Origin of the sequence: Rubellimicrobium aerolatum, from assembly GCF_017872975.1 — a bacterium.
Classification (GTDB): Bacteria; Pseudomonadota; Alphaproteobacteria; order Rhodobacterales; family Rhodobacteraceae; genus Rubellimicrobium; species Rubellimicrobium aerolatum.
In genome coordinates this window covers 1-55221 of record NZ_JAGGJP010000016.1, presented here as the reverse complement: position 1 = coordinate 55221, position 55221 = coordinate 1, and the positions used below count along the sequence as shown (strand labels likewise).

Sequence of the window (55221 nt, the reverse complement as noted above, 5' to 3'; positions counted from 1 at the left end):
TCCGTGGGCTCCCACGCCGCCGTGGTGGCGCGGGCCTGGGCGATCCCGCTGGTGATCCGCGCCAGTGGCATCGTCACCGAGGCGCTGAACGGCGACCTCGTGCTCGTGGACGGGGAGCAGGGCCTCGCGCACCTCCGCCCCGACGACACCGTGCGAAAGGCCTTCGAGGACAAGATCGCCATGCTGGCCCGTGCGCAGGAGCGTTACGCCGACCTGCGCGACCTGCCGGCGCAGTCGCTCTGCGGCACCGTGGTCGGGCTCCACATGAACGCCGGGCTGATGGCGGACCTGCCCTCGCTGCCGTCCTCGGGGGCCGAGGGGGTGGGGCTGTTCCGCACGGAACTGCAGTTTCTCGTCCGCAACCAGATGCCCCGGCGGGCCGAGCTGTCGGCCCTCTATGCCCGCGTCATGGACTCGGCCAAGGGCAAGCGCGTGGCCTTCCGCACGCTCGACATCGGCTCGGACAAGGTGCTGTCCTACATGAAGCCGCAGGACGAGCCCAACCCGGCGATGGGCTGGCGCGCGATCCGGCTGGGGCTCGACAAGCCCGGCGTGCTGCGGATGCAGCTCCAGGCGCTGATCCGCGCGGCCTCGGGGCGCCCCCTCACGGTCATGTTCCCCTTCGTCGCCAACCCCGGCGAGTTCCGCCTCGCCCGCGCCGAGTTCAACAAGGCCCTGGAGCGCGAGAGCATCCTGGGCCATCCCCTGCCCTCGCAGGTCGAGGTGGGCGCGATGCTGGAAACGCCCTCGCTCGCCTTCGCCTCCTACGCCTTCTTCCGCGAGGTGGACTTCCTGTCGGTGGGCGGCAACGATCTCAAGCAGTTCTTCTTCGCCGCCGACCGCGAGAACGAACGGGTGCGGCGGCGCTACGACATGCTGGAGTCGTCGTTCCTGGAGCTGCTGTCCGGCATCGTCGGACGCTGCGCCTCGGCCGGCACGCCGCTGTCCTTCTGCGGCGAGGACGCGGGCCGCCCGGTCGAGGCGGTGGCGCTGGCGGCGATGGGGTTCCGGCAGTTGTCGATGCGCCCCGCCTCCATCGGCCCGGTCAAGAGCCTGATCCGCCGGGTGGACCTCAAGGAGGCGCGCAAGGTCATCGACGACGCCCGCATCCGAGGCGATGAATCGGTGCGCCCCGCGCTGACCGAATGGCTGGCGCGGCAGCCCTGACAGCGCGTCAGGCCCGCTTCAGCGGCATCCCGCCCTCGGCCAGCGCCTTGTGGAAGTGGTCGAGCACCGCCTCCTCGCCGTGGGTGCGGGACAGGTGGCGCAGGCCGAAATGGACGTGCGCCATCTCCACGTAATAGTCGATGAAGGCCCAGTTGGTGCCCGCCCCCGCCGCCGCGCCCAGGATCGGCACCGCCTGGCCCGCAAGCTTCTGGCCGATCACCGCGCCGAAGCGGGGGGCGATGCGCGACACCAGCCGGTTGATCGCCGCCCCCGACAGCGACAGCCGCGCGCCGAGGAACGAGGTGTCCATGCCCACGTCCTCCTTGATCGCGGCCCCCCCGGCGCCGAAGACGCGCAGGCACTCGATCCGCGTCTGCTCGGACTGCGGGTCTTCGCCATGCGCCTCGGCCACGCCCTGCACGGCGCGGAAGATGATGGTGGTGGCCAGCGGCAGCTCGGCCAATGCGGTCGGCAGGCCCCCGACCCCGCCCAGCGCGCCCGAGACGGCGGCGAGCGCCTTGTGCGCGCGGTCGCCGGTCACGAAGGCCGCCCAGCTGGCGAGCCGGCCCTCGCCCGTCCGGGTGCGCGCGGCGGCGTCGTAGCTCCGCAGAAGCGCCGCCTGCGCCGCCTTGTCGATCTGGTCCCGAACCGGCTTGGGCAGGACCCGGAGGCCCCCTTCCACCGACCCGCCCACGAGGTTCACCGCGCGCATGAGGAGGCCCCCCGCGCGGCTCTGGCGGCGGGCGAGCGCCGCGATCGCGGCCCGCTCGGCCTCGCCCAGGGGGAGGGGCGGGTTGTCGGGGTTCACCTCCTTGAGCGTCGCTTGGGTCATGCCCTGAGAATGGGTCGCCCGGCCCCGCGTTTCAATGCGCGAGTTTCTTCCGGCGCGTTAACCGCTTGGCAATCCTTGCGTGGTAGAAGGGTTCTCAGGCGTCCCTTGCGTCGGCCACGGGGGACGCGAGGGGGCGGCGCGGCCGCGGGTCAGGGCAGCGCGCGGATCACAGGGCCGGTCACGCCCTGCCACGCGCCCTCGCGCAGCTCCAGGCCCAGGATGCGCTCGGGGTTGGTGGGGGGCGGCATCCCCACGCCCTTCAGCCGGGCAAAGCCGAAGCGGCGGTAATAGGGCAGGTCGCCCACGAGGAGGACGCGGCTCCAACCTCCCTCGCGCGCCAGCTCCACCGCGCGCAGGATCAGCGCCGCGCCCAGCCCCTCGCCCTGGTGGGTCGGGTGGACCGCCACGGGCCCGAGGAGAAGCGCCCATTTCCGCCCGTGCGCGGTGTCGATCCGCACCGGCCAGTTTCGGATCGCGCCGGCGAGCGTCCCGTCGTCGTCCCGCGCCAGGAGGCAGAGCGCCGCCACCGGCGCCACGCCCTCGCGCAGGCGATAGGAGGACAGCGCCTCGCGCCCCGGCGCGAAGCACAGGTCGAGCAGCGCCTCGACCTCCCACCAGTCGTCCGCCGTCTCCTCGGCCAGCCGCATCATCGCGCTTCCGTCGCCCCTTGCTCCTGGTTCCCCGTGGCCCCTCGCGGCCCACCGGCCGCGCCACCTTCCCGACATGCCTGGCCCGACACGCCTCGCCCGACACGCTTGGCCCGACACCCCTGGCCACCGGGCGCGCCGCCCCTATCATGGCGGGAGCCCCAGTCAATGCAGGGATGCACCGGATGTTCTATCGCCCCGCCGACGGCCACGGCCTGCCGCACAGCCCCTTCCACGCCGTGGTGTCGCCGCGCCCCATCGCCTGGATCTCCACGCGCGGGGCCGGGGGGCAGGACAACCTCGCCCCCTATTCCTTCTTCAACGCCGTCGCCTCGGACCCGCCGCAGGTGGTCTTCGGGTCCAGCGAGGCCAAGCCCGACCGCGACGGCACCAAGGATTCGCTGGGCAACATCCGCGAGACCGGGGTGTTCTGCATCAACATCGTGGAGTTCGCCGCCCGCGAGGCGATGAACGCCAGCTCCGCCGCCCTGCCCCGCGACGTGGACGAGTTCGCCCATGCGGGCGTCGGCAAGGCGAACTGCGAGACGGTCGCCTGCGCGCGGGTGGAGGGCGCCCCGGCGGCGCTGGAATGCCGGCTCACCCGGATCGTGCGGCTGGCGGGCGAGGCCAACTACGCCGTCTTCGGGGCCGTCACCGGCATCCACCTGCGCGACGACTGCCTGCGGGACGGACGCTTCGACGTGACGCTGTTCCAGCCGCTCGCCCGGCTGGGCTACCGCGACTACGCCGCCGTGCGCGAGGTCTTTGAGATGGCCCGCCCTCGGCGGCCCTCAGCCTGACGCGGGGTGGGGGCCGGTTGCCTCCGCCTGGGGGCGGGGGCACGTTCGGGCGGACGACGGGGAACGGGGCATGACGGCGCATCTGGGACTGATCGGCGGCTCGGGCCTCTACGGGCTGGAGTTGGACGACGCGGAGTGGCGCGAGGTGGCGACTCCCTGGGGCCGTCCCTCGGACGCGATCCTGACCGGGCGGCTGGACGGCGTGCCAGTGAGCTTCCTGCCCCGCCACGGGCGCGGCCATGTCCACGCGCCGGGCGAGCTGCCCTCCCGCGCCAACATCGCCGCTCTCAAGGCGCTGGGGGTGACGGACGTGGTGTCGGTCTCGGCCGTGGGGTCGTTCCGCGAGGAGATGACGCCGGGGCACCTCGTGGTCGTGGACCAGATGGTGGACCGCACCGCCGGGCGGCCTGCGTCCTTCTTCGGGACCGGTTGCATCGCCCATGTCAGCCTTGCCCGGCCCACCTGCCCGCGCCTCTCGGCCCTCGCCGCCGAGGCGGCGGAGGCCGCGGGCGCGACCGTGCACCGGGGCGGAACCTACCTCTGCATGGAGGGGCCGCAATTCTCCTCGCGGGCCGAGTCGCGGATCTGGCGCGACCAATGGGGCTGCGACGTGATCGGCATGACGGCGATGCCCGAGGCCCGCCTCGCCCGCGAGGCCGAGCTCTGCTACGCGGTCGTCGGCACGGTGACGGACTACGACTCCTGGCGCGACGGGGCCGGGCCGGTGGACGCGGCGGCGATCGTGGCCGTGCTGGCCGCCAACGTGGAACGGGGGCGCGACCTCGCCCGCCGCCTGCCCGCGCTGCTGCGCGACGAAGGTCACCCCTGCGCCGATGGCTGCGACCGCGCGCTCGACCACGCGATCATGACGGCCCCCGACCGGCGCGACCCGGCGCTGGTGGCGCGGCTGCGCGCCGTCGCGGGGCGGGTGCTTTGAAGCGGGTGGCGCTCCTCCTGGCGGCGCTGCTGGCGGCGGAGGTGGCCGGGGCCGGGGAGAACGACTTCCTGGCGACGGAGGGCCGGCTCTCGGACGAGGATTTCCACCGGCTTGTGGCCTGCCGCGCGCCACCCGGCGGCCCCTGCGCGCTGGACCCGATCCGCTGGCCGCCCGAGGTGGCGCGCGACCTCGTGGTGGGCTTCGCGCCGGTGTCCTCGGCTTACCCCTCCGAGATGATCGGCCGCATGACCGCCGCCGTGGACCACGCCATCGCCGAGATCAACGCCGCCGGCGCCGCCCTGCGCCTACGGCGCGCGGCCCGGGGCGATTCGCCCGACATCGTCGTCCACCTCGTCGCCATCCACGAAGGCGAGGCCATCGCGGGCACGGGCCTGTCGGGGGTGGACGGGCAGACGATCGGGGCGGCGCTGGTGACCGTCTGGTGGGACGACGCGGCCGACCTCAGCCGCGCCGCCATCGTCCTGGCCGAGGACCTGCCCGGATCGGACGTGGTGCCGGTGGTGCTGGAGGAGCTGACGCAGGCGATGGGCCTGATGACGGACATCCGCAACCCCTATTACGATGATCGGTCCGTCTTCGCCGAGGACTCGAATTCCGTCACCCGGCTCGGGTCCCAGGACCGCGAGGCCCTGCGCCGCCACTACCCGCCCGAGACGCCGTGACGCCCGGCCCCAGGAGGCCTATAAGCGCGCCGCGACCGGCCCGGAGACCCGCATGAACGTCAAGGACTACATCCGCACGATCCCCGACTTCCCCTCGCCGGGGGTCCTGTTCCGCGACGTGACCACGCTGTTCGGCGACCCTCGCGGCTTCCGCATGGCGGTGGACCAGCTCCTGCACCCCTGGGCGGGGGTGCGGATCGACAAGGTCGTGGGGCTGGAGGCGCGGGGCTTCATCCTGGGCGGCGCGGTGGCGCACCAGCTCGTGGCGGGCTTCGTGCCGATGCGGAAGAAGGGCAAGCTGCCGGGGCGCACCGTGGAGCAGGCCTACAAGCTCGAATACGGCACCGCCGTGCTGGAGGCCCACGACGACGCCATCCGCCCCGGCGAGAAGGTGCTGCTGGTGGATGATCTCCTCGCCACCGGGGGCACGGCCCTCGCCGGGCTGTCGCTGATCGAGCGGCTGGGGGGCAAGGCGCTGGGCTGCGCCTTCGTCATCGACCTGCCCGACCTGGGCGGGCGGGGGCTGCTGGAGGCGGCGGGGCACCGCGTCCACGCGCTCTGCGCCTTCGAGGGGCATTAAGGGGGCGCGGTCAGGAGGCGCGCAGCACCGCGCCGGGGTTGAGGAGGCCTTGGGGGTCCAGCGCCGCCTTCACCGCCCGCATCATCTGGAGCTTCACCGGGTCGCCATAGCGTTCGAGGTCCGCGACCTTGAGCCGCCCGACCCCGTGCTCGGCCGCCACCGACCCGCCCCGCGCGTGCACGAGGTCGTGGACCAGTTCCTTCACCCGGCCCCGCAGCGCGTCGTGGGCGGCACGGTCCACGCCCCGCCGCGCGAAGACGTTGAAGTGCAGGTTGCCGTCGCCCAGGTGCCCGAAGCAGTTCACCCGGAACGGCCCCAGCGCCGCCAGCGCCGCCTCGGCCTCGGGGATGAAGGGCGCGATCTCGGACAAGGGCAGCGAGATGTCGTGCGAGGACACCGAGCCGATGCGCCGGTTCGCCTCGGGGATGCGCTCCCGCAGGTCCCAGAGCGCCGCCGCCTGCGCCTCGGACGCCGCGAGCACGCCGTCGGCGACGAAACCACGTTCGCTCCCCTCCTCGAACAGCCGCTCCAGCGCCGCCTGCGGGTCCAGCCCCTCGGGCAGTCCCAGCTCCACCAGCACCGACCAGTCAGGGCGCGGTGCCAGCGGCGAGGCGCCGAGGCCCGTCTCCTCCAGGAAGTCGAAGCCCATCCGGCCCATCAGCTCGAATCCCTGCACGGCGTCGCCGAACCGCCCCTGCGCCAGCCCCAGCAGGTCCAGCGCGGCGGCGGGCGACGGCACGGCGAGCAGCGCCACCCCCACCCCCGCCGGGGGCTGCACCAGCCGCAGGGCGGCGGCGGTGATGATGCCCAGCGTCCCCTCGGAGCCGATCAGCAGGTCGCGCAGGTCATATCCGGCGTTGTCCTTCCGCAAGCGGCTCAGGCCGTGCCAGATCTCCCCCTGCGCCGTCACCGCCTCCACCCCCAGGCAGAGCGCGCGGGCGTTGCCGTAGCGGATGACCTGCGTGCCCCCGGCGTTGGTGGCGAGCAGGCCCCCGATCCGTGCCGAGCCCTCGGAGGCGAGCGATAGCGGGAACAGCCGCCCCGCGCGCGCCGCCGCCGCCTGCGCCTCGGCCAGGATCACCCCGGCCTCGGCGACCATGACGTTCTCCGACGGGTGGACCGCCCGCACCCGGTCCATCCGGGCGAGGCTCAGGATCACCGGCGCGATGCCCTCGGCCACGACCTGCCCACCCACGAGGCCCGTGCCGCCCCCATGCGGCACCACCGGCACCCGCGCGGCGGCGCAGGCCCGCAGGATCGCCGCCACCTCCTCGGTGGAGCTAGGGGCAAGCAGCAGCCCCGTCCCCCGGAACCGCCCGCGCGGCTCGGTCAGGTGCCGCTCCTCCGCCTCGCGGAAGGCGGCGGCGGGCAGACGGTCGCGGAGCGTGTCCAGGAAGGCGGGGGTGGCGGGCTGGAGCGTCATGGCGCCTCAACTGGCACCGCCTTCGCCCGACGGCAAGTCAGTCCTCGGAGAGAAGTTGCGGCTCCAGCACGACCACCATGGGCCGGTCCGGCAGGTCCGCGAGCGTCAGCGTCATCGCGCTCTCCGTCCGCCGCTCGACCGCGTAGCCTGCCTCCGTCTCCATGTCCGACAGGAACGACTCCAGCGTCCCACGCCCGAACCAGTGCATCGGGATGACGATGCGCGCGCGAAAGCGGTCAAGCGCGCGGACCAGCGTCGGGTGGTCGATCGTCAGCCCGCCGTCCACCGGCACCATGACCACGTCCAGCCGCCCGATGAGGGCGAAGTCCTCGGGCGTGGGCTCGTGATGCAGGTGGCCCAGGTGGCCGATGCACAGGCCCCCCGCCTCGAAGACGAAGACCGAGTTGCCGTCCCGCTCCACGCCGCCGAAGCGGCCCCGGATGTCGGTCGGCACGTTCCGCACCAGCATCTCGCCCAGGTCGAGCCGGTAGTCGGCAGCCACATCGCCCTCGGCCCAGCCCTTCAGCACGTGGGGAATGGCGGGGTCGGGGAACTCGGTCCAGTGCGTCCCGTGCGCATGGTTCATCGTCACCACGTCGGGCAGGAAATCCACGTTGCCGAGGAACCCCGTGAAGTCGGTGGCCGCCGAGACGGTCGGCGTCTGGATCAGGAACATCGCGTGGTTGACGTAGGAAATCCGCACCGAGTCGAGCGGCACGGGGTGACGGAAGCTGGCCGGCATCACCCGCTCCGGCCCCTGGGCCAAGGCGATGCAGTTGCTCTGGATGCGTTCCTGCGCGGCGGCGGGAAGCGCGGCGAGGAGCGGGAGGGCGAAAAGGGCGTGGCGCATGGCGAACAGCCTAGCGAGCCTTGCCGTCCGGTCATCGCACGAAATCGCGAGCGCCCGTCAACCCGCGTCCGTCCGCCCGCGCCGATCCAGCCGAAGGTTGGCGTAGAGCACGTGGTTCCGCCACCGCCCGTTGATCTGGAGATAGCTCTGCGCCACCCCTTCGTATTTGTAGCCGCAGCCCTCCAGCAGGCGGCGCGAGGGGGTGTTCTCGGGCAGGCACCCCGCCTCGATCCGGCTCAGGTCCAGCGCGCCGAAGGCGAACTGCACCATGGCCTGCACCGCCTCGCGCATGTAGCCTTGGCGCGAGAAGGGTTGGCCGATCCAGTAGCCCGTGGTCCCCGACTGCGCCGGGCCGCGCCGGATGTTGTCCAGCGTGATCGCCCCCAGCAGCGCCCCGTCGTGGCGGATCAGGAACAGGGGCACCGCCGTCCCCGTGGCGATGGAATGCCGCGCCCAGCCGACGCGGCTGGTGAAGGCGCGACGGCTCAGGTGGTCCGCCGCCCAGGTCGGCTCCCAGGGTTGCAGGAACTCGGCCGAGTCGCGCCTCAGCGCCGACCAAGCCCGCCAGTCGGACATGGCGGGCGGCCGCAGCACCATGCGCTCGGTTTCGAGGCGGAGCTCCCGGCGGCGGAAGATCACGGGTGATGCCTCCTCAGGCCGCCAGCCGCTCCCGCAGGGCCTGGAGCGTGGGGGCCGCCTCTGCGGGGCCATAGACCGCCAGCGCCGTGCCGGTGTTGCCCGCCATGCGGGCCGCGAAGTCGCGCACGTCGCGCGTCGTCACCGCCTCGATCTTGGCGATCTGCTCCTCGACCGGGGGGACGCGCCCCCAGATCGACAGCATCCGCGCCAGCCGCTCGGCCCGGTTCGACGGGCTTTCCAGCCCCATCAGCATCCCGGCCTTCATCTGCGCCCGCGCCCGCGCGACCTCGGCCTCGGTCATGTCGTCGGCGGCGCGCTTCAGCTCGTCGATGGTCAGGCCCACCAGCTCCACGATGTCCTCGGCGCTCGTGCCGGCGTAGATCGTGCTCAGGCCCGTGTCCTCGTAGGCGCCCGCCTGCGCGAAGATCGTGTAGCAGAGCCCCCGGTTCTCGCGGATCTCCTGGAACAGCCGCGAGGACATCCCCCCGCCCAGCGCCGTCGCCCAGATCTGCGCCGTGTGGATCGCCGGGTCGCGGTAGTCCGGCCCTTCGAGGGCCAGCGCGAAATGGACCTGCTCCAGCGCCTTGATCTCGCGCCGCTCGCCGCCCTGCCAGCGGGCGGGCTGGATCAGCGACGGCCGGGCGATGGGGCTCAGATGTCCGAACAGTTGCTCGGCCGCCCGGCAGATGGCCTCGTGGTCCACGCTGCCGGCGGCGCAGAGGATCATCTGGCCCGGCCCGTAATGCTCGGTCACGAAGCGGCGCAGGTCGTCCTTGCCGAAGCTTTCGACCCGCTCGGTCTCGCCCAGGATGGTCCGGCCCAAGGGCTGGTCCGGGTAGGCCGCCTCCTGCAGCCAGTCGAACACGATGTCATCCGGCGTGTCGAGCGTCTGCCCGATCTCCTGCAGGATGACCCCCCGCTCGACCTCGATCTCCTCGTCGGCGAAGACGGGGTTCAGCAGGATGTCCGCGATCACGTCGAGCGCGAGGTCCACGTCGTCCTCCAGCACCCGCGCGTAATAGGCCGTCATCTCGCGCGAGGTGTAGGCGTTGATGTAGCCGCCCACGTCCTCGATGGCCTCGGCGATCTCCAGCGCGGTGCGCCGCGCGGTGCCCTTGAAGGCCATGTGTTCGAGGAAGTGGGCGATGCCGTTCTGCTCGGCCCGCTCGTGCCGCCCCCCGGCCAGGACCCAGACGCCGATGGCGGCGGACTTGAGGCCCGGCATGGACTCGGTGGCGATGCGGAAGCCGTTGGGCAGGGTATGAAGGCGGACGGTCACGGGCGGATGCGCTCCCGGATGAGGGTCTGAAGGGCGTCGAGGTCGTTGGGAACCCGCGTCACCCGCTCCGGCCGGTCATACAGGTCGGCCATGCGCGGGGGAAGAGGGGGGCGGATCCCCGTCGCGGCCTCGACCGCGTCCGGGAACTTGGCCGGATGCGCGGTGGCGAGCGTCACCATGGGGACCTCGCCCAGATGGGGCTCCGCCACGTGGATTCCAACCGCCGTGTGCGGGCAGACCAGCTCGCCCGTGGTGGCCAGCGTCCGGGCGATGGCGGCGGCCGTCTCCTCCTCCGAGGCGCGGCCCGAGGCGAACCATTCGCGCAACTGCTCGATGGCCCCCTGCCCCACCGTGAACCCGCCCTCGGCCCGCAGGCTCGCCATGTCCTGCGTCACGGCATGGGCGTCGCGCCCATAGGCGTCGAACAGCGCCCGCTCGAAATTCGAGGACACCTGAATGTCCATCGACGGGCTGATCGAGGGCGTCACGCCCTCCTTGCGATGTTCGCCCGTCAGCAGCGTCCGGTGCAGGATGTCGTTCCGGTTGGTGGCGATCACCAGCCTGTCGATGGGCAGCCCCATGCGGCGCGCGATCAGCCCCGCGTAGATGTCGCCGAAGTTACCGGTCGGCACCGTGAAGCTCACCGCCCGGTGCGGGGCGCCCAAGCTCACGGCGGCGGTGAAGTAGTAGACCACCTGCGCCAGCACCCGCGCCCAGTTGATGGAGTTGACGCCCGCGAGGGCGACCCCCTCGGCGAAGCCGCGATCCGCGAACATCGCCTTCAGCGCCGCCTGGCAGTCGTCGAAGTCCCCGTCCATCGCCAGCGCGTGCACGTTCGCCTCGCTGGGCGTCGTCATCTGCCGCCGCTGCACCTCGGACACCCGGCCGTGCGGATACAGGATGAACACGTCCACGCCCTTGAGGCCCCGGAACGCCTCGATGGCCGCGCTCCCGGTGTCGCCCGAGGTCGCCCCCACGATGGTGATCCGACCGCCAGACCGCGCCAGCGACGCCTGGAAGAGCTGCCCGATGAGCTGCATCGCCACGTCCTTGAACGCCAGCGTCGGCCCGTGGAACAGCTCCAGCAGGAAGTGGTTCGGCCCGAGCTGCACCAGCGGCACCCGCGCGGCGTGGCCAAAGCCCGCATAGGCCGCCCCGATCAGCCGTCGGAACTCCTCGGGCGCGAAGCTGTCGCCCACGAAGGGCCGCATGACGCGGAACGCCGCCTCCTCGAACGGCAGGCCCGCCAGCGCCGCGATCTCCGCAGGCGCCATCACGGGCACGACCTCGGGGACATAGAGCCCGCCGTCCGAGGCGAGCCCCGTCATCATGGCCCGCTCGAAATCGAGGGCGGGGGCCTGCCCCCTGGTGGAGATGTAGCGCATGGAAGAACCTCAGTCGGGCAAGTCGAGTTGGCCGCGCAGCGTGGTGACGGCCGATCCGGTCAGGAGCACGCGGTCGCCGGCCAGCCGGCCCTCCAGCCGCCCCCCGCGCCGCGACGCCTGCACGGCGGTCAGCCGGTCGCGGCCCAGCCGCGCGGCCCAGAACGGCACCAGCGCCGCATGGATGGAGCCCGTCACCGGGTCCTCCGGGATGCCCGCCGCCGGGGCGAAGAAGCGCGAGGCGAAGTCCGCGCCCTCGCCCGGCGCGGTGACGGCCAGCCCCCGCGCGCCATGCGCGGCGATGGCGGCGAGGTCGGGCCGGAACGCCCAGACGGCGGCCTCGGAGGGCAGGACGGCGAAGAGGTCCTCCCCGCCGCGAAACGCCTCCACGGCCCCCGGCACGAGGGGGGCGACCTTCGACAGGTCCAGCGCCTCGGGATCGAACCGCGGCACGTCCAGTGTGTAGCGGCCCGCCCCTTCGGTTCGGACCGTCAGCACCCCCACCTCGCGCGTGTGCAGGGCAATCGCGCCCGCCGCGCCATGCTCGGTCGCCAGGACGTGCGCCGAGGCCAGCGTGGCGTGGCCGCAGAAGGCCACCTCCTGCGTGGGGGTGAACCAGCGGATGTCCCAGCCCCCCTCGCGCGGGACGACGAAGGCCGTCTCGGCCTGGTTCATCTCCATCGCGACCGCCTGCATCAGCGCCTCGGGCAGGGCCGCGTCGAGGATCATCACGCCCGCCGGGTTGCCCGCGAAAGGCCGGTCCGCGAAGGCGTCCACGAGGAAGATCGGATGCGTCATGCCATTCCCTTCCGCGTGCGCCGCAGCAGCGCCACGCTCATCACCGCCCAGACGGCGGCGAGGCCGAACCACGTGATCGCGTAGGTCAGGTGGTCGTTCGGGATGCCCGCCGTGTCCACCGGCAGCGGCGTGGTGCCCAGCTCCGCGCCACCAAGGCTCCGCGCCACGACCAGCACCGGCTCCGTCCCCAGCGCCTCCGCCAGCGCGGGCAGGTCGCGGGCGAACCAGATGTTGCGGCCCAGGTCGGGGGCGGGCGTCCACGAATCCGATTCGCGCGGCCAGAGCAGGTTGCCCGTCACCGTCACCCCCTCGGCCACGCGCGGCAGGTCCTTCCCCTCCTCCGGCACGAAGCCCAGGTCCACGAGCAGCCGCCGGTCCCCCGACGTCATCGCTGAGACGACCCGAAAGCCCGGCCCCTGCCCCGGCACCGAGGTCAGCACATGGACCTCCTCGCCGCCCAGCGCGCCTGTGACCCGCACCGGCGCATACTGGTCCGCCACCGGGTCCACGACCGCCGGTAGCGCCTCGGGCTCGCCCCCGATCCGCGCGGCGATGGCCGCCAGCAGCGCCTCCTTCTGGCCGAGCCGCTGGACCTGCCACGTCCCGAGGCCGCACAGGACCGCGACGCCGAACAGACCCAGGACAAGGGGGAACCAGACTCGCCGCAACGGCCGTCCTTTCAATGCGAAACGCGCGGGGGTGTCCCCGCGCGCAGGTCGGGCCGGGGACCGCCCAAGGGCGATCAGCCGCCCCAGATGTAGATGGAGGCGAAGAGGAACAGCCAGACCACGTCCACGAAGTGCCAGTACCAGGCGGCGGCCTCGAAGCCCACGTGCTTCTCGGGGGTGAAGTCGCCCTTGTAGACGCGGAACAGGCAGACGGCGAGGAAGATCGTCCCGATGATGACATGCGCGCCGTGGAAGCCGGTCGCCATGAAGAAGTTGGCGCCGTAGATGTTGCCGGCGAACCCGAAGGCGGCGTGGGTGTATTCGTAGATTTGGAGGAAGGTGAACAGCACGCCCAGCCCGATGGCGAGCCACAGGCCCCACTTCATGTCCTGCTTGTTGTTCTCGTGGACCAGCGCGTGGTGCGCCCAGGTCGCCGCCGCGCCCGAGCAGAGCAGGATCAGCGTGTTGATGAGCGGCAGGTGCCAGGGGTCGAAGGTCTCGATGCCGGGGGGCGGCCAGACCCCGTCCACCGCCGGGGATTCGGGGCCCATCGGGTAAAGGGCGTGCTTGAAGAACGACCAGAACCATGCCGCGAAGAACATGATCTCGGACATGATGAACAGGATGAAGCCGTAGCGCAGCCCGATGCGGACGACCGGCGTGTGGTCGCCCACGCGGCTTTCGGCGATCACGTCGGCCCACCAGCCATACATGGTGTAGAGCACGGCCACGAGGCCGATCAGGAACAGCCAGGGCCCCGAGCCGTGCATCCAGAGCACCGACCCGAACAGCATGACGAAGGCTCCGACCGCGCCCACGAAGGGCCAGATGGAGGGCGGCAGGACGTGGTAGTCGTGGTTCTTCACATGGGCCATCGTGGCGTATCCCCTTCGGTCGCGGCGTCAGTCTATGGACGCTCGCGGCGCGTCTGTCAAAGGCCCCCCGGCGGGCGCCAGCGCGGCCTGCGTCTCCTCCCCGGCCGGCAGGTCCATCCGGTAGAAGGTGTAGCCCAGCGTGATCTCGCGGACGTGCCGGCCGTCGGGATCATCGAGGATCGCCGGATCGACGTAGAAGCTCACCGGCATCTGCACGGTCTGGCCGGGCTGCAGCACCTGCTCCTCGAAGCAGAAGCACTGGATCTTGGTGAAGTAGCCGCCCGCCGCGTCGGGGACGACGTTGAACACCGCCTGCCCGCCCACGGGTTCGTCGGTCGGGTTGTGCGCCTCGTAGAAGGCGAGGTTGGTCTCGCCGATGCGGACGGTCATCTTGGTCTCGACCGGGCGGAAGGACCAGGGCAGGTCCTTGTCCACCGAGGCGTCGAATCGCACGACGACGGTCCGCTCCACCGGGGCGACCCCCTCGCCGGTGCCGACCGAGGTGGTGCCGGCGAATCCCGTCACCTGGCAGAACCAGGTGTAGAAAGGCACCGCCGCGAAACTGAGGCCCGCCATCACGGCCACCAGCCCCACGGCGCCCAGCGCGGTGCGGGCCTGCGGGGTCACGCGCCGCCTCCCTCGCCGGCGGGGACGGCCAGCGGCTGCACCACGTGATCGTAGCCCTGGAACCGGCCCGCGTCACCCAACGCCAGGATCTTCACGACCGTCAGGCCAAAGACGATCGCCACCACGGCGCCGAGCAGCAGCCCCACGCCGAGGTTCCGCCCCCAGCGGCGTCCATGAAGTTCGTGCTCGACCTTGATCGCCATGTCAGGCCCCCAGGATGGTGCCGAGGCCCGCTTCCGCGAGAAGGGCCCCGAAATGAAGGAACAGGTAGAGGAGCGACAGCTTGAACGCCCGCTTCTCCGCCGCGAAGCGGTCGGCCTCGGCCGCCGCCCGGTCGCGCCGCCAGACCTGCCAGCAGGCGCCCAGGAACAGCAGGTTCAGCACCACGCTCGCCGCGAGGTAGACCGGCCCCGCCACAGGCGTCAGGCCCAGGGCCAGCGACACCGGCACGAGCAGCACCGCATAGGCCAGGATGTGGTTGCGCGTCACCCGGTCGCCGTGCGTCTCGGTCAGCATCGGCACGCGGGCGAGGCCGTAGTCGCCCCGCACGAACAGCGCCAGCGCCCAGAAGTGCGGCGGCGTCCACATGAAGACGAGCAGCACCATCAGCACCGGTGCCCAGGCGAACTGCCCCGTCGCCGCCACCCAGCCCACCAGCGGCGGCAGCGCCCCGGCCAAGCCGCCGATGACGATGTTCTGCGGCGTCCGGCGCTTGAGCCAGACGGTATAGACCACGACATAGAAGAAGATCGTGAAGGCCAGGAGCCCCGCCGCCAGCCAGTTGGCGGCCAGCCCCAGCAGCATCACCGAGAAGCCCGACAGCGCCAGCCCGATGGCCTTGGCCTCCTCGGGCGCGACGCGGCCCGAGGGGACGGGGCGGCCCTTGGTGCGGTTCATCACCGAATCGATGTCGGCGTCCCACCACATGTTCAGAGCGCCCGACGCGCCGCCGCCCACCGCGATGCAGAGGATCGACACGAAGGCCACGAAGGGATGCACGCCCACCGGCGCGGCCACGAGGCCCACCAGAGCGGTGAACACCACCAGCGACATGACGCGCGGCTTCAGCAGCTCCCAGTAGTCCCCCATCCCGGCCTCGCCGGGGACGCTGAGGGAGGGGGAGAGGCTGGCGTCGCTCATGGGGGGCTGCTTCCGAAGGTCATCGTGGCGTCAGATAGGGACGCGGCGCCCGAGGCACAGGCCCGGACGCCGCGACGTGGTGCCGCTCCCGCGTCCGGTCAGCTCGCCGGGGTCGGGAAATCCACCTTGGCCTGCTCCAGCCAGGCCGCGTAGGCCTCGGGCGAGACGACGCGGACCTGGATCGGCATGAAGGCGTGGTCCTTGCCGCACAGCTCCGAGCACTGGCCGAAGTAGATGCCCTCCTGCTCGGCGTTGAACCACAGGTGCGCGAGCCGGCCCGGCACGGCGTCCTGCTTCACGCCGAAGGCGGGGATCGTCCACGAATGGATCACGTCGCCGCCGGTCACGGTCATCACCACGGTCGCGCCCACCGGCACCATCACGGCGGTGTCGGTCGCGAGCTTGAAATGCGCGTCCGAGAAGCCGGCGGCCTGCAGGTCGGCCCGGATCGTGTCGTTCAGGTTCCCCTCGCCATAGCCGATCATGTAGCTGTCGAAGGAGATGGCCTCGTCGGGGTAGTCGTAGTGCCAGTACCACTGGTAGCCGGTCACCTTGATATGCACGTCGCCCTCGGGGATCTCCTGCTGGTTGAACAGCACGGGGAGCGAGAAGGACCCGATGAACACCAAGATGACGATGGGGACCACCGTCCAGGCGATCTCCAGCGGCGAGTTGTGGGTGAACTGGGCGGGGTTCGGGTTCCGCCGCGCGCTGAAGCGGTAGATGACCCACAGCAGCAGCGCCGTCACGAACAGCACGATGAACAGGATGATCCAGTCCACCATGTTGCCGAGCCAGTGCGTGTTCTCGGCGATGCCGGTGGCGGAGGGCTGGAAGTAGACGCCGTTCGGGCGAGGCTGGCCGATGATCGGCAGCCCGTCCACGGTCGCCTCGACGCCATTGCCTGCCGCCTCCTGCGCCCGGGCGGCGGCTCCGAGGAAGGCCGCCCCCGAGGCGGCTGCGAGCGTTCGGACGGTCTGGAGCAGGCGCATGGGCGGGTCCTCTAGAGCGCGAATGGTTGATGGGGCCGCGAGGCCCCCTGTCGGTTCGCCGCGTCATCCCATATCCTTCCCGTCATAACAAGCCGTGCGATGCCCGGGGTCCCTGCCCCGACCCGCCCTCACCTCCACCTCACGAGGAGTTTCCCCGATGGCCTCCGCCCCCTTCCGCCCCTTCGACGACATCCTCGACCGCGATGCCGCCCTCCGCCGGTTGCGCGAGGCGGTGGCGGGCGCCGACGACGGGGAGCTCTTCCTCGAACGCCGCCGCTCCGAGGCGCTGGGCTTCGACGACGGTCGCCTGCGGACGGCGAGCTTCGACGCCTCCGAGGGCTTCGGCCTGCGCGCCGTGCGCGGCGAGACGGCGGGCTACGCCCATTCCACCACCATCGACGAGCCTTCTCTCGTCCGCGCGGCGGCGACGGCCCGGCTGGCGGTCGGCGCGGGTGGCGGCACCCTCGCGGCCCCGCCGCCCCGGACGAACCGCAGGCTCTACGGCGATGCCGACCCCATCGACGACGCGGGGTTCGCGCTGAAGGTGGAGACCCTGCGCGAGATCGACGCCTTCGCCCGCGCGCTCGACCCCCGCGTGGTGCAGGTCTCGGCCTCGCTCTCCGCCTCGCACCAGGAGGTCGCGATCCTGCGGCCCGAGGGCGACCTCGTGACCGACGTGCGGCCCATGGCGCGGCTCAACGTGTCCGTGATCGTGGAGGAGAACGGCCGCCGCGAGTCCGGCGGGCATGGACAGGGCGGGCGGCACGGGCTCCTGGGCCTGATCGACCGGGCGACCTGGGAGGCCACGACGCGCGAGGCGCTGCGGATCGCGCTCGTCAACCTGCACGCCGAGGCCGCCCCGGCGGGCGTCATGGACGTGGTGCTGGGGAACGGCTGGCCCGGCATCCTGCTGCACGAGGCCATCGGGCACGGGCTGGAGGGCGACTTCAACCGCAAGGGCACCTCGGCTTTCGCGGGCCTCATGGGACAGCGCGTGGCCGCCCCCGGCGTCACCGTGCTGGATGACGGCACCATTCCCGACCGACGGGGCAGCATCACCGTGGACGACGAGGGCACGCCCTCGAACCGCACCGTGCTGATCGAGGACGGCATCCTCGTGGGCTTCATGCAGGACCGCCAGAACGCCCGCCTGATGGGCGTCCAGCCCACCGGCAACGGCCGGCGCGAGAGCTTCGCCCACATCCCCATGCCGCGCATGACCAACACCTATATGCTGTCGGGCGAGGCCGACCCGGCGTCGATGGTCGCGGATCTGAAGGACGGGATCTACGCCGTGGGCTTCGGCGGCGGGCAGGTGGACATCACGAGCGGAAAGTTCGTGTTCTCGTGCACCGAGGCCTACCGGGTGCGGAACGGGCAGGTGCAGGAGCCGGTGAAGGGCGCGACCCTGATCGGCGACGGGGCGACGGCGCTCAAGGGCATCCGGGCCATCGGCAACGACATGGCGCTCGACCCCGGCATCGGCAACTGCGGCAAGGCCGGGCAATGGGTCCCGGTGGGCGTGGGCCAGCCCTCGCTGCTGATCGGCGGGCTGACCGTGGGCGGCGCCGCGGCCTGATCTGGCCGGAGGTCGGAACGGAGCCGGGGGAGGCAACTCCGCAGGGCGAGCTGAAGCCCGCCCTGCGTTTCCCAGTGTCCGGGCCACGCGCGAGATCGAGCGACCGGATCAGGCCAAGGAAACCGCCGGCACCGTGCGTCCGGCGAGGCCGCGCCAGTGCGCCCAGCGGAAGGGCCCGGGCTCGTCCGACTGGCCATACGGCGGCAGGCCCGGTGGAAGCGCCCTGACCTGCCGGGCCTTGCGCGCGGCCGTCGTCGCCCCAACCTGAAAGAGGCCAGCCGCCCGGAGCCGCCATGCCGCCCCTCCTCGCCCGTGTCGAAGCCAGGACCCTCCTCGCCTTCCTCCTCGTCGCGGGCTCGCTGTGGGGCTTCGCCGCGCTGGCCGAGGAGGTGATGGAGGGCGACACGCATCGGCTCGACGCGCGCCTCCTGCTGGCGCTGCGCGACCCGGCCGACCCGGGCCGCGCGCTCGGGCCGCCGGCGCTCCGGACCGCCATGCGCGACGTCACGGCCCTGGGCGGCGCGACCGTGCTCCTGTCGCTGACGGCCGCCCTCATGGCCGCGCTGGCGATCCGCCGGCAGCCGCGCTCGGCGCTCTTCCTCGGGGTCGTGGTCGCCGGCGGGCAGGCGCTATCCCACGGCACAAAGGCGATCTTCGACCGCCCCCGCCCCGACCTCTTGCCCCACGCGACCGAGACCTTCGCGGCCTCCTTTCCCTCGGGCCACTCGATGATGGCCGCCGCGACCTGGCTCACCCTTGCCATGATGCTCGCGCGATCCGAGCCGCAGCGGCGCATGAAGGCCTTCCTGATCGTCCTCGCGGCCCTCGTCACCGTGGCCGTGGGCGTGTCGCGCGTCTATCTCGGCGTCCACTGGCCGACCGACGTGCTGGCGGGCTGGACGCTGGGCACGGCCTGGGCGCTCCTCTGCTTCCTCCTGGCCCGCTGGCTCTCGCTTCGCGGTGGCATCGAGCCCGAGCGCGGCGGCCCGTGAAGGGGCCCGTGACGGGGCCCGTGACGGGGCCCGTGACGGGGCCCGTGACGGGAACCCGACCCGCGCCCCGCGCCTTCTGCGGAGAGCAACAGCAGGAGACACTCCGATGCCCGGCATGGCGCAGACCTTCGCGAACGCCCTCCAAGAAACGGAGGAGTCGCGCGACCCCGAGCCGCTCGTGCGGCTCTTCGCCGAGGACGCGGAGCTTCGGAACCTCGCCATCGCCCACCAGGGAATCGACGGCGCGCGCCAGTTCTGGGAGACCTACCTCCACCAGTTCGAGAGCATCCGGTCCGAGTTCAGCCACCTTATCGAATCGGAGGGGCAGGCGGCGCTGGTCTGGACCTCGGACGGGACGATGAAGGATGGCCGCCCGATCAGCTACCGGGGGGTGAGCGTGATCGAGTTCGCCGAGGGGAAGGTGCGGCGCTTCGAGACGATCTACGATTCGGCCGCCTTTGTCCGGCCCGAGGCGGGCTGAGGGTCGGCGGCGCACCTCTGTCGCGGGATGAGGACGGCGCGGCCCCGGGTGAGTTGACAGCTGTCAACTTTCGGGACGCCGGGGCCGTTCACCACCTGTTAACCTTCCTGCGTTAAGACTGATTCTCGTAGCAGGCGAGGTTCAGGATGGTCGGGGATACTTCCGCTCACCCCCCACTCCCACCCACCCAGGAAGACGACCGGCTGGACTGGCTTCGCCTGCTGCGCTCCCGCCGCGTCGGGATCGTGACCTTCATGCGCCTCCTGCGCGAGCACGGGACCGCCCGCGCCGCGCTGGCCGCGCTTCCCGCCATCGCCCGCGCCGCCGGGGTGGAGGATTACGCCCCTTGTCCCGAAGGGGTGGCCCTCGCCGAATACCGCGCGGGCCTCGCACGGGGGGCGCGGCTCCTCCTGCGAGGCGAGGCCGCCTATCCGCCGCTCCTGGCGCTCCTGCCCGACGCGCCGCCGCTGCTCTGGGCGCTGGGCGACCTCACGCTCGCCGCCCGGCCGATGGTCGCGCTGGTCGGCGCGCGCAACGCCTCGTCGCTGGGTCTGCGGATGGCCCGCCAACTCGCCGAAGGCCTGGGCGGGGCGGGGTTCGTGGTGGTCTCGGGCCTCGCGCGCGGGATCGACACGGCGGCCCACCGCGCGGCGCTCCCCACCGGAACGGTGGCGGTGATGGCCGGCGGCGTCGATCACGTCTATCCGCCCGAAAACGCGGACCTCGCCGACGAGATCGCCCGGCGCGGCCTCCGCCTGTCGGAGCATCCGATCGGCCTGGAGCCGCAGGCCCGCCACTTCCCGGCCCGCAACCGCATCGTCTCGGGCCTCTGCCACGGCGTCGTGGTGGTGGAGGCGGCGGAGCGGTCCGGCACCCTCATCACCGCCCGCGCCTGCGCCGACCAGGGCCGCGAGGTGCTGGCCGTGCCGGGGCATCCGATGGACCCCCGCGCGGCAGGCTGCAACCTGCTGATCCGCGACGGCGCGACGCTCGTCCGCTCGGCCGAGGATGTGGTGGAGGCGCTGGGCCCGTCCCTCGACGGCTCGCGCCCGCTGGCTGCGCCTCGGGCCGCTTCGGAGACCGGGAGCGCGCGCCGCGAACGCACCCCAAGCGCGCCGGCCTCACGCCCTGCCCCGGTCGCATCGCCCTCGGACGACCTGCGCGCCCGCATCCTCGACCGGCTCGGCCCCTCGCCCCTGGCCGAGGATCAGCTCATCCGCGACCTGGGCGGCAGCGTGGCGGCCCTGGCGCCCACGCTGACCGACCTGGAGATCGACGGCCTGATCATCCGCCAGCCCGGGGGTCTGCTGGCTCTCGCGGCCTGAGGAGATGCCGGACGGGACCGGCCTCCGTTCCGACCATGCGTCCACTCCGACGATGATGGCTTAGCGGCCGACCCCAAGCGCCCATCCGACTCTCACGCCACCTCGCCCGACGCCTCCCGGTTGCGGACCGCCGCATTGACAAGCCTCCCGTCGCACCCACATACCGCCCCCGCCCCAAGCCCGGAGTTCCCCAGATGCCCGTCGTCGTCGTCGAATCCCCGGCCAAGGCCAAGACCATCAACGGCTATCTCGGCCCGGACTACATTGTCCTAGCGAGCTTCGGGCACGTCCGCGACCTGCCGGCCAAGGATGGCTCGGTGGACCCCGACCACGACTTCGCCATGGAATGGGAGGTCGCGCCCGAGTCGCGCAAGCACCTCAAGGCCATCGCCGACGCGCTCAAGGACGACCCGAACCTGATCCTCGCCACCGACCCCGACCGCGAGGGCGAGGCGATCTCGTGGCACCTGACCGAGGCTCTGCGCGACCGCAAGGCGATCAAGGCGGCGACCCAGGTCAGCCGCGTCACCTTCAACGCCATCACCAAGACGGCGGTGGCCGAGGCGATGAAGCACCCCCGGCAGGTGGACGCGCCGCTGGTGGACGCCTACCTCGCGCGCCGGGCGCTCGACTACCTCGTGGGGTTCAACCTGAGCCCCGTGCTGTGGCGCAAGCTGCCGGGGGCGAAGTCGGCGGGGCGGGTGCAGTCGGTCTGCCTGCGGCTGATCGTCGAGCGGGAGATGGAGATCGAGGCCTTCCGCGCCCAGGAATACTGGACCGTCGAGGCGGTGCTGAAGACGCCGCGCGGGCGGGAGTTCGCGGCCCGGCTGGTGAGCCTCGGGGGCAAGAGGCTCGACAAGTTCGACCTCAAGACCGCCGCCGACGCCGAGCTGGCCGTGGCGGCGGTGAACCACCGCGACCTGTCGGTGACGAGCGTCGAGGCCAAGCCCGCGAGCCGCCACCCCTCGGCGCCCTTCATGACCTCCACGCTCCAGCAGGAGGCGTCGCGGAAGTTCGGCCTGGGCGCCAAGGCGACTATGAGCGCGGCCCAGCGGCTCTACGAGGCCGGGCACATCACCTACATGCGAACGGACGGCATCGATATGGCGCCCGAGGCGGTCATGGCGGCGCGCGACGCCATCAAGGACCGCTTCGGGGCGGACTACCTGCCCAAGTCGCCCCGGATGTACAAGAACAAGGCCAAGAACGCCCAGGAGGCGCACGAGTGCATCCGGCCCACCGACATGAGCCGCGACGCCGCGTCCCTGCGGATCACCGACGCCGACCAGCGCCGGATCTATGACCTGATCTGGAAGCGGACGCTGGCGAGCCAGATGTCCGAGGCGCGGTTCGAGCGGACCACCGTCGAGATCGGCAGCGCGGACGGGCAGGTGGGCCTGCGCGCCTCGGGTCAGGTGGTGCTGTTCGACGGGTTCATGCGAGTCTATACCGAGGGGCGCGACGACGTGGCCGCGCCCGCCCCGGACGCGGAGGACGAGGACGACGCGCGGCTGCCGCAGATGGCGGCGGGCGACCGCACGGACAAGGTGGGCGTCACGCCCGATCAGCACTTCACCCAGCCGCCGCCGCGCTACACCGAGGCGACGCTGGTGAAGCGCATGGAGGAGCTGGGCATCGGGCGGCCCTCGACCTACGCCTCGATCGTCACGACGATCCAGGACCGGGAGTATGTGCGGAAGGAGAACGGGCGGCTGATCCCCGAGGACAAGGGGCGGCTGGTGACGGCGTTCCTGTCCAACTACTTCCGCCGCTACGTGGAGTACGACTTCACGGCGGGGCTGGAGGACCAGCTCGACGGGATCAGCGCCGGGGAGGCCGACTACAAGGACGTGCTGGCGCGGTTCTGGCGCGACTTCTCGGCCGCCATCGCCGAGACGTCGGAGCTGCGGATCGGCGAGGTGCTGGACAAGATCGACGAGGTGCTGGCCCCGCACCTTTATCCGCCGCGCGCCGACGGGGGCGACCCGCGCCTGTGCCCGACCTGCGGCAAGGGGCGGCTGTCGATGCGGACGGCGCGGACGGGCGGGGCCTTCATCGGCTGCTCGAACTATCCCGAGTGCCGGTTCACCCGGCCCTTCGGCCCGCCCTCCGAGGACGGCGAGGCCGCGTCGGGCGAGCGGCTGCTGGGGCATGACAACGGCGATCCGATCCATCTCAAGGACGGGCGCTTCGGCCCCTATGTCCAGCGCGGCGAGGCGACGACGGAGACCCCCAAGCCGCCGCGCGCCTCGCTGCCCAAGGGCTGGGCCGCGCAGGACATGGACCTGGAGAAGGCCCTGCGCCTCCTTGCGCTGCCCCGGCTGGTGGGGAGCCACCCCGAGGACGGCCAGCCCATCGAGGCCAGCATCGGCCGCTTCGGTCCCTACGTGAAGCATGGGTCCACCTATGCGAACCTCCCCGACGTGGCCGAGGTCTTCGAGATCGGCATGAACCGTGCCGTGGAGGTGCTGGCGCAGAAGGCCGCCGGGCGCGGCGCGGGCCGGGGCCGGGCGGCGGCGCAGCCGCTCCGCGCGCTGGGCGAGCATCCGGCGGGCGGCGAGGTTTCGGTGATGCCGGGGCGCTTCGGGCCCTATGTCAAATGGGGCAAGGTCAACGCCACCCTGCCCAAGGGGACCGAGCCCGAGACGGTCACTCTCGACGAGGCGGTGGCGCTGGTGGACGCCAAGGCGGGGAGCAAGGGCGGCCGCGCGAAGGCGGCCAAGCCCAAGGCCGCCGCGAAGCCCAAGGCGGAGGCCAAGCCGAAGACGGCGGCCGGGTCCAAGGCTGTCGCGAAGCCCAAGGCGGCGGCCAAGGCCCCGGCGAAGCCCAAGGCCGCCAAGCTCAAGGCGGAGGCCACGGCCACCAAGGCGAAGGCGGCGAAGCCGAAGGCCTCGGCCCGGACCACGGCGGACCCCGAGGCCTCGGCGGGCGACGTGCTGGAGGACTGACGCGGCTCTTTTCATCGCTGCGGCGCGGCGCTAACCTCCTCCGAAAGCGGAACGAGGGGGACGCGCCGTGATGACCAAGGTTTACCCGGACGCTCGTTCGGCGCTCGACGGGTTGCTCTTCGACGGGATGCTGATCGCCGCCGGTGGCTTCGGCCTGTGCGGCATTCCCGAGCTCCTGATCGCGGCCATCCGCGAGGCGGGGACGCGCGATCTGACAGTCGCTTCCAACAACGCCGGCGTTGACGGCTTCGGGCTGGGGGTTCTCCTGGAGAGCCGGCAGGTGCGCCGGATGATGTCGTCCTACGTGGGCGAGAACGCCGAGTTCATGCGGCAGTATCTCTCGGGCGAGCTGGAACTGGAGTTCAACCCGCAAGGCACGCTCGCCGAGCGGATGCGGGCGGGGGGCGCGGGGATCCCCGGCTTCTACACCCGCACGGGCGTGGGCACCGTGGTGGCCGAGGGCAAGCCGCACATGGACTTCGACGGCCAGACCTATGTCCTGGAGCGCGGCATCGTCGCCGATCTCGCCATCGTCAAGGCCTGGAAGGCGGACGAGACGGGCAACCTCGTGTTCCGCAAGACGGCGCGGAACTTCAACGTCCCCGCCGCGACCTGCGGGCGGGTGTGCGTGGCCGAGGTGGAGGAGATCGTACCGGCGGGGAGCCTCGACCCCGACGCCATCCACCTCCCCGGCATCTACGTCCACCGCCTGATCGCGGGCGCGCACGAGAAGCGCATCGAGCAGCGGACCGTGCGGGCGCGCCCCGAGGCGCGCTCGGACGACACCGCCGCCGCGGGCTCGGAGGTCTGAGCCGATGCGCGCCCGTTCGTTCGCCCAACCCCGTCCCCCTTCCCTCTCCGCCAAAGGAGCCTGACCCCATGCCCTGGGACCGCCACCAGATGGCCGCGCGCGCGGGCCAAGAGCTGCGCGACGGGATGTACGTCAACCTCGGCATCGGCATTCCGACGCTGGTGGCCAACCACATCCCCGCGGGCGTGCACGTCACGCTGCAAAGCGAGAACGGGATGCTCGGGATGGGGCCGTTTCCCTTCGAGGGCGAGGAGGACCCCGACCTCATCAACGCCGGCAAGCAGACCATCACGGAGCTGCCGCACTCGGCCTACTTCGACTCGGCCACCTCCTTTGCCATGATCCGGGGCGGCAAGATCGCCATGGCGATCCTGGGCGCCATGGAGGTCTCCGAGACGGGGGACCTCGCCAACTGGATGATCCCCGGCAAGCTCGTCAAGGGCATGGGCGGGGCCATGGACCTCGTGGCGGGCGTCGGCCGCGTGGTCGTGGTCATGGACCACACCAACAAGGCGGGCGAGAGCAAGGTGCTGAAGGCCTGCACCCTGCCGCTGACCGGCCAGGGCGTCGTGGACCGCATCATCACCAACCTGGGCGTCCTCGACGTCGTGGACGGTGGCCTGCGGATCGTGGAATGCGCGCCAGGTGTGAGCGAGGCGGAGATCCGAAAGGCCACGGAGGCCCGGATCGTGGACGAGGCACCCGTTGCCTGACGTCGAGCGCGAGGGCGACGGAACCCGGAGCCGCTACGTGATCCGCACCCCGGACGGGGACGCGGATCTGACGGTCCTGATCGCTGCGCCCGACCGCGTGGTTGCCGACCATACCTTCGTGCCCGAGGCTCTGCGCGGGGTGGGCCTCGCCGAACGGCTGCTCGACGCGCTCTTCGCGGACGCGCGGGAGCAGGGGTTCCGCATCGTGCCCGCCTGCGCCTTCGTCGCGGGACAGGCCCGCCGCCATCCCGAATGGGCCGAGCTCTTCACGGCCTAGGGCCGGCGCCGCCGTTCTCCCGATCGGGCGGGTTCGCGACGCAGCGGCCCCACCGAGCCGCACGGACCGACGCAGGGCGCCGCCGCCTCGCTCAGAGCGCGTCGGCCAGCGCCATGCAGCCCTTCGCGGCCGGATCGGGCGGCGTCCGGCAGAGCGCCGCCGCGAGGCTCCAGGCAGCCAGCACCTTCGGCACATAGGCCCGCGTCTCGGCATAGTCGGGCACGCCGCCGCTGTCCTCGACCGCACCCTCGCCGGCGTTGTAGGCGGCGAGCGCCAGGATCGGGTCGCCGCCGAAGCGGCCGAGCAGCCAGTCCAGGTAGGCCACGCCGCCATGGATGCTCTGGGCCGCGTGGAGGCGGTCCTCGACGCCGAAGCGCGCCGCCGTCGCCGGCATGAGCTGCATGAGCCCTGCCGCCCCGGCGCGCGACACCGCCTCGACCTGCCCGGCGCTCTCGACGGCGATGACGGCCAGGGCCAGGGCGGGCGGGACGCGGGTGCCCGCCGTCTCGCGCAGGATCGCGGGGCCATGATCCTCGGCGATCCGCCGGAGCGTCTCGGCCCGGGGGCCCCCGACCCCCTCGGCGGGCGCGCGGGCCAGGACCCGCAGCGCATCATCCAGGCGGCCGAGCCCGCCGTCGGCCAGGCGGGGCGAGACCGCGCCCCAGAACCAGCCGGCCTCCGGGCCGGGCCCGCCCCCCGCCACCGGCGCGGGTCCGGGCTCAGGTGACGGCGAGGCCCGGTTCGAGACGAGGCGCGGGGCGTTCGGGTCGATCTGGACGGTGATGCGCTGGGTCGCGCCGGGGGCGGGGACGCCCACCCGGCGGAAGGTGAAGTCCTCGGCCCGGCCCGGTCCCGCCAAGGCCAAGAGCAGCATCAACCCCGATGCCCAAGCCACTCTGGGCTCCGCTCCGGGGCGGCACCTCAACGATCGCTGCATCCCGCGTCCCTCGGTCGCCGACGGGGCTCGTGTGGCCCTCTCGCCTGCGGGCCAGGATGCCGCCTGGCCGGGCCCCGCGCCAGATCCGTCCCCATCGGACCGAGCGATTCCCGCTCGCCTGGAGCGGGGCGGCCACGCGTTCCGGGCTCGGGCGGCCGGGGCCGACGGGCGCCCGAGAAAGGTCCAATTATCGACAAGATTGGATGGTTCACTGCCTTTCATCGCCGACGAAGGAACGGGCCGGGCCATGCCAGCCCCGCGCGGCGCGAGGACCGGCTATTCCTGGAGAACCGCCATGATGGACTTCCTGCGAACCTTCTTCGACGACGAGGATGGCGCCGTGACCGTGGACTGGGTGGTGCTGACGGCGGCGATCGTGGGCCTGGGTATCCTTGTGCTGGGATCGGTGCGGGAAGGGGCCACGAACCTGTCCGACGACATCGAGAAGAGCCTGGAGGACACGAACGTCGATTCCCCCACGTCCACGACCCCGACGGACTCGACGTCGGACCCGGATGAGTGACCGTGACCGCCTGCCCGGTCGCGCCCGGAGCGGGACGACCAGGACGCCGAGCCTCGCGATTCGCCGGCTGGTCCGCCTGCTGCGCCGGGAGGACGGCGGCGCGAGCGTGGACTGGGTGGTGCTGACGGCGGCGCTGGCCAGCCTCGCGGCGGTGCTGGTGCTCGGGCTGCGCGACGCCGCCACCGATCCGGCCGACAGCATCGGGGCTTACCTGGAGCAGGTCGAGGTGGAGTAGCGCCCCGGCCGCGCGCCGGGAGAGGGAGGGAGCGGATGAAGGGCGTGTTCGCCGTCGTGCTCGTGGCCGGGATGGGCCTCGCGGGGACCGCCGCGCAGATGGTCCGCTCCGAGCTGCGCGCCCAGGCCGACGAGATCGCGCGGCAGCGCGCGGCGGCGGCTGAGGCCGTGCCGACCGTCGAGGTCTACGCCGTCGCCCGCGCGATGGCCTACGGCGAGACGCTGGGCCCGGACGACGTGCGGATGATCCGCTACGCCGAGGCCTTCCTGCCCGCCGGCGCCTTCCGCAACGAGGCGGAGCTGTTCCCTCTCGGCCCCGACGTGCCGCGCGTCGTCCTGCGACCGATGGAGCCCCAGGAGCCCGTGCTGGCCTCCAAGGTGACGGAGCCCGGCGCGGACGCGGGCCTGCCCCAGCGGCTGGCCCGAGGGATGCGCGCCTTCGCCATCCGCGTGGATGCCACCTCGGGCGTGTCGGGGTTCCTGCGGCCCGGCGACCGCGTGGACGTCTACTGGACGGGGGATGCGGGCCGGGCCGGACAGGTCACCCGGCTGATCGAGCCGGGAGTGCGGCTCGTGGCCATCGACCAGTCCTCGGACGACACCGCGACCCGCGTGGGCGTGGCCAGCAACGTCACCGTCGAGGCCACGCCGGGTCAGGTGGCCCGCCTCGCGCAGGCGCAGGCCACGGGGGACCTGTCGCTGTCGCTCGTGGGGCTGGCGGACGCGACCGCGGCGGCGGCGATCGAGGTGGACCAGCGCGCGCTCCTCGGGCTGGAGGCGCCCCGAGCCGTGCCCGACGCCCCGCCCGTCGCGCCTCCGCCCGTCTGCACCGTCCGCACCCGCAAGGCCAACGAGCTGAGCGAGGCGCGCGTCGCCTGCGGCGCGGGCTGAGGCGCCGCCATGGCGCCCCGCCCCCATGCCACGCGAATCATGGCTCAAGAGCACAACCTGCGCTTGCCAAGCCCGGCTCGGCCGCGCCATGGTGCCAGCCGGGACGCCCGGATGTCCTTCCATGTCGCGAGGCCGCCCGGATGACCCGATCCCGCCTCCTGCGGGCCGCGCTGGCCGGCCTGGCGCTCGTTTGCGCCTCTTCGGCCATCGGGCGGGCGCAAACCCTGACCGTGCTGACGGACGTGAACCGCCAGACGCTCGAGGTGCCGCTGAACCGGGCCGAGATCGTCGAATCCGACGTGCCCTTCACCGAGCTGTCGATCGCCAACCCCGGCATCGCCGACATCTCCTCGCTGACCGACCGGACGATCTATGTCCTGGGCAAGTCGCCGGGGCGGACGACGCTGACCATCCTCGGGGCCGAGGGGCGGCTCATCGCCAACGTCGAGGTGCAGGTCACCCCCGACATGGCCGAGTTCAAGGAGCGGCTCCAGCAGATCCTTCCCGGCCAGCGGATCGAGGTCCGCACCGCCGCCGACGGCATCGTCCTCTCCGGGACGGTGGACAGCGCCGCCGACCTCGACCGCGCGCTGGAGCTCGCGAACCGCTACGCCCCCGACCGGGTGTCGAACCTGCTGACGGTGGGGGGCACGCAGCAGGTCATGCTCCAGGTCCGCTTCGCGGAGATGCAGCGGTCGGTGTCGAAGTCGCTCTCCTCCTCGCTCGCCCTGGGCGGCTCGGGACAGCTCGGCTCGGGCAGACGCTCGCGCGAGGCGCTGTCGGGGCTGGCGCCGGTCCCCTCGGGCGACTCGGGCGCGGTGGTCTTCGGCTTCGGCGCGGGCGGGCTGGAAGTCGGGCTGCTGCTGGAGGCCTTGGAGGAGAAGGGCCTCGTCCGCACCCTGGCCGAGCCCAACCTCACCGCGCTGTCGGGGCAGGAGGCGCATTTCCTCGCAGGCGGCGAATACCCGGTGCCGGTGGCGCAGTCCGAAGGCAACATCAGCGTCGAATACAAGCCCTTCGGCGTGGAGCTGAACTTCACCCCCCGCGTGGTCGAGGGCGACCTCGTCAACCTCGACCTGCGGGCGGCGGTCTCCTCCATCGATCCGACCAACGGCGTGACGCAGGGCGGCTTCACCGTGGACGCCTTCCGCCGGCGCGAGACCTCGACCACCGTGGAGATGCGCGACGGCGAGAGCTTCGCCATCGCCGGCCTGCTGTCCGACGACTTCCGCGACATCAAGGGCCAGGTGCCCTGGCTGGGCGACATCCCGGTGCTGGGGGCGCTGTTCCGCTCCTCGGAATACGAGCGCAACCAGACCGAACTGGTCATCATCGTGACGCCCCACCTCGTGACGCCCACCAGGGGCGAAACGCTGGCCCTGCCCACCGACCGCGTGCGCCCGCCGTCCGAGACCGACCTGTTCCTGTTCGGGCGCGACTCGGCCCCGCGCTCGGGCGGAGCGGGCGAGGTGGCGCGGCAGGACTTCTCGGGCTCCTACGGCTACGTGATGGACTGACGATGCGCCGCCTGCTCCTCCTTCCCGCCGCCCTCGCCCTCCTGGGCTGCGCCCCCTCGCCCGAGGCGGGAGGCGGGATCGGCGGCCCCGGATTCGGCCAGGCCACGCGCAACAACGTGCTGGTGCAGTCGGGCGCCCTGCCCTACGCCGTCGCCTTGTCCGAGCGCTTTGCGGGCGCCGCCCCCACCACGATCACCTTCGCCTTCGACTCGGCCGATCTGGACGCGCCCGCCCGCGCCGCGCTGGCGCGGCAGGCCGCCTTCATCCGGCAGTTCCCCGAGGTGCGCTTCGCCGTCTATGGTCACACCGACCTCGTAGGGACCGACGCCTACAACCAGGCCTTGGGCCTGCGGCGGGCGCAGGCGGCGGTGGCCTTCCTCGTGGCGCAGGGGGTCCGGGCCGACCGGCTCCAGGCCCTCGTCTCGCGGGGGGAAACTCAGCCGCTGATCGCCACCCGCGCGCCCGAGCGCGCCAACCGCCGCACCGTCACGGACGTCACCGGCTTCGTGGACCGCGCCCCCCAGGTGCTCGACGGCAAGTATGCCGCCATCGTCTATCGCGATTATGTCCGGTCAGCCACCGGGGCGGCCCAGACGGGATCGCCGGCGGCGCTCGGCCCCGGCGCCAATCCCGGCCCGTCCGGCTGACCGTTTCGCGCTTCCACGCGAATACACCCTTCCGGCCCCATTCTCGTCACGTTTCCGCGCCATGACGGCGACCACGACCCGACCCCGGCCAGGATGGACGGGGCGGGGGCGCGCGTCCCGCCCGGGCGCGGCGCCGCCACCCAGGAGGCCGCGATGACGATCGAGCCGCAACCGCACGTCGCCTGCGCCATCAGCCGCGACCTGGGCCGGTTCGACCTCCTGTCCCGCGAGATGCGCCACGCTGCCGGCAACCGCTGGGCAAGCCTGGGCTTGGAGGAGGCGCAGGCCTTCCTCGCCGGCTCCGCCGCCGCGCGGCTCGACTTCGCCGCCGTCGCCATCGACCGCCGCGACGAGGACGACCTCGCCCCGGTCCTGGCCGCCGTCGCCGCCGCTCGCCGCCGGGGGGTCCGGGTGATCCTCGTCGCCGAGGACGCGAGCCCCGCCGCCCTTCACCGCCTCCTGCGCGAGGGCGCGGACGAGTTCATCCCCTACCCCCTCCCCGAGGGCGAGCTCCTGCGAGCCGCGACGCGCCCGCGCCCCGCCGCGCCGGAAGCCGAGCGGGCGGGCGTGGTCCTGCCCGTCCAGTCCCTCGCCGGGGGCGCGGGCGGCACCACCCTCGCAGTCAACCTCGCCTGGGAACTGGCGCTCCTGGACCCCTCGCCCCGCGTCTGCCTTCTCGACCTCGGGCTCCAGTTCGGCGCGGTCGCGACCTTCCTCGACCTGCCCCGTCGCGAGACGGTGCAGGACCTGCTGACCGAAACCGGCGGCCTCGACGCGGAGACGCTGCGGACCGCGCTCCAGACCTACGGCGGGCGGCTGGAAGTGCTGACCGCCCCCTTCGACCTCGCCCCTCTCGACCTGATCGGCCCGCGCGAGGTGGACCGCCTGCTGCGCGCCGCGCGGGCGGGCTTCGACTACGTGGTGGTGGACCTGCCCGGCGCCCTCACCGACTGGAGCGCGACCGTCCTCGCCGCCGCGCCCTTCGGGCTGGGGGTGCTGCGGCTCGACATGAGGTCGGCGCAGAACGTCCTGCGGCTGCGGCGGGCGCTCGCCTCCGCCGACCTCCCCTTCGAGAGGTTCCGCTGGGCGCTGAACCGCGCGCCGGGCTTCGCCGACCTCGCCGGCCGCTCGCGGCTGCGGCGCATGGCCGATTCGCTGGGCCTGTCCTTCGAGATCCTGCTCCCCGACGGCGGCCGTCCGGCGCAGGAGGCCGCCGACCAGGGCCTGCCGCTCGCCGAGGCCGCGCCGCGCAATGCGCTCCGCCGCGAGATCGCGCGCCTCGCCCGCTCGATCCACGAGACCGGCCGCGCCGAGGCCCCGCCCCTCCGCGCGCCCGTCCGTGCGCCCGTCCGCGCCTGACCCGGAACCCGTCCATGTTCGCCAAGTTCCGCCGCTCCGACGACCTCCCGCCCCCCGCCGCCCTGCCGGCCGAGGCCGCCCGCGCCGTGCCCCGGCCCGCGCCCGGCAAGGCCGAGCCGCCCGAGGGCCGCAAGCGCCGCGAGCGGCTCCAGGAGATCAAGGTCGAGCTGCACCGGACCCTGCTGGAGACGTTGAACCTCGCCGCGCTCCAGACGGCATCCGAGCAGGACCTCCGCCAGGAGATCCAGAGCATCGCCGGAGAGACGCTGGAGCGGATGGGCGTCGCCGTCACCCGCGAGGAACGGGCGCAGCTCGGCCAGGACCTCTACGACGAGGTGAAGGGCCTGGGGCCGCTGGAGGCGCTGCTGCGGGACGACAGCGTGACCGACATCCTGGTGAACGGGTCGCGGCAGGTCTGGGTGGAGCGGTTCGGACGGCTGGAGCTGACCGACGCCGCCTTCCACGACGACCGCCACCTCCTGCGGATCATCGACCGCATCGTCAGCGCGGTGGGCCGGCGGGTGGACGAATCCAACCCCTGCGTGGACGCGCGCCTGCCCGACGGCTCGCGCTTCAACGCCATGATCCCGCCCATCGCGGTGGATGGGCCGCTCGTCTCCATCCGCAAGTTCCGCCGCGACAGGCTGTCGATGGCCGACCTCGTGCGATTCGGCACCCTGACCGAGGAGATGGCCGCCTACCTGCGCGCCGCCGTCGCCACCCGGCTCAACATCGTCGTCTCCGGGGGCACCGGCTCGGGCAAGACCACCACGCTCAACGCGCTCTCGGCCTTCATCGGCGGCGCCGAGCGCATCCTCACCATCGAGGACACCGCCGAGCTGCAGCTCCAGCAGGCCCATGTCGGGCGCATGGAGTCCCGCCCCCCCAACGTCGAGGGCCGGGGCGCGGTCACGCAGCGCGACTGCCTTCGCAACGCGCTGCGGATGCGCCCCGATCGCATCATCGTCGGCGAGACGCGGGGCGACGAGGTCATCGACATGCTCCAGGCGATGAACACCGGTCACGACGGCTCCATGACCACGCTGCACGCCAACGGCGCCCGCGACGCCGCGAGCCGGCTGGAGAACATGGTCGCCCTCGCGGGGCTGGAGATCCCCACGCGGGCGATCCGGGCGCAGATCGCCTCGGCGGTGCAGGTCATCGTGCAGGTGAGCCGCCTTCCCGACGGCACCCGCCGCATGACCTCGATCACCGAGGTCACGGGGATCGAGGGCGAGGTCATCGCCATGCAGGAGGTGTTCCGCTTCCAGCGCACCGGCACGGGGGCCGAGGGCCGCGTGCTGGGCCACTTCGCCGCGACGGGGCTGCGGTCCCACTTCGCCGAACGGTTCCGGGTCTGGGGCCATGGCCTGCCCTCCCCCGATCCGGCGGCGCGGGGGTGACGGGCATGGCCATCCCCGTCGAGGCGCTGATCTCCGCCCTGGTCTTCGCGGCCGTGCTGCTCCTGGTGCAGGGCGTGGCGCTCCTGGCGTTCGGGCGCCGGCTGCGGCTGGCGCGGCGCATCGACCGGCGGCTGGACCGGCTCGACCGGGGCGAGGACCGGACGCGCGCCATCGAGCGGCTCCGCAAGGAGGTGACCGAGCATCTCCGCGCCGGGCCGCTGCCGGTCAGGGCCGCCCTCGCCAGGCGTGCGCGGCGGGCCGACCTCGACCTTTCGCCCGAGCGGCTCCTGCTGCTGATGGTGGCGGTCGCCGCCCTGGTCGTGGCGCTCCTCACGCTCGGCACCGCCGCCTCGGTCCCGGTGCGGGCGGCGGCGGGCCTCGCGGGTGGCGTGGGCGGCGTCCTCCTCTGGCTCGACCGCCGCGCCGCCCGCCGCCTGTCGCTCATCGAGGAGCAGCTCCCCGACGCCATCGAGCTCATGGTCCGCTCGCTCCGGGTCGGGCACCCCCTCGCCGCCGCCCTGGGCCTCGCCGCGCGCGAGGTGCCCGCCCCGCTGGGGACCGAGCTCGCGCAGATCGCCGACGAGGCCGCCTACGGCCGCGACCTGGGCGAAAGCCTCGGCGCCCTGGCCGAGCGGGTGGACCTGTCCGACCTGCGCTTCCTGGCGGTGGCGGTGTCGATCCAGGCGCAGTCGGGCGGCAACCTCGCCGAGATCCTGGAGGGCCTCGCGCAGGTGATCCGCGCCCGGTTCAAGCTGTTCCGCCGCGTCCGCGCCATCACCGCCGAGGCCACCTGGTCCGGCCGCTTCCTGTCGGCCTTCCCCCTGGCCGTGCTGGCCGCCATCAACCTGATCGACCCGCACTACTACGACGACGTGCGCGGCAGCCCCTACGTCCTGCCCGCCGGCCTCGCCGTGGCGGGGCTCCTCCTGGCCAACATCCTGGTCATGCGCGCCCTCGTGAAGATTCGGATCTGACAGACCCCCATGCCCGGCCTCGCCCCCCTCCAGCACTGGCTCGCCTCCGCCCTCGGACCCTCGGGGCCGGCCCTGGCCCTGGGCCTCCTGGGCGCGCTCCTCGTGCTGGTGGCGCTGCCCGCGCTGGCGCTGCGCCCGCGCGACGGCTTCGACCGGCTGCGCGGCACCGCCGCCGCCCGCCCCCCGCGCGCCGAGGAGCGGGCCGAGCGGCTGCGCCGGGCCGAGGGCGACCGGCTCCGGCGCTTCTCCGGCCTCCTCGAACCCCGGGCCGCCGCCGAGCACGAGGCGATCCGACTCTGGCTGGTGCAGGCGGGCTACCGCGACCGCGACGCCGTGCGGATCTTCCACCTCGCGCAGATCGCGCTGGGCGGCGGCGCGCTCGTCCTCGGGCTTGCCCTCCTGCTGGCCCGTGCGGCGGCGCTGGGCCTCCCGCCCACGGCCGCCGACCTCGTGCTCTGGGCGCTCTTCCCGGGCATCGGCGGCTATGTCCTGCCCAAGACCTGGGTCGCCCGTCGCCGCGCCGCGCGGATCGACGCCGTGGCGCGCGGCTTCCCCGACGCGCTCGACCTCCTGCTGATCTGCGTGGAGGCCGGGCAGTCGCTCGACCAGGCGCTCCAGCGCGTCGCGCGTGAGATCGGAGCGGGCGCTCCCGAGCTGGCGCAGGAGCTGGGCCTCGTCACCCACGAGCTCCGCGCCGGCAAGGACGCCCCCCAGGTCCTGCGCGACATGGCCGACCGCTGCGGCGTCCCCGACATCGCCTCCTTCGTGACCGTCCTGATCCAGTCGCGGCAATTCGGCACGGCGGTCGCCGACGCCCTGCGGGTCTACGCCGCCGAGATGCGCGACAAGCGCGTGCTCCGCGCCGAGGAGAAGGCCAACACCCTCCCCACCCGCATGACGCTCGCCACCATGCTCCTCACCGTGCCGCCGCTCCTGCTGCTGCTGCTCGGCCCCTCGGTCCACGGGATCGCCCAGGCGCTGGGCGACGACGAGGCCACCATGGAGCCGGAGGAGTAGCCCCCATGCGCCCGGCCCTCCTGCTCGCCACCCTCGCCACCCTCGCCGCCTGCTCCGCCGGCGGCACGCTCAACCAGGGCGCGGGCGGCGTCTACGCTCCCGGCCCCGCGCGCGGCAAGGGCGCGGACCCGCTGGCGACCGGCCATCGCCTGATGGCCTCGGGCCAGCCCGACCTGGCGCTCCAGGCCTTCCTGCGGGCGGCGGCGCGCGACGGGCTCACGCCTGACACCCTCGCGGGCCTGGGCTCCGCCAACCTGCGCCTCGGCCGCCTCGGCCAGGCCGAGGGCCTGCTGCGCCGCGCGGTCGAGGAGGACCCTGGCTTCGCGGCGGCCTGGAACAACCTCGGCGTGCTCCTGATGGAGCGGGAGCACCATGGCGAGGCCTCCGAGGCCTTCCGCCGCGCCTACGCCGCCGACAGCGGCGGCAGCGACACCATCCGGGACAACCTCCGCCTCGCCCTGGCGCGGATGGAGGACCCCGCCTTCAGCGGCATCGACGAGGGAGACCCGCCATGAGACCCGCCCCCATACCGGCCCTCCTGGGGCTCCTCCTCCTCGCCGCCTGCGCCCCCTCGGGCGAGCGGGAGGTCCGCCGCGCCCTGCGCGAGGTGGACGCGATCGGCCAGGCCGGCCTGACCGACGTGATGATGACCGTCGCCGAGCCCGAGGAGGCCGTCGCCTATTTCACGCGCGCCTCGGCCGGGTCCCCCGACCGCCTGGACCTCCGGCGCGGCCTCGCCGAGGCGCTGATCCGCGCCGGCCGGACCACCGAGGCCGTCCCGGCCTGGCAGGAGGTGGCCGCCCACCCCGAGTCCACCGACGCCGACCGGGTGGAGCTCGCCGGCGCCTACATCCGCACCAACCAGTGGGACCTCGCCCGCGCCACGCTGGCCCGGGTCCCCCCCACCCATGAAAGCTACGAGCGCTACCGCTACGAAGCCATGGCCGCCGACGCCGCCCGCGACTGGGCGCGCGCCGACAGCTTCTACGAGATCGCGGCGGGCCTGACGACGACGCCGGCCTCGGTGCTCAACAACTGGGGCTTCTCCAAGCTGACGCGCGGCGACTACGGCGCGGCGGAGCGGCTCTTCACCGACGCGCTGCGGCACGAGCCCGACCTCTTCACCGCCAAGAACAACCTCGTCCTCGCGCGCGGCGCGCAGCGCGACTACGCCCTGCCGGTGGTGCCGATGACCCAGGAGGAGCGGGCGCGGCTCCTCTACACGCTGGCACTCGCCGCCATCAAGCAGGACGACCTGTCCATCGGCCGCAGCCTCCTCGCCGACGCGGTGGAGACCAGCCCCACCCACTTCGAGGAAGCCGCCCGCGCCCTCGAAGCCATGGGCTGAGCCGGTGGGCACCCCGCCCGAGGTCGCGATCGCCTTCCTGCCCCTGGTCCTGCCGGTCGCGGCCTGGGCCGCCTGGTCGGACCTCGCGCGCATGACCATCCCCAACCGGGCCGTGCTGGCGCTGATCGCCGTCTTCGCGGCGGGCGGGCTCCTCCTGACGGCGCTCGGGGCCTGGAGCCTCGCCGACTGGGCCGGGCGGGCGGCGCACCTGCCCGTGGTGCTGCTCGTCGGGCTGGCCCTGCACGCGGCGGGACAGGCGGGCGCGGGCGACGCCAAGCTGGCCGCCGTCGCGGCCCCCTTCGTGGCGGCCGGCGACCTCGGCGCCGTCCTGCGGCTCCTCCTGACGGTCCTGCTGGTCGCCTGGGCGCTGCATCGCCTCGCCCGCCGGACGGTCGGCCCCCGCCTCGCGCCGGGCTGGGCGAGCTGGGCGCCCGGACCGCGCTTCCCGATGGGGATCGTGCTTTCGGCGACACTCGTGGCCTATCTCGCGCTGGCCGCGCTGGGCTGAGCCTCCGCCGTCCCAAATTCCGCCACACTGGGCCTCCAAGCTGGCTCGATGAGACGCAGGAGCCCGCCATGACCGCCCGCGACGCCGCCCGGCCCAACCCCGCGCCGCGCGCCGTCCCGGACGGGCCAGACGGGCCAGACGGGCCAGACGGGGCGCCGACGCGCGTCGATCCCCTCCCCGCCGCTCCTCTCCCGTCGAGAGACCCCGCCCTGTCGCAGGTCGTCACGCCCGCGAACCTGATCTCCGTCCTCCTCGACGCCACCGCCGCGCGGGCGGGCGACCGGGGGGTCGTGGCCATGTTCCACGCCGCCTTCCTCGGGCGGCCCACCTCGGGCGACCTTTCCGACGTGGCCGACCGCCTGCTCGCGCCCGGCTACGTCGCCCATGGCAGCGCGCCGATGGAGCGGATGGACCGCTCGGGCCTCCTGGCCTCCTGGCGGCGGCTCGGCGCCGCCGTGCCCGACTTCGCCGTCGAGGTGGCCGAGATCCTGCGCGACGGCGACCGCTGGGTGGTCCGTTCGACGCTCTCGGGGACTCCGGCCGCGCGCTTCCTCGGCCGCCCCCCCTCGGGCCGGGGCTTCCGCGTCCAGGCCATCCACATCCACCGGCTCTCGCAGGGGCGCATCGCCGAAAGCTGGCACGTGGAGGACTGGTCCGCCGCCGCCCGGCAGCTCGCGCACGAATGACGGCCCCGGCCTGACGCGGCGGGGCCGGCGGGACGGCCCCGGGCCCTACCCGCCCCGCGCGCTCGGCCCTACATGGGACGCATGGATGTCCCCGCCCGCCTCGCTCCCTACTTCGCCCGCCGCGGCTGGTCGCTCCATCCCCACCAGTCCGCCATGCTGGAGCGGGCCGAAGAGCCCGCCCTCCTCCTCGTCGCCCCCACTGGGGCCGGCAAGACCCTCTCGGGCTTCCTGCCCACGCTGGCCGCGCTCTCCGAGGATCCCCGTCCCGGCCTGCACACCCTTTACGTCTCTCCCTTGAAGGCGCTGGCCGCCGACATCCGCCGGAACCTCTTGGCTCCCGTCGAGGAGCTGTCCCTTCCCATCCGCATCGAGGACCGCACCGGCGACACGTCCCAATCCGCGCGCCGCCGCCAGCGCGCCGACCCGCCGCACATCCTCCTCACCACGCCCGAATCGCTCGCGCTGCTCCTGAGCTACGAGGACGCACCCCGCATCTTCGCGGGCCTGTCGCGCGTCGTCGTGGACGAGATCCACGCGCTGGCCGAATCCAAGCGCGGCGACCAGCTCTTCCTCGGCCTGTCGCGCCTGGAGGCCCTCGCCCCCGGCCTGCGCCGCGTCGGCCTCTCCGCCACCGTGGACGACCCCGAGGACATCGCCCGCCTCCTGGCCCGCAACCCCGACCCTTGCGCCATCCTCCATGCCCCGCCGGGCGAGGAGCCGGACCTGTCCATGCTCGACGCCGGGCGCGCGCCGCCCTGGGCCGGGGGCGCCGCGCTCCACGCCATCCCCGCCGTGCTGGAGGAGGTGAAGCGCCACCGCACCACGCTCATCTTCCACAACACCCGCGCGCAAGCCGAGGTCTTCTTCCACAACCTCTGGCTCCAGAACGACGACGCCCTCCCCATCGCCATCCACCACGGCTCCCTCTCGCGCGAGCAGCGGAGCAACGTGGAGGCCGCGATGCTGCGTGGAGAGCTGCGCGCCATCGTCTGCACCGGCACGCTCGACCTCGGGATCGACTGGGGCGACGTGGACCTCGTGATCCAGATGGGCGGGCCCAAGTATGTGAAGCGCCTCGTCCAGCGCATCGGCCGCGCCAACCATCGCGCCGGCGTGGCGTCCAAGGCGATCCTCGTCCCCGCCAACCGCTTCGAGGTGCTGGAATGCACCTGCGCCATCGCCGCCGCGCGCGAGGGCGACCTCGACGGCACCCCGCGCGGGCCGGGGCCGCGCGACGTGCTCTGCCAGCATATCCTGATCCGCGCCTGCGCCGGCCCCTTCGCGGCGGACGACCTCTATGCCGAGGTCCGCAGCGCCGGACCCTACGCCGACCTGTCCCGGCCCGACTTCGACGATTGCCTGGAGTTCTGCGCCACCGGGGGCTACGCGCTGCGCGCCTACGACCGCTGGAAGCGGCTCCTGCTGCGCGACGGTCTTTGGCAGCTTCGCGATCCCCGCGCGGCCAAGCGCATCCGCATGAACATCGGCACCATCGAGGACACGGGGAGCCTGAACGTCCGCCTCCGGTCCGGCACCCACCTGGGCGAGATCGAGGAATACTTCGCCTCCACCCTCACCCCCGGCGACACCTTCCTGATCGGCGGGCAGGTCGTCCGCTTCGAGAGCCTGCGCGAGCTGACCGTGGAGGTCACGCGCCGCCCCAACGCCACCCCTCGCGTCGCGAGCTTCGGCGGCGGCAAATTCCCGACCTCCATCGCCCTGACCCGTCGCATCCTCGACCTGCTGCAGCAGCCGTCCTGGCCCGACCTCCCCCGCCACACCGCCGATTGGCTGGCCCTGCAACGGCGGGTGTCGAAGCTGCCCCAGGCCGACTGGATGCTGGTCGAGACCTTCGAGGCCGAGGACCGCTGGCACGCCGCCTTCTGGGGATTCGCCGGCTGGAACGCGCATCAGACGCTCGGGCTTCTCCTGACGCAGCGGATGGAAGCGCGGGGTCTCGACCCCCTGGGCTTCGTCGCGACCGACTACGCCCTCCTCGTCACCGGCCTGCGCGAGATCGAGGACCCCGCGAGCCTCCTCGACCCCACCGACCTGCGGGAAGGGTTCGAGACCTGGCTCCAGGGTAATGCGGTGATGAAGCGCACCTTCCGGGGCGTCGCCACCATCGCCGGACTGATCGAGAAGAACCTTCCGGGAAGCCGCAAGACCGGGCGGCAGGCCACCTTCTCGACCGACATTCTTTATGACACGCTGGTCCGCTACGACCCCGACCACCTGCTCCTGAAGGTCACGCGCGAGCAGGCCCAGCATGGCCTTGTGGACTTCGGCCGGATCGAGGAGATGCTGTCCCGCATCCAGGGCCGCGTGGACCATGTCCGCCCCGGCCGCGTCACCCCCCTGGCCGCGCCGCTCCTGCTGGAGCGCGGGCGCGTGCCGGTCGCCGGCGCGGCGCGCGAGCGGCTGATGGCCGAGCAGGCGGCGCGGCTTCTGGAGGAGGCAGGGCTGGAGGAGCTGTCGTAGGGGGCTTTGCCCCCGCGCCTGCGGCGCTCCCCCAGGATATTTGAGTCGAAGAAAGGCCACGCCCCCTTGCCCGACGGCGAGCCCTCGTCCAGAGAACAGGCCATGAACGGCACCGCCTTCTCCTTCACGCTGAACGGCACCCATGGCCTCGCGCTCCCCTCGGGCGCGCTGCTCCTGCCCAAGCACGAGCTCCTCTGCGTGTCCGACCTCCACATGGCCAAGTCCGAGCGGATGGCGCGGCGGCGCGGCCTCCTGCTGCCCCCCTACGAGACGCGCGCCACGCTCGACCGCCTGTCGCAGGACATCGCCACAGCCAAGCCCGCCTGCGTCGTGGCCCTGGGCGACTCCTTCGACGACCTAGCGGCAAGCGAGGCTCTCGACCCCGAGGACCGCGCCCGCCTCCTCGCGCTCCAGGACGGCCGACGCTGGGTCTGGATCGAGGGCAACCACGACGCCGGGCTGAACGCCCATGGCGGCGAGGGCCGCGAAAGCCTGACCGTCGGCGGCCTGACCTTCCGCCACATCGCGGAGGCCGACGCCGCCCCCGGCGAGGTCTCGGGCCACTACCACCCGAAACACGGCCTGCCCGGCTTCGGCGAGCGTTGCCCCTGCTTCCTGCTGGACAGCCGCCGCCTCGTGATGCCCGCCTACGGCACCTACACCGGCGGACTCGACGCGCGGGAGCCGGTGCTACGCGGCCTTTTCGGCGGCCAAGCCCTCGCGGTGCTGACCGGCCCCCGCGCCCTCGCCGTTCCCTTGCCACCCGCGCGCCGGCTGTCGCGCGAGGCCTGACCCCGACACACCGACGTCAGAGGTCGAATGCGTATTTGGGCCAAGTTGATGAGCAAGCCTCATCAACTTGGCCCAAATACGCCCTTTGCGACGCCATTGCATAGATCGACGTTTATATATATGATGACCTATGACAGGAGTTGCCATGTCCCCCCTCGACCACGCGCTCCTCGCCCTCGCCGACCCGACCCGCCGCGCCATCCTCGCGCGGCTCGCGCGGGGCGAGGCGACGGTCATGGAACTGGCGGCCCCCTTCGACATGAGCCAGCCCGCCGTGTCCCACCACCTCAAGGTGCTGGAACGGGCGGGCCTCATCACCCGAGGCCGCGAGGGCACGCGACGCCCTTGCCGCCTCGCCCCCCAGGGCCTCGCGCCGCTCGACGCCTGGCTCTCCGACCTGCGCGCCAGCTTGGAGCGCAGCTACGCCCGCCTGGACGACCTCCTCGCCGAGATACCCCCTTCAGGAGACACGCCATGAGCCTGACCGTCGAACGGACCTCCCCCACCACCCTCACCATCACGCGCCGCTTCAAGGCTCCGCCCGAGCGCGTGTTCGCGGCCCATGTCGAACCCGAGCTCATCCAGCGCTGGTGCTACGGGTTCGAGGGATGGCGGATGCCCGTCTGCATCAACGACGCCCGGCCCGGCGGGGACCTCCGCTGGGAATGGGCCAACGACGAGGGCGCCGGCTTCCACGTCACCGGCACCTACGAGGTGGTGGAGCCGCCCCGCGACGGCCAGCCCGGCCGCATCGTCCATGTCGAGCGGATGCACCTGCCCGACCCCACGCCCGACAACCACATCGAGACGACCTTCGCCCCGGACGGCGACGGCACGCTCCTCACCGTGGTCATGCGCGTGGACTCGCCCGAGGCCATGGAGGCAATGATCGCCACCGGCATGACCGACGGTATGGAGGTAACCTATGCCCGGATCGACTCGCTGGAACGCGAGGCGGCGTGAAGCAGGAGGGCGGGTTTCAGCCCGCCCTACGCCGCCAGCCCCTCCGGCTCCGGCAGGCCCTTCGCCCGGCAGCAGGCCGTCACCGTGTTGGCGAGCAGGCAGGCGATGGTCATCGGCCCCACCCCGCCCGGCACCGGCGTGATCGCGCCCGCGACCTTCGCGACGTCCTCATAATCCACGTCCCCCACGAGGACATCCTTGCCGTTCGGCCCGGCGACACGGTTGATGCCCACGTCGATCACCGTCGCGCCCGGCTTGATCCAGTCGCCCTTGACCATCTCGGGCCGCCCCACCGCCGCCACCACGATGTCGGCGCGGCGCACCACGTCGGCCAGGTCGCGCGTCTTGCTGTGGGCGACCGTCACCGTCGCGCTGTCGCCCAGCAGGAGCTGCGACATCGGCTTGCCCACGATGTTCGACCGCCCGATCACCACCGCGTCCAGCCCGGCCAGTGACCCGTGCAGGTCGCGCAGCAGCAGCAGGCAGCCCAGCGGCGTGCAGGGCACCATCGCCTTCTGCCCGGTCCCCAGCAGCCCCACGTTCGACACGTGGAACCCGTCTACGTCCTTGGCCGGGTCGATGGCGTTGATGACGAGGTCGCTGTTCAGGTGCCGGGGCAGCGGCAACTGCACGAGAATGCCATGCACCGCCGGATCGGCGTTCAGCCGCCCGACCAGCGCCAGCAGCTCCGCCTCCGAGGTCTCGGCGGGCAGGCGATGCTCGTAGGAGTTCATCCCCGCCTCCCGGCACTGCCTGCCCTTCGACCGCACATAGACGGCCGAGGCCGGGTCCTCGCCCACCAGCACCACCGCGAGCCCCGGCACGATCCCGTGCTCCGCCGTCAGCCGCGCCACGTGTTCGGCCACCTTCGCGCGAATCCGCGCCGCGAAGGCCCGCCCGTCGATGACCCGCGCCGTCTCCACCGCCTGCGCCCTCACTTCGGCTCCTCTCCCCATTCGGGGCCCAGGACCCCCTCCTCGCGCGCGATCGACCAGTCGATCAGGCGACGCCACAGCTTCTCGATGAGGTCCGGCGGCAGCCCATGCACGTCGGCCTCGCGCCGGACGTTCTCCACCACCTCCTCCACGCGCGGCACGATCCGCGCCGGCAGCTTGAGCGGTCCCTTGATGCGCGCCGCGCGGTCGATGTAGGCCGTCCGCTCCGCGAACAGCGCCACCAGCTCCCGGTCCACCCGGTCGATCTCGGCCCGGATCTCGGCCATGCTCCCGCATTCCTCGGGTCGCGTCATCAGAACAGCCCCTCGATCTGCCCGGCGGCGTTCAGCCGGATCGTCTCGGCCGCCGGCACGCGCGGCAGGCCCGGCATCGTCATGATCTCCCCGCAGATCGCCACCACGAAGCCCGCCCCCGCCGACAGCCGCACCTCGCGCACCGGCACGACATGACCGGTGGGCGCGCCCCGCAGGCCCGGGTCGGTGGAAAACGAATACGGCGTCTTGGCCATGCAGACCGGCAGGTGCCCGTGCCCCTCCGCCTCCCAGGCGCGAAGCTGCTCGCGCACCGCCTTGTCCGCCACCACCTCGCCCGCGTGGTAGATGCGCCGCGCGATGGTCTCGATCTTCTCCATCAGCGGCATCGCGTCGGGATACAGCGGCGCGAAGTTGCCGCCCCCGCCCTCCGCCAGCTCCACCACCTTCCGCGCAAGGTCCTCGATCCCCGCCGATCCCTCGGCCCAGTGGCGGCACAGGATCGCCTCGGCCCCCTGCTCGGCGGCATAGGCGCGCACCGCCTCGATCTCGGCCTCGGTGTCGCCGGCGAAGTGGTTGATCGCCACAACCACCGGCACGCCGAACCCCTTCACGTTGGCGACGTGCCGCCCGAGGTTCGGGCAGCCCCGCCGCACCGCCTCTACGTCCTCGGCCCCGAGGTCGGCCCGCGCCACCCCGCCGTTCATCTTCAGCGCCCGCACCGTCGCCACGATCACGGCCGCCGCCGGGGTCAGCCCCGCCTTGCGGCACTTGATGTCGAAGAACTTCTCGGCCCCCAGGTCCGCGCCGAACCCGGCCTCGGTCACGACGTACTCGCCCAGCTTCAGCGCCGTCGTCGTCGCGATCACGCTGTTGCAGCCATGGGCGATGTTGGCGAAGGGCCCGCCATGCACGAAGGCCGGGGTGTTCTCCAAGGTCTGCACGAGGTTCGGCTGCATCGCGTCCCGCAGCAGCACCGCCATCGCCCCGTCGGCCTTCAGGTCGCGGCAGCGCACCGGCGTCCGGTCCCGCCGGTAGGCCACGACGATCTCGCCCAGCCGCGCCTCAAGGTCGCCCAGGTCGCGCGCGAGGCACAGGATCGCCATGACCTCCGACGCCACGGTGATGTCGAACCCCGTCTGCCGGGGGAACCCGTTCGCCACGCCGCCCAGGCTCACCACCACGTCGCGCAGCGCCCGGTCGTTCATGTCCATGACCCGCCGCCACACCACCCGCCGCTGGTCGATGTCCAGCGCGTTGCCCCAATGGATGTGGTTGTCGATCATCGCCGACAGCAGGTTGTGCGCCGCCGTGATCGCGTGGAAGTCGCCGGTGAAGTGGAGGTTCATGTCCTCCATCGGCACCACCTGCGCCATCCCGCCCCCCGCCGCCCCGCCCTTCATCCCGAAGTTCGGCCCCAGCGACGCCTCGCGGATGCAGACCACCGCGCGCTTGCCGATCCGGTTCAGCCCGTCGCCCAGGCCCACGGTCGTCGTCGTCTTCCCCTCGCCCGCCGGGGTCGGGTTGATCGCCGTCACCAGGATCAGCTTGCCGTCCGGCCGGTCCCGCAGCGACGCGATGAAGCCCTGCCCCACCTTGGCCTTGTCGTGGCCGTAGGGGATCAGGTCCTCGGCCGGGATGCCCAGCCGCGCGCCGATCTCCTGGATCGGCCGCTTGCGCGCCGCGCGGGCGATCTCGATGTCGGTCCTGTGGCTCACGTCGCTCCCCGTCCCTCCGGGCCCTCGCCCGCCGTCCTAGCCGAGGCCCGCCCCCGCCAGAACGGCGATTGCGACGCGATTCCCGCCCGAATCGTCAGCCCCCCGGCTCCTGCGTTTCCCATCGGAAACCCGGTCACGCCCCCGGCGCCCAGGGCCGCTGCGCCGGCACATGGAGCCGCACCCGCATCCCCAGCCGCAGCGTCCCCTCGGCCTCGACCCAGGCCGTCACCCCCCGCCGCCCCTTGGCCGCCGCCTTGAAGGCCTTGCCATGCCCCGGCCGCGCCTGCTCGATGGTCTTGGCCGGCTCGATGCAGGGCAGGTTCTCCATGTCCACGACCAGCGTCGCCCCGCCCTCGGCCTGCAACCGGCTGGAGGGCGGCAGATGCGTGAAGTCCGGCAGCCCCGCGACGACCACCGAGGCCCCCAGCCACGCCGGGTCCACCGCCTCCAGCCCCAGCTCGGCCGCGATCCCCGCCAACTCCTCCGCCGACACGAGGCTCACCTGCCGGGTGTTCCGGATCTCCGTCCCCTTCGGATACTGCGCCGTCACGCGCGAGCAGGCGGGCCGCGTCAGCCCCGCATGGACCTCGCCGGCGAACCCCGCGAAGGTCAGCGCCATCTCCTCCAGCGCCTCCCCGTGGATGAGCAGGTCGCGCCCCACGGGCCGCGCCACGCGCCCCAGCCAGGCGATGGTGCCGTAATGGTCGGTCGGGATCAGGGCGGGCATGGGCGGGACCTCCGTTCGCCGTCCTGATGACAGGCGCCGCCGCCGCCCTCAACCCTCGTCACGGCGGCGTGACCGGCTCCGCCCCCTTCCGGTTTGCAGGCCCCGCCCGGCCCTGCCACAATCGCCGCCGTCGGGACGAGGACGGGGGAACGGCATGGCGGCTTATTTCGTGGATGCGCTGCGGTCGGAGCATTCGACCGGCGCATGGCGTTCCTTCGCCAACGCCCAGGACGGCGCGCGCGCGACCGTCACCTACGCCTTCATGACCCGGATGCCGGACACGATCTCGGCCATCCTCGGCGATCCCTGGAGCAGCTTCCGTCCGCTCGACGCCGGGGCCCGCACCCTGGTCCGCGAGGCGATGGACCTGATCTCCGCCGTCGCCAACGTCCGCTTCGTCGAGACCGCCCAATCCGCCGCTCCCCCCCTTCTCGTCGGCTCCTACGACATGGGCGGCGACACCGCCGGCCTCGCCAACTACCCCTTCACGCGCCCGGGCGACCCCGCCAGCCTCGCCATCGGCGAGCTCTGGCTCGACGTGCGCGACGGCGTGGACAGCCTCGCCGTCATCCTGCACGAGCTCGGCCACACCCTCGGCCTCAAGCACCCCCACGAAGGCGACCGCCAGCTCCCCGAAGCCGAGGACCGCCACGCCAACACCGTCATGTCCTACGACTGGAGCACCGATCCCAAGGACCTGATGCTCTTCGACGCCATCGCGCTCCAGAGCATCTACGGCCCCGCCCGGCGGCGGCGCGGCGACGACACCTACGACCTCGGCGAGGACAAGCTGATCTGGGACGGCGGCGGCCATGACACCATCGACGCGGGCGACGCCGCCCGGGGCGTGCGGCTGTCGCTCGACGACGGAAGCTGGAGCAGCATCGGCGCGCGCGCCTCCTCGCTCCTCGCGCGGGGACAGGTCTGGCTCGGCGACTTCTCGGTGATCGAGGACGCGCGGGGCAGCCGCTTCGACGACCGCCTCGCCGGGAACGCCGCCGACAACCGCATCTCGGGCGGCAGCGGCGCGGACCGCATCGACGGCGGCGGCGGCGCGGACGACCTCTCGGGCGGGCGCGGCGCGGACAGCCTGTCCGGGGGCGCGGGCGACGACCGCCTCCGGGGCGGCCCGGCGGCGGACCTCCTGCGCGGCGGCGCAGGGGCCGACACCTTCGTCTACGCCCGCGCCGACGAATCCGGCCGGGGCGGCAACCGCGACGTGATCCTGGCCCTGAACGACACGGACCGCATCGACCTGTCCGCCCTCGACGTGGCGTTCCTGGGCGAGGGCGCCTTCTCCGGCGCGGGCGGCGAGGCGCGCGTCGACGCCCGCGCCGACCGCGCCCTCCTGCTGCTCGACCTCGACGGCGACCGCCGGGCCGAGTTCCAGGTCGAGGTGCGCGGCGTCGCCGACCTCCTGGCCGACGACCTCATCCTCTAGCCGTCGTCCCGCGCCAGCAGCAGGAACAGCCGGCGGAACGGGAACAGCACGGTCCCGTCCGCCTCCGCCGGATAGGCATAGGCCAGCGCATCGTCGTAGGCCGCCACGAAGTCCTGGAGCTCCCCCTCGCCCAGCCGGGCGGCGAAGGGCAGCATCGCGGTCGATTGCGTGAAGGCCCGCACCGGATGCCCCTCGACCACCGGCTCCAGCGCCTGGAGATACTCCGTCTCCCACAGGTCCACATCGCCCAGGGGCGCGAGGAGCCGCAGGTAGGCCGCCGGGGGCGCGACCGGGGCCACCCAGCCGTCGAAGTGGAAGCGGTCGGGGAACATCTCGTGCCCCAGGTCGCGCAGGAGCCGGTGCGACGGCGCGTCGAACTGGCGCGGCATCTGCACCGCCAGCACGCCGCCGGGCCGCAGGAACCCCGCCAGCCGGGGCAGCAGCGCGTCGTGGTGCGGCACCCAGTGCAGCGCCGCGTTCGAGAAGATCACCGCCGGGGGCTCCTCGGGCTCCCAGTGGCCGATGTCCGACAGCCGCGTGGCGTCGTAGCCGTGGGCGTGCCCCAGCATGGCGGGCGAGGAATCGACGCCGACGATGCGCCGCCCCGGGAACCGCGCCCGCAGCGGCGCGGCCACCGCGCCGTCGCCGCAGCCCAGGTCCACCACGCAACCCTCCGGCGGCTCGCCGACCTGGAGAAGCAGGTCCAGCGCGGGCCGCAGCCGAAGACCCCGGAACCGTCGATAGGTCCCGGGGTCCCAGTCGGTGTGGGGATCGGTCACGCCGTCAGGCCATGGGCTCGGGCTCGGGCTCCCCGCGCGGGGCGCGCGGGCGCGGCGTCTTGGGAATCGCCGTGATCGAGGCCCCGCCCGAGGGCGGCGGCGGCATGGAGGCGTCGTCGCCCCGGTTCAGCGGCTCCCCGGCGATGACGCGGGTGATCTCCGATCCGGTCAGCGTCTCGTATTCCAGCAGGCCGTTCGCCAGCCGATCCAAGTCGTCGCGCTTCTCGGTCAGGATGCGCTTGGCCTCGCTGTAGCCCTCGTCGATCAGGCGGCGAACCTCCTCGTCGATGGCCTTCTGCGTCTCGGCGGAATGATTGGTGCCGCCGCCATAGGCCCCAAGGTAGCTCTGCTGCTCGTTGGCGTAGTCGATGTAGCCGATCCGCTCGCTCATGCCGAACTGCGTCACCATCGCGCGGGCGATCTTGGTCACCTGCTGGATGTCGCTCGTCGCGCCGGACGTCACCTGCTCCGGCCCGAAGACCAGCTCCTCCGCCACGCGCCCTCCCATCGCCATCGCGATCTTCGACCGATACTTCGTGTAGCTCACCGAGAGCTGGTCCCGCTCGGGCAGCGACAGCACGAGGCCCAGCGCCCGGCCGCGCGGGATGATCGTCGCCTTGTGGATCGGATCGTGCTGCGGGACGTTGAGCCCCACGATCGCGTGCCCGGCCTCGTGGAAGGCGGTCAGCCGCTTCTCGTCCTCGGACATGACCATGGACCGCCGCTCCGCGCCCATCATCACCTTGTCCTTCGCGGACTCGAAGTCGATCATCGTCACGAACCGCCGTCCGACGCGCGCCGCCGTGAGCGCCGCCTCGTTGACCAGGTTGGCGAGGTCCGCGCCCGAGAAGCCCGGCGTGCCGCGCGCGATGATCCGCAGGTCCACGTCCGGCCCCAGCGGCACCTTGCGGGCATGGACGCCCAGGATCTTCTCGCGGCCCTTGATGTCGGGGTTCGGCACCTGCACCTGCCGGTCGAACCGGCCCGGCCGCAGCAGCGCGGGGTCCAGCACGTCCGGCCGGTTGGTCGCCGCGACGATGATGATGCCCTCGTTCGCCTCGAAGCCGTCCATCTCGACCAGGAGCTGGTTCAGCGTCTGCTCCCGCTCGTCGTTGCCGCCGCCGTAGCCCACGCCACGCGACCGGCCCACCGCGTCGATCTCGTCGATGAACACGATGCAGGGCGCGTTCTTCTTCGCCTGCTCGAACATGTCGCGCACGCGGCTCGCGCCGACGCCCACGAACATCTCCACGAAGTCCGACCCCGAGATGGTGAAGAACGGCACCCCCGCCTCGCCCGCGATGGCGCGGGCCAGCAGCGTCTTGCCGGTGCCCGGAGGACCGACCAGCAGCGCCCCCTTGGGGATCTTGCCGCCGAGCCGCGAGAACTTCTGCGGATTCCGCAGGAACTCGACGATCTCCTCCAGCTCCTCCTTGGCCTCGTCGATGCCGGCCACGTCGTCGAAGGTCACGCGCCCGTGCTTCTCGGTCAGAAGCTTCGCCCGCGACTTGCCGAAGCCCATGGCCCCGCCGCGCCCGCCGCCCTGCATCCGGTTCATGAAGTAGATCCACACGCCGATCAGCAGCAGGAACGGCAGCAGCGACAGGAGGAAGGCGGTGAAGCCCGACTGCTCCTGCGACCGCGCCGACACCGGCACGCCCGAATCGATCAGCAGGTTCGTCACCTCGGCGTCGGGCGGCAGGACGGTGGTGTAGTCGCGCCCGTCGGCGCCGCGATAGCGCACCTCCTCGCCGTCGATGGTGGCCTGCGCCACCTGGCCGGACTGCACCGCCGCCACGAAGTCCGAATAGGACCGGCCGTTCGCGGACATGGTGGTCTGGCCGCCGCTGAACAGGTTGAAGAGCGCCAGGACCAGAAGGAACAGGACGACCCAGAAAGCGATGTTGCGCGCGTTGCCCAAGAGCGGACTCCCCCAGTGCGCGGGCGGGCTACGTCCGCGCTATACCGGATGAAGATAAGGGCTCGGGGCGCAGGTTCAACGTGAAAGCCACCCCGAGCCCGCCCCTGGAAGCAGAATTGCGCGGACGGAATGTCGCAAGGACCGCGACAATCGGCCGAGAGGCCCTATCTGGCGATGAATCCCGCGAACGCCGGCTCCCGCGCGGCGGTCCAGCCCTGCCCCCGGCCCGCCAGCGGCGCGGCGACCAGCCGCCCGCCGTCCCGGACGGCCGGGCTCGCCAGCAGCGCCCCGCGCGGCAGCCCCGTGGCCTCCCAGCCCGGGCAGGCCCCGAGCCCTGCCTCGCCCAGCGCCCCGACCCAAAGCCCCGCGCGCCCCGGCCCGCGCAGGATCCACCGCCCGTCCCAGCGCGTCGCCGGCCCCACGGCCTCCACCGGCTCGGCAAGGGCCCGCGCCTCCCGCGCGATCCGCAGCCACGCCCCCTCGGGCCGCAGCCGGCACCCGCCCAGCGTCGCCGGCCGCCCCGCGACCAGCCCCCCCGCGATCCGCACCAGCGCCTCGTGGCGGGGCCGGTAGGACCGCCCCCCGACCCAGGCCAGCCCGTCGGCCAGCAGCCGCCCGGCCGTGTCCTCCTCCCCGATCCGCGCCAGCAGCCCCAAGGGCAGGAGCAGGTCCGCCCCCTCCTCGCGCGCCTCCCGCGCCGCGACCCCGGCCGCCATCGCCCGCAGGCTCGCCTGCGCCCGCGCCATGTGCCCGGCCGTCCGCGCCAGCCGCTCGCGCGTCAGCCCCAGCCCCGCCAGCGCCTCGCCCATCGCCCGCGCCCGCGCCCGCCCGAACCGCGGATCGGCGTTCGACGGGTCCTCGACCCACGCCGCCCCGCGTCCGCGCAGCCACTCCCGCAGCGCCTCGCGCGTCACCCCCAGCAGCGGCCGCCCCCACCACACGGGATCGCCGCCCGACCAGCCGCGCATTCCCGCCAGCCCGTCCACCCCCGACCCGCGCCCCAGCCGCAGCAGGAGCGTCTCGGCCTGATCGTCCCGCGTGTGCCCCAGCAGCACATGGCCGACGCCCGCCCCTTCGGCCCAGGCCGACAGGAGCCCCCGCCGCGCCGTCCGCGCCCGGTCCTGAAGGTTCCCGCGCCCGTCCCAGCCGGCCCAGCGCAGCACGTCATGCCCCAGGCCCAGCCCGGCGCAGAGCCGCGCCACGCCCTCGGCCTCCGCCGCCGACCCGGCCCGCAACCCATGATCCACGGTGGCGGCGCGCAGGGCGACGCCGCGCTCGCGCGCCCAGTCCACCGTCAGAAGGAGAAGGGCGAGGCTGTCCCCCCCGCCCGACACCGCCACGCCCAGGGGACCGTCCCCGCCCGGCCGCGCCGCCAGCCCGGCGGCCAGCGCCGCCTCGGGCGTCGCGAGGTCCGCCGTCACGGGCAGCCCAGCGCCCGCGCCTCCGCCTGCGCCTGCCCCACCAGCGCCGAGGCCGGGAACCGCGTCCCGATCTCGGCCAGCGTCACGCAGGCGTCCGGCACCTGCCCGAGCGTCCCCAGGTTCCGCCCCAGCCCCAGCAGCGCGTCCGCCGCGAACGCCCCGCTCGGGTCGCTGGAGAAGCTGTCCAGATAGGCCCGCGCCGCGTTCGACGCATCGCCCAGGCCGTCCAGCGCCGCCCCGCGCCCCAGATGGGCGCGCGGCATCAGCGGGCTGCCCGGATAGGCCGCGACGAAGGCCGCAAAGAGGTCCGCGGCGCCCTGAAAGTCACCCGAGGCGAGCGCCCCCTCCGCCCGCTCGAAGTCCGCGCCCTCGTTGACGGCCAGCGCCGGGCCGGGGTCCACGGGGGCGACGGGCTCGGCCGGCACGACCGTCGTGCCCTCCGTCCCGCCCAGCGCCGGCGTGTCGCCCAGTTGCGACACGTCGCAACCCTCCTCCAGCTCGCAGACGCGGAACTGGAGGTCGCCCAGCCGGTTCGTCCCGTCCGTCACGACGCGGTTGATGCGGAACTCCAGTTCCTCGGTCCTCGACGTCAGCCGTTGCAGCTCCGCCTCGATGGCGTTCAGCCGCTCCAGGGGCGTGTTCCCCGCCACCCCCTGCGTGAGCTGCCCGGAGGCCGTCAGCTCCCCCCGCAGCCCCTGGATCTCCTGGGCCAGCGTGGCGATCTGCCCCCGGATGTCCGACAGCGCGGCCGGGTCGGCCTGCCCCCAGGCCAGGGCCGGCCAGACTCCCGGCCACGCCACGCAAAGGAGGAGGAGCGCGCGCCGCATCAGCTCAGGCCGGCGGCCGAGATGACCGTGACCGCCCGGCGGTTCTGCGAATAGCAGCCCTCGTCCGAGCAGACGGCGACGGGCCGCTCCTTCCCGTAGGAGATCGTCCGCAGCCGGTCGGCCGGCACCCCGCGCGAGATCAGGTACTCCCGCACGGCGTTGGCGCGGCGCGCGCCCAGCGCGACGTTGTATTCCCGCGTCCCCTGCTCGTCCGCGTGCCCCTCGATCACCGCGAGATACGAGGCATTCGTCAGCAGCCACTGCGCCTGCCCGTCGAGCGTCTGGATCGCCGGCCCCGACAGCGTGGACTGGTCCACCGCGAAGAACACCCGGTCGCCCACCGCCTGGCTGAAATAGGCCGGCGAGGCCGGATCGCCCGCGCTCCCCGGCAGGGCTCCGGTGCCCACGCCCGGCAGGCCCGCGCCCCCCAGGCTGCCCGCGCCGCCCAGGCCCCCGGCCCCGCCGACGCCGCCCGCGCCGGCCCCCGCGCCGCCGAAGCGGTCGGGCCGCGTGCAGGCGCCCAGGGAGACCGAAGCCACCAGCAGCGCCGCCACCATCCATCTCGTCATGACACCGTTCCCCTTTTCCCTGCTTCTACCCGCGCCGCGCCCCGCTTGGAAAGGGCGCAGTCCCGTCGGCCGCGCGCCCGTTCACGGCAGCAGCGGCCCCCAGCTCGGGTCCGAGGCCATGCCGCCCGTCGGCACCTGGCGAAGGTTCCGCCCGGACACGTCCACCGAATACACCGCCGGCGCGCCCGACGCGCCCTGCGTCTCGCGCGTGAACATCAGCACCCGCCCGTTCGGCGCCCAGGTCGGCCCCTCGTCGAGGAAGCTCGACGTGAGCAGCCGCTCCTCCGACCCGTCGGGCCGCATCACGCCGATGTAGAACCGCCCGCCGCCCTGCTTGGTGAAGGCGATGAGGTCGCCGCGCGGCGACCACACCGGCGTCGAATACCGCCCGTCCCCGAACGAGATCCGCGTGGGCTCCCCGCCCCCCGCGCCCATGACATAAAGCTGCTGCGTCCCCGAACGGTCCGACTCGAACACGATCCGGCTCCCGTCCGGGCTGAACGAGGGCGCGGTCTCGATCGACGGGGCCGAGGTCAGCCGCGTCGCCCCCCCGCCCAGGCCGGCGAGGAAGATGTCGGTGTTGCCGCCGTTGGTCAGCGAGTAGATCACCCGCGTCCCGTCCGGGCTGAACCGCGGCGAGAAGGTCATCTCCCCCGCCTCGGTCGGGATGCGGCTCTGGCTCACCGACGCCACGTCGAGAAGGTAGATCGCCGGCACCCCCGACTCGTAGGAGGTATAGAGCACCCGGCTCCCGTCGGGCGAGAATCGCGGCGCGAACAGCAGCCCCGACTGGGTGAGGAACTGCACGTTCGCCCCATCGTAGTCCATGATCGCCAGCCGCTTGGCCCGCGCGTCCTTCGGCCCCGACTCCGACACGAAGACCACGCGGCTGTCGAAGTAGCCCCCCTCGCCGGTGATGCGCGCATACACCGCGTCGGCGACCTTGTGCCCCATCCGCCGCCAGCCCTGCACCGTCCCCGCGAACTGGAGCCCCTCGCCCAGCTCCGCCCCCGAGAACACGTCGTAAAGCCGGAACTTCACCGTCAGATTGTTCCCCGACACGGCCACCGCGCCGCTGATGAGCGCCTGCGCGTTGATCGCCGTCCAGTCGGTGAAGGTGGGCTGGGTGCCGAAGGGCAGGCTCGGGTTGATGAAGGCCGAGGCCGGGATCTCCCGGAACAGCCCCGTCCCCGTCAGGTCCGCCGCCACCACCTGCGCGACCTGCGCGGCCATCCCCTCGGCCCCGCCGGTCTCCACCGTGAAGGCGGGAATGGCGAAGGGGATCGGCTCGATCACCCCTTCCGTAATGGTGATGGACAGCGGCCCCCCCTGCGAATGCACGGGATGGGCCAGGGCGAAGGCGGCCAGCAGGGCCGCCCAGAGCGCCAGGATGATTCGGTTCATGAACGGGTCCTCGTCTCGGGGGCGGGGCATCGCGGGTCCGTCAGGTCGGGCCGCGCAGGGATTGCGGGGCGGAATGACACCAGCGGGCGCCTCACCGCAAGGCCATCGACGACGGATCGAAGGTGATCTCGACCTCGCGCCAGGTGTCGAACTTGTCGGCGGGCAGCGGGTAGCCCTCGGACTGGCAGCGCAGGATCGCGCGCCGCGCCGCCCCGAAGGCCGACTGCACCGCCGCGTCGTCCCCGCCGCTGCTCGACACCAGCCGCACCTCGCCCGCCACCTTGCGGTCCTGGCTCATCTCGAAGGCCACCGTCACCACGGCCGACGCCGACACGTTCCAGCACCCCGAGATCGCCCGCCGGAAGTCCGCCAGCTCCGAGGAGGTCAAGGGCTCGCCCGCCGGGGCGGCGCTCGCCGACTCCGCCAGCGCCGCCGCCAGCGCGTCGGCCACCGCCGCCTCGCTGTCCGCCGCCCCGTCCGACGAGGCGATCGCCTCCTCCTCCTCGGCGGCCGGCTCCTCGACCTGCCCCGACGACGCGACCTCGACCTCCTCGGCGGGCTCCTCCACTTCGGCGTCCTCGGCCGGCTCCTCCGAGGCAGCCACCTCCGCCTCCGCTTCGGGCTCCTCCGCTTCGGGCTCCTCCTCGACGGGCGCGGGCCGGCTCGGCCGGGTGCGGGGCCGCGAGGCGACCTCGACCGCGCCCGAGGGCTCCTCGGCCTCGGTCACGATCTCCGGCGCGGCCTCCTCGGGGGCCGCGGCGGCCTCGGGCTCCTCGACCTCCGCGACCTCCGGGGCGGGCTCCGGCTGGACCTCCTCCCGGACCTCGGGCGCGACCTCCGCCTCGGGCGGGGGGGGCGGCGCGGCCTCGGGGGCGACGCGCGGCGCAGGGCGCGGACTCGGCCGCAGGGCCGCCGTCACGGCCGCCGAGGGCGGCGGCGCGGCGGGCGTCTCCGGCGCGGGCGGCGCGGGCGTGGGTTCCGGCTCGGGAACGGGCTCGGGTGGCGGAGCCTCGACCGGCGGAGGCGGAGGCGCCACCTCGGGCTCGGGTTCCGGCTCCGGAACGGGGGCAGGCTCCGGCTCGGGAACGGGCTCCGGCTCGGGCCGGGGCTCCGGCCGGGCCTCCGGCTCGGGCAGCTCGGGCGCGGCCTCGGCGGCGGGCGCGTCAGGCGCCTCGGCGGCCTCGGCCTGCGCCTGCGGCGTGGTGCGCGCCACAAGCGCGGCATACTCCGTGCCGCTGACCGCCGTGACCGGCGTGACCACCGTGGGCAGCGGCTCGGGCTCGAAGGCCCCGCCCCAGAGCACCCAGGCGATCAGCACGGCGTGCGCGCCGGCGGAGATGTAGGAGCCGCGGGTCATGGCCGGGCCTCAGCCCTCGCTGGCGGCATCCCCCGCCTCCTGACCCGCCCCCATCCCTGGCCCGCCGGCGTCCGTCACGAGCCCGATGTCCGAGAAGCCGCCCGCGTTCAGCGCGCCCATGACCT

At 73.1% G+C, this 55221-nt stretch carries 57 protein-coding genes and 1 pseudogene (1 of these 58 only partly in view); 31 read left to right on the top strand and 27 right to left on the bottom strand.

All coding sequences use genetic code 11. The features are described 5' to 3' along the window. On the top strand, positions 1 to 1167 hold the 3' portion of the coding sequence (gene ptsP / locus J2Z33_RS14930; protein WP_209842492.1) for a phosphoenolpyruvate--protein phosphotransferase. Its footprint begins 1080 nt before the window's first position; the window shows 1167 of its 2247 coding nt (coding positions 1081-2247); the start codon falls outside the window, past its left edge; its stop codon occupies positions 1165 to 1167. A gap of 7 nt (positions 1168 to 1174) precedes the next feature. Here ptsP and J2Z33_RS14925 read toward each other — a convergent pair whose 3' ends face one another. Continuing rightward, entirely contained in the window at positions 1175 to 1999 is an 825-nt protein-coding gene (locus J2Z33_RS14925; RefSeq protein ID WP_209842490.1) for an EcsC family protein, read from the bottom strand. Positions 2000 to 2148: 149 nt separating this feature from the next. Beyond that, a complete protein-coding gene (locus J2Z33_RS14920) occupies positions 2149 to 2649 on the bottom strand; it encodes a GNAT family N-acetyltransferase (RefSeq protein ID WP_209842487.1) in 501 nt (166 codons plus the stop codon). Positions 2650 to 2831: 182 nt separating this feature from the next. On the opposite strand from J2Z33_RS14920, the gene J2Z33_RS14915 reads away from it, so the two are divergent. The 4 genes from J2Z33_RS14915 to J2Z33_RS14900 all read left to right on the top strand — a co-directional run bounded on the left by J2Z33_RS14915 (position 2832) and on the right by J2Z33_RS14900 (position 5646). Beyond that, the gene (locus J2Z33_RS14915; protein ID WP_209842485.1) at positions 2832 to 3446 is read left to right on the top strand and encodes a flavin reductase family protein; all 615 of its coding nucleotides are present in this window, start codon (positions 2832 to 2834) and stop codon (positions 3444 to 3446) included. Positions 3447 to 3516: 70 nt separating this feature from the next. Then, positions 3517 to 4383, top strand: a complete 867-nt coding sequence (gene mtnP / locus J2Z33_RS14910; RefSeq protein ID WP_209842483.1) for an S-methyl-5'-thioadenosine phosphorylase — start codon at positions 3517 to 3519, stop codon at positions 4381 to 4383. A gap of 5 nt (positions 4384 to 4388) precedes the next feature. Continuing rightward, complete coding sequence (locus J2Z33_RS14905; RefSeq protein ID WP_209842481.1) at positions 4389 to 5066, top strand: DUF2927 domain-containing protein; 678 nt, start codon at positions 4389 to 4391, stop codon at positions 5064 to 5066. A gap of 52 nt (positions 5067 to 5118) precedes the next feature. Then, positions 5119 to 5646, top strand: coding sequence for an adenine phosphoribosyltransferase (locus J2Z33_RS14900; protein WP_209842479.1), 528 nt, complete (start codon positions 5119 to 5121; stop codon positions 5644 to 5646). Between the two features lie 10 nt (positions 5647 to 5656). Here the strand turns inward: J2Z33_RS14900 and J2Z33_RS14895 are convergent, their stop codons facing one another. The 12 genes from J2Z33_RS14895 to coxB all read right to left on the bottom strand — a co-directional run bounded on the left by J2Z33_RS14895 (position 5657) and on the right by coxB (position 16319). Continuing rightward, positions 5657 to 7069 carry an FAD-binding oxidoreductase gene (locus tag J2Z33_RS14895; protein WP_209842477.1) on the bottom strand — a complete coding sequence of 471 codons (1413 nt, stop codon included), beginning with the start codon at positions 7067 to 7069 and terminating at the stop codon, positions 5657 to 5659. Between the two features lie 37 nt (positions 7070 to 7106). Continuing rightward, on the bottom strand, positions 7107 to 7919 hold the full coding sequence (locus J2Z33_RS14890) for an MBL fold metallo-hydrolase (protein ID WP_209842475.1): 813 nt from the start codon (positions 7917 to 7919) through the stop codon (positions 7107 to 7109). Between the two features lie 57 nt (positions 7920 to 7976). After that, on the bottom strand, positions 7977 to 8516 hold the full coding sequence (locus tag J2Z33_RS14885) for a GNAT family N-acetyltransferase (protein WP_245218898.1): 540 nt from the start codon (positions 8514 to 8516) through the stop codon (positions 7977 to 7979). Between the two features lie 55 nt (positions 8517 to 8571). Then, positions 8572 to 9837, bottom strand: a complete 1266-nt coding sequence (locus J2Z33_RS14880; protein WP_209842472.1) for a M16 family metallopeptidase — start codon at positions 9835 to 9837, stop codon at positions 8572 to 8574. Beyond that, the gene (thrC, locus tag J2Z33_RS14875; protein ID WP_209842470.1) at positions 9834 to 11222 is read right to left on the bottom strand and encodes a threonine synthase; all 1389 of its coding nucleotides are present in this window, start codon (positions 11220 to 11222) and stop codon (positions 9834 to 9836) included. The genes J2Z33_RS14880 and thrC overlap by 4 nt, the downstream gene beginning before the upstream one ends. 9 nt (positions 11223 to 11231) lie before the next feature. Further along, positions 11232 to 12017, bottom strand: coding sequence for a PhzF family phenazine biosynthesis protein (locus J2Z33_RS14870; RefSeq protein ID WP_209842468.1), 786 nt, complete (start codon positions 12015 to 12017; stop codon positions 11232 to 11234). Then, positions 12014 to 12685: an SURF1 family protein gene (locus tag J2Z33_RS14865; RefSeq protein WP_209842466.1), complete on the bottom strand. Its 672-nt coding sequence runs from the start codon at positions 12683 to 12685 to the stop codon at positions 12014 to 12016. The genes J2Z33_RS14870 and J2Z33_RS14865 overlap by 4 nt, the downstream gene beginning before the upstream one ends. Before the next feature lie 74 nt (positions 12686 to 12759). After that, complete coding sequence (locus J2Z33_RS14860) at positions 12760 to 13560, bottom strand: cytochrome c oxidase subunit 3 (protein ID WP_209842463.1); 801 nt, start codon at positions 13558 to 13560, stop codon at positions 12760 to 12762. 27 nt (positions 13561 to 13587) lie between these two features. Continuing rightward, a complete protein-coding gene (locus tag J2Z33_RS14855) occupies positions 13588 to 14187 on the bottom strand; it encodes a cytochrome c oxidase assembly protein (protein ID WP_209842461.1) in 600 nt (199 codons plus the stop codon). Further along, the gene (locus tag J2Z33_RS14850; protein ID WP_209842459.1) at positions 14184 to 14390 is read right to left on the bottom strand and encodes a hypothetical protein; all 207 of its coding nucleotides are present in this window, start codon (positions 14388 to 14390) and stop codon (positions 14184 to 14186) included. Before J2Z33_RS14850 ends, J2Z33_RS14855 begins: the two co-directional genes overlap by 4 nt. 1 nt (position 14391) lies before the next feature. Continuing rightward, on the bottom strand, positions 14392 to 15327 hold the full coding sequence (cyoE, locus tag J2Z33_RS14845) for a heme o synthase (RefSeq protein ID WP_209842457.1): 936 nt from the start codon (positions 15325 to 15327) through the stop codon (positions 14392 to 14394). A gap of 98 nt (positions 15328 to 15425) precedes the next feature. After that, positions 15426 to 16319, bottom strand: coding sequence for a cytochrome c oxidase subunit II (coxB, locus tag J2Z33_RS14840; RefSeq protein WP_209842455.1), 894 nt, complete (start codon positions 16317 to 16319; stop codon positions 15426 to 15428). Positions 16320 to 16476: 157 nt separating this feature from the next. Between coxB and tldD the strand changes: the two genes are divergently transcribed. From tldD to J2Z33_RS14800, 8 genes are all read left to right on the top strand, one after another. Continuing rightward, on the top strand, positions 16477 to 17898 hold the full coding sequence (tldD, locus tag J2Z33_RS14835) for a metalloprotease TldD (protein ID WP_209842453.1): 1422 nt from the start codon (positions 16477 to 16479) through the stop codon (positions 17896 to 17898). A gap of 293 nt (positions 17899 to 18191) precedes the next feature. After that, positions 18192 to 18890 (top strand): phosphatase PAP2 family protein, encoded by a 699-nt coding sequence (locus J2Z33_RS14830; RefSeq protein ID WP_209842451.1) that lies wholly within the window; start codon positions 18192 to 18194, stop codon positions 18888 to 18890. A 106-nt stretch (positions 18891 to 18996) separates the two neighbouring features. Continuing rightward, positions 18997 to 19371, top strand: a complete 375-nt coding sequence (locus J2Z33_RS14825) for a nuclear transport factor 2 family protein (protein ID WP_209842449.1) — start codon at positions 18997 to 18999, stop codon at positions 19369 to 19371. Positions 19372 to 19517: 146 nt separating this feature from the next. Further along, positions 19518 to 20696 (top strand): DNA-processing protein DprA, encoded by a 1179-nt coding sequence (dprA, locus tag J2Z33_RS14820; protein ID WP_209842447.1) that lies wholly within the window; start codon positions 19518 to 19520, stop codon positions 20694 to 20696. 194 nt (positions 20697 to 20890) lie between these two features. After that, the gene (gene topA / locus J2Z33_RS14815) at positions 20891 to 23644 is read left to right on the top strand and encodes a type I DNA topoisomerase (RefSeq protein WP_209842445.1); all 2754 of its coding nucleotides are present in this window, start codon (positions 20891 to 20893) and stop codon (positions 23642 to 23644) included. Positions 23645 to 23714: 70 nt separating this feature from the next. Continuing rightward, positions 23715 to 24455: a CoA transferase subunit A gene (locus tag J2Z33_RS14810; RefSeq protein ID WP_209842443.1), complete on the top strand. Its 741-nt coding sequence runs from the start codon at positions 23715 to 23717 to the stop codon at positions 24453 to 24455. 68 nt (positions 24456 to 24523) lie between these two features. Beyond that, positions 24524 to 25168, top strand: a complete 645-nt coding sequence (locus J2Z33_RS14805) for a 3-oxoacid CoA-transferase subunit B (protein WP_209842441.1) — start codon at positions 24524 to 24526, stop codon at positions 25166 to 25168. Further along, the gene (locus tag J2Z33_RS14800; RefSeq protein ID WP_209842439.1) at positions 25161 to 25445 is read left to right on the top strand and encodes a GNAT family N-acetyltransferase; all 285 of its coding nucleotides are present in this window, start codon (positions 25161 to 25163) and stop codon (positions 25443 to 25445) included. Before J2Z33_RS14805 ends, J2Z33_RS14800 begins: the two co-directional genes overlap by 8 nt. Positions 25446 to 25536: 91 nt before the next feature. On the opposite strand, the gene J2Z33_RS14795 is transcribed toward J2Z33_RS14800, so the two are convergent. After that, positions 25537 to 26319: a lytic transglycosylase domain-containing protein gene (locus J2Z33_RS14795; protein WP_209842529.1), complete on the bottom strand. Its 783-nt coding sequence runs from the start codon at positions 26317 to 26319 to the stop codon at positions 25537 to 25539. 358 nt (positions 26320 to 26677) lie between these two features. Here J2Z33_RS14795 and J2Z33_RS14790 point away from each other — a divergent pair, with 358 nt between their 5' ends. The 17 genes from J2Z33_RS14790 (at position 26678) to J2Z33_RS14710 (ending at position 41725) form a co-directional block, all read left to right on the top strand. Next, the gene (locus J2Z33_RS14790) at positions 26678 to 26905 is read left to right on the top strand and encodes a hypothetical protein (RefSeq protein ID WP_209842437.1); all 228 of its coding nucleotides are present in this window, start codon (positions 26678 to 26680) and stop codon (positions 26903 to 26905) included. Beyond that, positions 26898 to 27140 (top strand): hypothetical protein, encoded by a 243-nt coding sequence (locus J2Z33_RS14785; protein ID WP_209842533.1) that lies wholly within the window; start codon positions 26898 to 26900, stop codon positions 27138 to 27140. Before J2Z33_RS14790 ends, J2Z33_RS14785 begins: the two co-directional genes overlap by 8 nt. A 35-nt stretch (positions 27141 to 27175) precedes the next feature. Further along, positions 27176 to 28030, top strand: coding sequence for a Flp pilus assembly protein CpaB (gene cpaB, locus J2Z33_RS14780; RefSeq protein WP_209842435.1), 855 nt, complete (start codon positions 27176 to 27178; stop codon positions 28028 to 28030). Positions 28031 to 28170: 140 nt separating this feature from the next. Next, positions 28171 to 29547, top strand: a complete 1377-nt coding sequence (locus J2Z33_RS14775; protein ID WP_209842433.1) for a type II and III secretion system protein family protein — start codon at positions 28171 to 28173, stop codon at positions 29545 to 29547. A 2-nt stretch (positions 29548 to 29549) separates the two neighbouring features. Further along, positions 29550 to 30194 (top strand): OmpA family protein, encoded by a 645-nt coding sequence (locus tag J2Z33_RS14770; protein WP_209842432.1) that lies wholly within the window; start codon positions 29550 to 29552, stop codon positions 30192 to 30194. Positions 30195 to 30347: 153 nt separating this feature from the next. Then, entirely contained in the window at positions 30348 to 31553 is a 1206-nt protein-coding gene (locus J2Z33_RS14765) for a CpaE/TadZ family protein (RefSeq protein WP_209842430.1), read from the top strand. A 14-nt stretch (positions 31554 to 31567) separates the two neighbouring features. Next, positions 31568 to 32956, top strand: a complete 1389-nt coding sequence (locus tag J2Z33_RS14760; protein ID WP_209842428.1) for a TadA family conjugal transfer-associated ATPase — start codon at positions 31568 to 31570, stop codon at positions 32954 to 32956. Positions 32957 to 32961: 5 nt separating this feature from the next. Then, positions 32962 to 33930, top strand: a complete 969-nt coding sequence (locus J2Z33_RS14755; protein WP_209842426.1) for a type II secretion system F family protein — start codon at positions 32962 to 32964, stop codon at positions 33928 to 33930. Positions 33931 to 33939: 9 nt separating this feature from the next. Next, positions 33940 to 34947, top strand: coding sequence for a type II secretion system F family protein (locus J2Z33_RS14750; RefSeq protein WP_209842424.1), 1008 nt, complete (start codon positions 33940 to 33942; stop codon positions 34945 to 34947). 5 nt (positions 34948 to 34952) lie between these two features. Continuing rightward, complete coding sequence (locus tag J2Z33_RS14745) at positions 34953 to 35462, top strand: tetratricopeptide repeat protein (RefSeq protein ID WP_209842422.1); 510 nt, start codon at positions 34953 to 34955, stop codon at positions 35460 to 35462. Continuing rightward, positions 35459 to 36295: a tetratricopeptide repeat protein gene (locus tag J2Z33_RS14740; RefSeq protein ID WP_209842420.1), complete on the top strand. Its 837-nt coding sequence runs from the start codon at positions 35459 to 35461 to the stop codon at positions 36293 to 36295. The genes J2Z33_RS14745 and J2Z33_RS14740 overlap by 4 nt, the downstream gene beginning before the upstream one ends. Positions 36296 to 36299: 4 nt before the next feature. Beyond that, a complete protein-coding gene (locus J2Z33_RS14735; protein ID WP_342454205.1) occupies positions 36300 to 36803 on the top strand; it encodes a prepilin peptidase in 504 nt (167 codons plus the stop codon). A 68-nt stretch (positions 36804 to 36871) separates the two neighbouring features. Next, positions 36872 to 37489, top strand: coding sequence for an ester cyclase (locus J2Z33_RS14730; RefSeq protein WP_209842418.1), 618 nt, complete (start codon positions 36872 to 36874; stop codon positions 37487 to 37489). Between the two features lie 81 nt (positions 37490 to 37570). Beyond that, complete coding sequence (locus J2Z33_RS14725) at positions 37571 to 39970, top strand: ligase-associated DNA damage response DEXH box helicase (protein WP_209842415.1); 2400 nt, start codon at positions 37571 to 37573, stop codon at positions 39968 to 39970. Between the two features lie 102 nt (positions 39971 to 40072). Further along, on the top strand, positions 40073 to 40762 hold the full coding sequence (gene pdeM / locus J2Z33_RS14720; protein WP_209842413.1) for a ligase-associated DNA damage response endonuclease PdeM: 690 nt from the start codon (positions 40073 to 40075) through the stop codon (positions 40760 to 40762). A gap of 145 nt (positions 40763 to 40907) precedes the next feature. After that, the gene (locus J2Z33_RS14715) at positions 40908 to 41240 is read left to right on the top strand and encodes an ArsR/SmtB family transcription factor (RefSeq protein ID WP_245218891.1); all 333 of its coding nucleotides are present in this window, start codon (positions 40908 to 40910) and stop codon (positions 41238 to 41240) included. Further along, positions 41237 to 41725, top strand: a complete 489-nt coding sequence (locus J2Z33_RS14710; RefSeq protein WP_209842409.1) for an SRPBCC domain-containing protein — start codon at positions 41237 to 41239, stop codon at positions 41723 to 41725. The genes J2Z33_RS14715 and J2Z33_RS14710 overlap by 4 nt, the downstream gene beginning before the upstream one ends. Positions 41726 to 41751: 26 nt before the next feature. On the opposite strand, the gene folD is transcribed toward J2Z33_RS14710, so the two are convergent. The 4 genes from folD to J2Z33_RS14690 form a co-directional block, all read right to left on the bottom strand. After that, positions 41752 to 42663, bottom strand: coding sequence for a bifunctional methylenetetrahydrofolate dehydrogenase/methenyltetrahydrofolate cyclohydrolase FolD (gene folD / locus J2Z33_RS14705; protein WP_377110262.1), 912 nt, complete (start codon positions 42661 to 42663; stop codon positions 41752 to 41754). After that, complete coding sequence (locus J2Z33_RS14700; protein ID WP_209842405.1) at positions 42660 to 42974, bottom strand: chorismate mutase; 315 nt, start codon at positions 42972 to 42974, stop codon at positions 42660 to 42662. Before J2Z33_RS14700 ends, folD begins: the two co-directional genes overlap by 4 nt. Continuing rightward, on the bottom strand, positions 42974 to 44650 hold the full coding sequence (locus tag J2Z33_RS14695) for a formate--tetrahydrofolate ligase (protein WP_209842403.1): 1677 nt from the start codon (positions 44648 to 44650) through the stop codon (positions 42974 to 42976). Before J2Z33_RS14695 ends, J2Z33_RS14700 begins: the two co-directional genes overlap by 1 nt. Positions 44651 to 44783: 133 nt before the next feature. Then, positions 44784 to 45377 (bottom strand): MOSC domain-containing protein, encoded by a 594-nt coding sequence (locus tag J2Z33_RS14690; protein WP_209842401.1) that lies wholly within the window; start codon positions 45375 to 45377, stop codon positions 44784 to 44786. A 154-nt stretch (positions 45378 to 45531) separates the two neighbouring features. Here J2Z33_RS14690 and J2Z33_RS14685 point away from each other — a divergent pair, with 154 nt between their 5' ends. Then, positions 45532 to 46818: a M10 family metallopeptidase gene (locus J2Z33_RS14685; RefSeq protein WP_209842400.1), complete on the top strand. Its 1287-nt coding sequence runs from the start codon at positions 45532 to 45534 to the stop codon at positions 46816 to 46818. Here the strand turns inward: J2Z33_RS14685 and J2Z33_RS14680 are convergent. From J2Z33_RS14680 to J2Z33_RS18520, 8 genes and pseudogenes are all read right to left on the bottom strand, one after another. Next, positions 46815 to 47597: a methyltransferase domain-containing protein gene (locus J2Z33_RS14680; protein WP_209842398.1), complete on the bottom strand. Its 783-nt coding sequence runs from the start codon at positions 47595 to 47597 to the stop codon at positions 46815 to 46817. The genes J2Z33_RS14685 and J2Z33_RS14680 overlap by 4 nt on opposite strands. A gap of 4 nt (positions 47598 to 47601) precedes the next feature. Further along, positions 47602 to 49518: an ATP-dependent zinc metalloprotease FtsH gene (gene ftsH, locus J2Z33_RS14675; protein WP_209842396.1), complete on the bottom strand. Its 1917-nt coding sequence runs from the start codon at positions 49516 to 49518 to the stop codon at positions 47602 to 47604. Between the two features lie 164 nt (positions 49519 to 49682). Continuing rightward, positions 49683 to 50939 carry a tRNA lysidine(34) synthetase TilS gene (tilS, locus tag J2Z33_RS14670; RefSeq protein ID WP_342454204.1) on the bottom strand — a complete coding sequence of 419 codons (1257 nt, stop codon included), beginning with the start codon at positions 50937 to 50939 and terminating at the stop codon, positions 49683 to 49685. After that, complete coding sequence (locus J2Z33_RS14665) at positions 50936 to 51766, bottom strand: tetratricopeptide repeat protein (protein WP_209842394.1); 831 nt, start codon at positions 51764 to 51766, stop codon at positions 50936 to 50938. Before J2Z33_RS14665 ends, tilS begins: the two co-directional genes overlap by 4 nt. After that, the gene (pal, locus tag J2Z33_RS14660) at positions 51766 to 52335 is read right to left on the bottom strand and encodes a peptidoglycan-associated lipoprotein Pal (protein ID WP_209842392.1); all 570 of its coding nucleotides are present in this window, start codon (positions 52333 to 52335) and stop codon (positions 51766 to 51768) included. Before pal ends, J2Z33_RS14665 begins: the two co-directional genes overlap by 1 nt. 81 nt (positions 52336 to 52416) lie before the next feature. Beyond that, entirely contained in the window at positions 52417 to 53739 is a 1323-nt protein-coding gene (gene tolB / locus J2Z33_RS14655; RefSeq protein ID WP_209842390.1) for a Tol-Pal system beta propeller repeat protein TolB, read from the bottom strand. Positions 53740 to 53830: 91 nt separating this feature from the next. Further along, a complete protein-coding gene (locus J2Z33_RS14650) occupies positions 53831 to 55096 on the bottom strand; it encodes a hypothetical protein (protein ID WP_209842388.1) in 1266 nt (421 codons plus the stop codon). A 9-nt stretch (positions 55097 to 55105) separates the two neighbouring features. Next, positions 55106 to 55221: pseudogene (locus J2Z33_RS18520) on the bottom strand (protein TolR); the annotation flags it as partial.

Coding starts and splice junctions, on each gene's coding strand:
- J2Z33_RS14925 (WP_209842490.1), bottom strand. CDS start 1,999: ATGACCCAAGCGACGCTCAAGGAGGTGAACCCCGACAACCCGCCCCTC.
- J2Z33_RS14920 (WP_209842487.1), bottom strand. CDS start 2,649: ATGATGCGGCTGGCCGAGGAGACGGCGGACGACTGGTGGGAGGTCGAG.
- J2Z33_RS14915 (WP_209842485.1), top strand. CDS start 2,832: ATGTTCTATCGCCCCGCCGACGGCCACGGCCTGCCGCACAGCCCCTTC.
- mtnP (WP_209842483.1), top strand. CDS start 3,517: ATGACGGCGCATCTGGGACTGATCGGCGGCTCGGGCCTCTACGGGCTG.
- J2Z33_RS14900 (WP_209842479.1), top strand. CDS start 5,119: ATGAACGTCAAGGACTACATCCGCACGATCCCCGACTTCCCCTCGCCG.
- J2Z33_RS14895 (WP_209842477.1), bottom strand. CDS start 7,069: ATGACGCTCCAGCCCGCCACCCCCGCCTTCCTGGACACGCTCCGCGAC.
- J2Z33_RS14890 (WP_209842475.1), bottom strand. CDS start 7,919: ATGCGCCACGCCCTTTTCGCCCTCCCGCTCCTCGCCGCGCTTCCCGCC.
- J2Z33_RS14885 (WP_245218898.1), bottom strand. CDS start 8,516: ATGGTGCTGCGGCCGCCCGCCATGTCCGACTGGCGGGCTTGGTCGGCG.
- thrC (WP_209842470.1), bottom strand. CDS start 11,222: ATGCGCTACATCTCCACCAGGGGGCAGGCCCCCGCCCTCGATTTCGAG.
- J2Z33_RS14870 (WP_209842468.1), bottom strand. CDS start 12,017: ATGACGCATCCGATCTTCCTCGTGGACGCCTTCGCGGACCGGCCTTTC.
- J2Z33_RS14860 (WP_209842463.1), bottom strand. CDS start 13,560: ATGGCCCATGTGAAGAACCACGACTACCACGTCCTGCCGCCCTCCATC.
- J2Z33_RS14850 (WP_209842459.1), bottom strand. CDS start 14,390: ATGGCGATCAAGGTCGAGCACGAACTTCATGGACGCCGCTGGGGGCGG.
- cyoE (WP_209842457.1), bottom strand. CDS start 15,327: ATGAGCGACGCCAGCCTCTCCCCCTCCCTCAGCGTCCCCGGCGAGGCC.
- coxB (WP_209842455.1), bottom strand. CDS start 16,319: ATGCGCCTGCTCCAGACCGTCCGAACGCTCGCAGCCGCCTCGGGGGCG.
- tldD (WP_209842453.1), top strand. CDS start 16,477: ATGGCCTCCGCCCCCTTCCGCCCCTTCGACGACATCCTCGACCGCGAT.
- J2Z33_RS14830 (WP_209842451.1), top strand. CDS start 18,192: ATGCCGCCCCTCCTCGCCCGTGTCGAAGCCAGGACCCTCCTCGCCTTC.
- J2Z33_RS14825 (WP_209842449.1), top strand. CDS start 18,997: ATGCCCGGCATGGCGCAGACCTTCGCGAACGCCCTCCAAGAAACGGAG.
- dprA (WP_209842447.1), top strand. CDS start 19,518: ATGGTCGGGGATACTTCCGCTCACCCCCCACTCCCACCCACCCAGGAA.
- topA (WP_209842445.1), top strand. CDS start 20,891: ATGCCCGTCGTCGTCGTCGAATCCCCGGCCAAGGCCAAGACCATCAAC.
- J2Z33_RS14810 (WP_209842443.1), top strand. CDS start 23,715: ATGACCAAGGTTTACCCGGACGCTCGTTCGGCGCTCGACGGGTTGCTC.
- J2Z33_RS14805 (WP_209842441.1), top strand. CDS start 24,524: ATGCCCTGGGACCGCCACCAGATGGCCGCGCGCGCGGGCCAAGAGCTG.
- J2Z33_RS14795 (WP_209842529.1), bottom strand. CDS start 26,319: ATGCTGCTCTTGGCCTTGGCGGGACCGGGCCGGGCCGAGGACTTCACC.
- J2Z33_RS14790 (WP_209842437.1), top strand. CDS start 26,678: ATGATGGACTTCCTGCGAACCTTCTTCGACGACGAGGATGGCGCCGTG.
- J2Z33_RS14785 (WP_209842533.1), top strand. CDS start 26,898: ATGAGTGACCGTGACCGCCTGCCCGGTCGCGCCCGGAGCGGGACGACC.
- cpaB (WP_209842435.1), top strand. CDS start 27,176: ATGAAGGGCGTGTTCGCCGTCGTGCTCGTGGCCGGGATGGGCCTCGCG.
- J2Z33_RS14775 (WP_209842433.1), top strand. CDS start 28,171: ATGACCCGATCCCGCCTCCTGCGGGCCGCGCTGGCCGGCCTGGCGCTC.
- J2Z33_RS14770 (WP_209842432.1), top strand. CDS start 29,550: ATGCGCCGCCTGCTCCTCCTTCCCGCCGCCCTCGCCCTCCTGGGCTGC.
- J2Z33_RS14765 (WP_209842430.1), top strand. CDS start 30,348: ATGACGATCGAGCCGCAACCGCACGTCGCCTGCGCCATCAGCCGCGAC.
- J2Z33_RS14760 (WP_209842428.1), top strand. CDS start 31,568: ATGTTCGCCAAGTTCCGCCGCTCCGACGACCTCCCGCCCCCCGCCGCC.
- J2Z33_RS14755 (WP_209842426.1), top strand. CDS start 32,962: ATGGCCATCCCCGTCGAGGCGCTGATCTCCGCCCTGGTCTTCGCGGCC.
- J2Z33_RS14750 (WP_209842424.1), top strand. CDS start 33,940: ATGCCCGGCCTCGCCCCCCTCCAGCACTGGCTCGCCTCCGCCCTCGGA.
- J2Z33_RS14745 (WP_209842422.1), top strand. CDS start 34,953: ATGCGCCCGGCCCTCCTGCTCGCCACCCTCGCCACCCTCGCCGCCTGC.
- J2Z33_RS14740 (WP_209842420.1), top strand. CDS start 35,459: ATGAGACCCGCCCCCATACCGGCCCTCCTGGGGCTCCTCCTCCTCGCC.
- J2Z33_RS14730 (WP_209842418.1), top strand. CDS start 36,872: ATGACCGCCCGCGACGCCGCCCGGCCCAACCCCGCGCCGCGCGCCGTC.
- J2Z33_RS14725 (WP_209842415.1), top strand. CDS start 37,571: ATGGATGTCCCCGCCCGCCTCGCTCCCTACTTCGCCCGCCGCGGCTGG.
- pdeM (WP_209842413.1), top strand. CDS start 40,073: ATGAACGGCACCGCCTTCTCCTTCACGCTGAACGGCACCCATGGCCTC.
- J2Z33_RS14715 (WP_245218891.1), top strand. CDS start 40,908: ATGTCCCCCCTCGACCACGCGCTCCTCGCCCTCGCCGACCCGACCCGC.
- J2Z33_RS14710 (WP_209842409.1), top strand. CDS start 41,237: ATGAGCCTGACCGTCGAACGGACCTCCCCCACCACCCTCACCATCACG.
- J2Z33_RS14700 (WP_209842405.1), bottom strand. CDS start 42,974: ATGACGCGACCCGAGGAATGCGGGAGCATGGCCGAGATCCGGGCCGAG.
- J2Z33_RS14690 (WP_209842401.1), bottom strand. CDS start 45,377: ATGCCCGCCCTGATCCCGACCGACCATTACGGCACCATCGCCTGGCTG.
- J2Z33_RS14685 (WP_209842400.1), top strand. CDS start 45,532: ATGGCGGCTTATTTCGTGGATGCGCTGCGGTCGGAGCATTCGACCGGC.
- J2Z33_RS14665 (WP_209842394.1), bottom strand. CDS start 51,766: ATGCGGCGCGCGCTCCTCCTCCTTTGCGTGGCGTGGCCGGGAGTCTGG.
- pal (WP_209842392.1), bottom strand. CDS start 52,335: ATGACGAGATGGATGGTGGCGGCGCTGCTGGTGGCTTCGGTCTCCCTG.
- tolB (WP_209842390.1), bottom strand. CDS start 53,739: ATGAACCGAATCATCCTGGCGCTCTGGGCGGCCCTGCTGGCCGCCTTC.
- J2Z33_RS14650 (WP_209842388.1), bottom strand. CDS start 55,096: ATGACCCGCGGCTCCTACATCTCCGCCGGCGCGCACGCCGTGCTGATC.